Below are 57,671 nucleotides of genomic sequence, written 5' to 3'. Positions count from 1 at the left end.
TAGATGCTTCGCGTACTGTATTCAGGTCCTCCCATTTCTCAAAATTTATGACCTTCGAAAGTTTAATATTTTCAGGGGTTTCATTCAAAAGTAATTCTTCGAGCATGGCACGTCTTCCGGCCATAGGCTTTTCACGAAGGTCGGTTCCTTCAAGTTCCAGCAGATCATAGACAAAGACCTCAATAGGGATATCTGCCAGCATTTTTTTTGTTAAAGTTTTCCTGTTTAATCTTTTTTGTAATTCATTAAAGTTTAAAACATTAGAATCCTTCACCGCAAGTATTTCTCCATCTAAAACAAAGTTCCCTTTCATAGCCTGCACCGTTTCTTTGATTTCCGGAAACTGATCGGTGACGAGCTCTTCACCTCTTGACCAGATAAAGACTTCGTTGTTCCTTCTGATGACCTGCCCGCGGATTCCGTCCCATTTGTACTCTATCTGCCAGTCTTCGGGATTACCAATTTCCTGCAGCTCTTTTTCCAACGGATAGGCAAGGCAGAAAGGATAGGGTTTTGAATTATCCGGATTAATATTTTCAGCCGAAATCAGTTCTTGAAATGATACTTCGCCAGGAACCCATTTTCCCATGAGACTGTGCATCAAGGTACTGGATTCCTGGGATGAGAATTTGGTAAGGGCATTGATGAGCGTTTTATCTGAAACACCGATCCTGAAGCTTCCGCCCAGTAATTTATTAAAGATTAAACGTTCTGTATAATCCAATCCGTTCCATGATTTTAATACAAATTCTTTTTTTTCAGCATCCGATTTATCTTTTAAATGAACAATATCCAGCATCCACTGGGATAAGGTGCGGTCAATCTTTTCGGCTGGTGGGGGAAGGATGAGAGAAAGCGTTTCTCCCAGGTCTCCAACTGAAGAATAGCTTTCCTGAAACAGCCAGAAGGGCAGTTGTGTAATCTCGAGAGCCCATTCTTTCATATAATTGGTATTGACATTTCTTTTGGGTCTTTTTCCTGTAAACAGAGCAATAAACCATACTTTATCTTCATCCGGAGCCCGTTCCAGATAATCGATGATGGCGTCTATTTTTGCATTGGTTTTATTAGTGGTTTCCAACGCATTGATCAAATCTGCAAAATGTTTCATAGCTCTGGATTTTCAATGATTTCTTTTTCAGATTCTTCTTCGTCTTCACCGAACTGGGTTTGTACAACATCCGATTTGATACCGATCTCATTTAAATATTTTGAAAAAATTTCGGTTTGTCCGTGTGTTACATGTACAATCTCGGCTTCCGTAGCTTTTACAGCCTGCAAAAGTCCTTTCCAGTCGGCATGGTCGCTCATGGCAAATCCTGCATCGGCACTTCGCCACCTTCTGGCACCGCGTACCTGCATCCAGCCTGAACAGATTGCTGTGGCGGCATCCGGTATTTTTTTAATGATATTGCTGTCAAGCAATGCTGGGGGAACAATAACAATTTCATGCTGAACTTCTTTAGCATTCTCTCTGAAATCGGCGATCGTGTAATCCGGAAGATCAATTCCTACAGATTCAAAGGCTTCATTTAATTTTCCGATGGAATAGTGTACATATATTTTTCCCAGACCTTCTACCGCTTTCATAATACGCTGGGCTTTTCCTAAAGAGTAGCCAATAAATACTGATGTTTTTGAATTTTCCTGATTTTTAAGAACCCATGTCTGAAGCTTTTTATTGAGGTCAGGAACTTCAAGCCAGTTATAAATAGGAAGTCCGAACGTACTTTCAGTGACAAACTCATTGCATTTTACCAATTCGAAAGGAGTACTCAGTCCGTCTTCCTGTACTTTATAATCACCGGAAATAACTGTGACATAACCTTTGTATTCCAATCTTATCTGTGCCGAACCGATAATATGCCCTGCAGGATGCAGCGAAACTTTTACTCCATTGAGGGTAAGTGTTTCACCATATTCAACACCCTGGCATTCGATATCAATCCCGATTCTCTGATACAGGATAGGTTTTGTATAATGGTGGCAAAGGTATTTCTTCATTCCCCAACGGGCATGATCGGCATGCCCATGGGTAATTACCGCAAGATCCACAGGTCTCCAGGGATCAATATAAAATTTTCCCTGCGGACAGTATATTCCTTTTTTTGTGAATGTTATTAGTTTCAATGGAAAATATTTTGTTGTTTATAATAACTGCAGCAGTTATTAGGTTCGGTTGCACTTTATCCTTCAAAAATCTAACCAAAATATTGAATTTCCAGCAAAAAATATAATTGGAAAATAAATCTAAGGAGTTCAATTTTATTTTGTAATTTTATCTACCTATTAGTAGATAGATAAATGAAAACTAAAGATAAAATAATTGAAACCGGAAATAAATTGCTTAGTGAAAAAGGGTACAACGCCTTTAGCTATGCAGATATAGCGAAAAGTATCAATATAAAAACATCCTCAATACACTATCATTTCCCAACGAAAGCGGATCTCTGCCTGGCTATTATTGAAACCCACCGTCAGCGTATCCTGAAGCTCAAAGATTCCCAGCTGGAACTATCTGCGGAAAAAAAATTAAGAGGGCTGTTCGGCTATTATCTTTTTCTTATTGATAAACGGCAGATCTGTCTAACAGGGGCTCTGGCTTCGGACTATAATTCACTCGATGAAAAGGTTACTGAAAAACTGAAAGAGTTCAACGAAACCATTTTTTCCCATACAGCAGCAATTCTGGAATCAGGAATTGAAAAAAAAGAATTTCATGAGATTAAAAACTGCAGAATGAAGGCAATGGAAATTTTATCCATGCTGGTTGGCCTTGCACAAATCGGCAGGCTGTATCCTAAAGATGAAATTCAGCTTTTACTGAATCAATGCATTAATAATTTAAAACAATAAGAATGGCTTTTTATCAAAAAATAACTCAATATGGAAGCAGGATTATCGGGTTGCCGAAACTGTTTAAGTGGGGATTCAATTTATCTCCTATGTATCGGAGAAGCACTGCCAGGATTAAATACGTTTCTCAGGATCTTCTGAAGATATCTGTTAAACTTCCTATCAGCTATAAGAACAGAAATTATATGGGAACAATCTTCGGGGGTAGTATGTTTTCATCGGTTGATCCTATTCCCATGGTACAGCTTATATCTCTTACGGATCATCAATATGTGATTTGGGATAAATCTGCAGAAATCTATTTTAAGCGTCCTGCCAATGTTGATCTGTATGCAGACTTCATTTATACCAAAGAAGAACTGGCTGAAATAGCAGAGAGGATAAAAAATGAAAATGAGATTGAAATTGTGAAAATAACTCAGCTCACGGACAGAAATAAAGAAACTGTTTACTGTGAAATTAGAAAAACAATTTATATTGCTGATAAAAATTTTTATAAACAGAAACGGGAATTAAAAAAGCAGAAACCTGAATAGCATACCCGCCTTCAAATACCATTCATAAATTACACAAACATTAAGACAAAAGTTTTCTGTATTCCTTACGGTCATTGACAAAAGTTATTGATCATCTTTCCACAAGTTTAAACTCTGTTGTTGCTTATGTATTTTTAAGTGATTTAAATACTGTTCAGTTTGAGATGATCAGTATAAATCTGTTTTTTATATAGAACTTTCCAGCAATAAAACATTGAACTTTTCAGCAATAAATATCTTACTGAAATCTATGAACTTTGTCCTGTAACAATAAAGAAAACAAAATGAGCAAAACAATTTTAATTACAGGCGCAGCAAGCGGTTTCGGAAAAATAGCCGCATTTGATCTGGCTAAAAAAGGCCACAAGGTTATTGCAACAGCACAGGTGTATCCACAGATGAGTGATTTAATCAGGGAAGCAGCCGAACAGGGAATCGAACTTACGGTTGATAAACTGGATGTAACGAACTCACAGGACATCAATTATATCCTCAAAAAATATGATATTGATATTCTGATCAGCAATGCCGGTATTATGGAGGGTGGTCCTATTGCCGAGCAGCCACTGGAGCTTATCCGTTCTATGTTCGATGTGAATGTTTTTGGCGGATTGCAGCTGGCACAAGGCTTTGTTAAAAAATTCATTGAACAAAAGAAGCCAGGCAAGATTGTATTCACAACTTCAATGGGAGGACTATGGACGGTTCCATATGTAGCAGCTTATTGTGCTTCAAAGCATGCTATGGAAGCTATTGCTGAGGGATTAAAAACCGAACTGGCTCCGTTCAATATCAAGATCGCAACCTGTAACCCGGGCGTTTTTGGAACAGGATTTAATGACAGGGGAGTAGACTCTATTTTCCGATGGTATAATCCTGAAGTGAATTTTACTCCAGAATCTGCTTTTGACGGGGCGGCCGATTCTCTTGCCCACCAGCTGGATCCGCAGTCTATGGCAGAGGTGATTGTGAATGTAGCGCTGGATGACAATTCTAATTTCAGGAATGTACACCCTAAAGAAACGGAAGATTTTGTAAAACAATTACAGGCCGATGCATGGACTGCAAAAAGTTAAACAATGAGTATAACGTATAACCAGGCTGCAAAAGCGCTTCAGGCAGCCACAGAAAAAGCAAAATCCATCAATATTCCTGTAAGTATTGCCGTTGTGGATGCAGGAGGACATCTTGTGACCATGGCAAGACTGGACAGTGTTTACGGTGTTATCGATTTTGCAGTTAAGAAAGCGAAAACTGCAGTAATGTTCGGTGTCGACAGTGATGTAATGGGAACAATTATTGCGGGAGCAGACATTCATGGATACGGCATGCTGAATTCCAATGACGGGCTTCTTACCATTGCTGGCGGAGTAGTCATCAAAGATGCTGAGGGAAAAATCATAGGTGCAATAGCGTCTTCCGGGGGAACTCCTGAACAGGATAAAGAGATTGCAGGAGCAGGTGCTGCTGTTATGGCTTAAATTTCAGATATTTGTAGTATGGAGAAAACTTCGGAAATCATATTCGATAAACTGGTATATTCCTGTGCTTTTGAAATGTACAGGGGGCACGAGGAATTTATTCCCGATCATTTTCTGGGCTATCAGCTGTCCGGTGAAACCCATGCTTTTCATGACAAAGGCAAAACTGTTATAAAGGAGAATACAGTAGTGCTCGTCAGAAAAAATCAACTGATCCGAACGGTAAAACATCCTTCAAAGAATAAAAAGTACCAGTTTCTTTCTATAACTCTCGACCAGGAAACGCTCCGGCAGTATGCAGCAGAATATAAAATGATCCCATCCGAAAGATTTCCAGATAATGAAAGGCTTTTTTTTGAGCCTGATGAATTTTTCAGCGGGTATTTTGTTTCACTGCTTCCGTATATTGATAAAACAAAAACAGCAACTTCCAGGCTGACTGTTTTAAAGGTTAAAGAGGCAATTGAGCTGATTCTGCAGGCTAATCCTGATTTTAAAAACCTGCTTTTTGATTTTTCAGAACCGCATAAAATCGATCTTAAGGAGTTTATGAATAAGAATTTCAAATTCAATGTGCCGGTGGAAACATTTGCAAGGCTTACAGGCCGCAGTCTTTCGGGGTTTAAACGTGATTTCAATAAAGCTTTCAACATGACGCCTAAACAATGGCTTAAGGAAAAAAGACTGGAAGAAGCGTATTACCAGATCCGGCATAGGAATAAAAAGCCCTCTGACATTTATCTCGAACTGGGATTTGAAAATCTGTCCCATTTCTATTATTCTTTTAAACAAAAGTTTGGTCTCACGACCAGCAAGGTTTAATAAAAACACATATCTATAAAAAAGGAGCAGCTTACCGTTGCTCCTTTTATTTGTTAACATGCTTAAAATTATAACCTATAATTGCAAGTGTCCGGAAAAGCAAAGTTTTAATATATTTAAGGTGGCTATTTTAAATGATAAATCCGGATTATAACTTATAGAATAAAATTCGTTTAACCCTGAAATTCATTTTATAGGTTGTTTACGAATATTAAATTTAGAAATGAAAAATTCAAACCTGGCAATTTCAGCAACACTTTTAGCGATTATCTGTGTACAGGGAGGTGCTTCCATTGCTAAACAGCTCTTTCCTCTGATAGGCCCTATTGGGACTGTTAGTTTGAGGATCGGGCTTTCTGCTGTGTTGCTCATTTTGATTAACCGTCCGAAATTTTTGCAGTTCTCCGCACAAAAATGGAAGTACTGTGCAATGTATGGGATTTGTCTGGCAGCGATGAATCTCGTTTTCTACATGGCCATTCAGAGGATCCCGTTGGGACTGGCGGTTACGGTAGAATTTGCAGGGCCTTTATTTTTGGCCATTGCTTTATCCCGGAAATTGCTGGACGTAGTATGGGCATTGCTGGCCTGTATTGGGATATTACTCATTGTTCCGTGGCAGAGCGATCATGTTGATCTGGTTGGAATTGGATTGGCTTTTCTTGCAGGAATGTTTTGGGCGGTATACATCGTCATGGGTGGAAAAGTGGCTAAAATTATGGATGGAAAAGATGCGGTTACCACCGGAATGGTATTCGCAAGTCTGGTTATCATCCCTTTTACCATATGGGACGGAGCTGTATTCAATCTTACGCCTTCTATTTTTGTAAAAGGTTTAGGGGTGGCTATTTTGTCTAGTGCGCTGCCATTTTCATTGGAAATAATGGCTTTGAAAAGACTTCCCGCAAAGACCTTCAGTATTCTGATGAGCCTGGAACCTGCATTTGCAGCTCTTTCGGGTTGGGTATTTCTGGTAGAAGAACTGAGTTTTTTACAATGGATTTCAATCAGTTGCGTCATTGTGGCCAGTATAGGAACAACTGTTTTCAGTAAAGCGACGGTTCAGAATGAAATTGTTCAAAGCAAAGAATAAGCTTCTGTATAAAAAAGGTGTATCATTGTATCATTTTTCAGGCTGATTCTTCAAATAATTAATAATTCCGATCACATCATCCTTACCAAAACCATCATCATGGGCAGACTGGTAGGTTTTGCTCAGAACCTCAGATAGAGGAAAATCAGCACCGGCATTCTGAGCTAATAAAATATCTTTCAGCATGAGATCGAGAGCAAAAGCAGGCTCATATTGGTTTTTGATCAGCATAGGTGTTTTTACTTTGGTAGCACCACTTCCGCTGGCACTTTCATTGATGATTTCCAGCATGGCAGTTCGGTCGATTCCTAATTTATCTGCAAACAGAACGGTTTCCGCCAATCCCTGGTAGATAGCAGATAGGAAATAATTGATGGAAAGTTTCCCCGCAATTCCTTTTCCATTTTTCCCTAAATGCTTAACTGCTTTGCCAAGTTTTTCAAGATAAGGCATAGCCCGTAAAAGGTCTTTTTCTTCACCACCCGCCATAATGATCAATGTTCCTTCTGCCGCAGGAACGGTACTTCCGGCTACCGGCGCATCGATGAATGCTGCTTCTTTTATTTTAATGGCTCCGCTGAGCTCTGCAGTGGCCTGTGGAGAGATCGTGCTCATGTCTATAAAAAGTTTTCCGGTAATGTCCGATTTCAGGATATCTTCGTAAACTGCTTTGGCAGCATGGTCATCGGTAAGCATTGTAAATACGATGGTGCTGTTCTTCACCAGATCTGAAACCTGAGTGTAAACAGTTGATTTTTCTTTAAAGTCTTTAGTTTTTTCAAAGGATCTATTGTAAACTGAAAGCGGGAATCCTGCTTTTTCAAGATTTTTTGCCATAGGATGGCCCATATTTCCTAACCCGATGAATCCTATTTTCTCTTTCTCCATGCTTTATTTTTTTACAGTGATTAAATAATGCCATTTAAAACCAAAATATAAAATTATTTACACTAGAAAATATGTATTTCATAATGTAAACCTGCTATATTTGCATCAAAAAACCGACCAAAACACAGCTGTATTTTTACAATATTTTTGTTGATTAACTTTTAAAACCCGAAAAACTTCCTGAAATTTGCAGCAAATAAAAATCAATGAAGATCATAGACGTCGAAAAGTGGAACAGGAAAGAGCATTTTGAATTTTTCTCAAAAATGGACAGCCCGTATTTTGGGTTTACCACTGAAGTAGACTGTACAAAAGCTTATGCTTATGCAAAGGAAAACGGACATTCTTTTTTCGCGATATATCTTCACAGGTCTATGATTGCTGTAAATGCTGTAGACGAATTGAAACTCCGAATTGTAAACGGACAGGTGGTTTTGTATGATGCTATCCATGCGGGAACTACGATCGGAAGGGCAGACGGAACTTTTGGCTTTGCATTTATTCCTTTCTCAGAAGATTTTGATGTTTTTAATGAGGTTATGCAGCAGGAAATAGAAGCGGTACAGCAATCTTCGGGACTGAGGATGAATAATGGCGAGCTTGGCAAAGACCTGATCAGGCATACAACGATTCCCTGGAATTCATTCAGTGCGTTGCTTCATCCTACCAGTTTTAACAATTGGGAATCTGTTCCGAAGATCACATTTGGAAAATTCGGTATCCGTAGCGGAAGAAAGTATCTTCCTGTTTCTGTGGAAGCGCATCACGGCCTGGCTGACGGAATTCATCTTGCAAGATACCTGGAAGAGTTCCAGAAACAGCTTGATGGCGGATATCAAATTCCGTAATTCTCTTTGTTAATTATAAAAGGGGAGACATTTTTATAGATCAATCAGTACATGATTTTTCTATTCTCTATTTTTAAAATTTTATCCTTTTCCATACTTTTTATAGCCCTTATCACCGTTTCTACACGCAGGCCAGTGAGAGACGCAAGCTGCTGCCGGGTCATAGGGACCTGAAAAGAATAGGGACTTTTGTGTTCATAATAACTTTTTAGGTAGTCCAGAAGCTGTTTAAGCTTCAGAACAGGATTCTGGACGGAAAGATTGTAAAGCATCATATATTTGTAATACATCCTTTCCGCCATACATTTATATACGTTCAGAGAAACTTCCTGATTTTTATTTACCAAATCCATAAAACGGGATTTTGAAAGCCTCAGAATAGTGGAATCTTCTATTGCTATTGCGTTCATAGGGTAGGGACGGTCTACAAACAGTAAAGACTCTCCAAAGCTTTGCCCGCTTGAAATTATATTCTGAATAAATTCTTTTCCACTCTCTGTATAATTATTAAGTTTGATCCGTCCTTGTTCAATCTGATAATAAAACATAGAAAACTCTCCTTCGCGGAAAATGATATCACCCGATTTATATGATTTAATTTCTGCTCCGAATGAAATTAATAAATCTTCTACAATCATGGTATAATAAGTTAATTAAAATTTTAAACAAATGTTTAACCATTGATGTCTTTCATTATGCAATAAACAGAACAGCTGAAAATTTCAATAATGTAAAGAACGACAATTTTAATGAGTTTCTTCAATATGTCGTACCACATACATACCACAATGTTTTGGTGACCTCATATCAAAATGTTTTTATATTCACCAGTAATAGGGAATAAAATCATTAAAAACATTGATTAAGATCATAAAAAACAAAACTTACAACTGCTACATTTGTTTAAATATGAAATAGAGATTAGCCTCAAACTTGAGTTGAAAATAGACGAAATACACTGTTTATAGGCATCACGTGGTATGTATGTGGTATTTCAATTTTACAAAATTTTAATCATTTTCTCTTTCTTTGCTCCATTTAAAATAGCTGAAAGAATGAACCTTAAATAAAGAATTTGTAAGAAAAAAATACCGGAACCTCAAAATGTAATTATTACTATTGAATTATAAATCATGGAATTGCAAACTGCATCTTCCATAAAAAACATCATAAAACAGCTGCTGTCATATAGCAGTAAGAAGAGTAGGTACTGCTGCTGCACATATAAAGCATCAGAAATAAGTAGAGATGAGAAAAATATTATGAAAAACGAAAAACCGCAATCTAATTTAGAAGATTTAAACCAAAAGATTTTTATGCAGGATGAAATTATTACTTTGGCTAAAGAAAATTCCCCACGTTTGCTGAATAAATTCAGATTAGTTTATCCTGATTTTTTTGATAAAATAGCTAAAGTACACCCCAATCTCAAAAATTCTGAATTGATTTTTTGTATTTATTTAAAACTTAACTTTACCACTAAGGAAATTGCAACCTACACTTTTGTGACCCCAAAAGCCATTCAGAACAGAAAGAACAGGATCCGGAAAAAGCTAAGTATTCCTTCCGAAATGGATATTTATAAGTGGTTTAATGATCTTTAAACAATTTTTTGCATTACATTATATTTGGATTACTGCTTTATCCAGATCGTGGTAAAGCAGTATTTTCCATTGTTCATCAGCAGCTTCTTTCTGCCATTTCAGTCTTAATTCCATAGCTTTTCTGCCGTCAAAATCACTTTTATAAGCAAGGTGATATTTAAGGTAAGACTTCTGGGGAAGATCATCTGCCCCGTAAAAAACAGTTTCTCCGTTTTCTCTTATCCAGAATACCTGCATAAAAGGGGTATGTCCGCCCACCACTTCAAAAGAAATACTGTTACCGATATTTCCCTGATCTTCATCCATCCATACAATATTGGGAAGACTGACCAGCTTTTCAAGTGTATCAAAATCAAAAGAAGGATTCCCTTTATTTTCCATCGCAAAAGCCAGTTCTCTTTTTTGAATATAAATTTCTGCATTCGGAAATACAGATGCAAAACCATTTTCGTTGCTTTGAATACTGCCGTCAATATGATCCTTATGGAGATGAGACAGGAGAAGTTTCGTAATCTGTCCGGGTTTTATATTTTCTTTTTCCAATAACTCGGAAATAACGGTCTTTCCTTCAGCATTTTTCCATCCTATCCCGGCATCAAGAAGGATATAATCGTTTTCTGTAACGATAAGAAACGGCTGCACAGACATTTTAATTCCTTTCACTGTATCAAAATTTTCATCTGTCAATAGTGTAAAATCTTTCGTTTTGCTGGCTGAGAAATTGCCTTCTTTAAGCGGAATAATTTTCATCCTGCAAATTTCCCTAATATTTCTAAAACATGAAAACCTTTTTTTCAATAGGGCTCATCGTAAAAAACAATCGGACCACCAGCTGCTCAACCGCCTAAAAATCTATGAACTCATCTGGAAAAATGTCTTATTATAAAATTTGCTGAAAAATGAAATTCTATCAAAAACACTTTATATAAAGACATTTAAGAAAATTTGCTAAAATTAAAATAACTATAAAATATTCCCAGATACTTTTCCGTTAGAGATATGACGCAAATACATGGCTGAGTTTCTGTAAAGCTATTACTGACGAAAAAACAACTCCCAATTTTCCTGCTGATACATTTTTTTAAGATTAAATGCCATAGTTGATTGAAAGAGGCCGTTTATTCGAAACGGCCTCTTTTTTTTTAAAAATTGACTATCTTTGCTAATCTTAAGGAAACTTCTTATTTGACTGTTTCTGCAATTAATTGCTAATAGTCCTGAATAATTTTCAATCCATTTATTCTATAACAAATTTGAAATAATTCTAATCATATCATGCAGGCAAACTTATCCTCTGGCATTTCCCGTACTGTAATCTGGCTTATGGCTGTCATTTCAGGCCTTGTGGTAGCCAATAACTATTATAACCAACCTTTATTGGCACTCATTTCCGACGATCTTCATGTTTCTGAAAGTGCAGCCGGAAGAATTTCTGTGCTTACCCAGATAGGATACGCACTGGGGCTTTTACTGCTGGTGCCTTTGGGAGATAAATTTTTCCGTAAGAAATTAATCTTATTTGATTTGGTTCTTGTATTCGGATCCTTGCTTTGGATGACCTTTGCCACTGAATTATGGATGCTGTACGCAGCAAGCCTGCTGATAGGAGCGACCTCCGTCATTCCACAGCTGTTTGTGCCTATTGCAGCAGAATTATCTTCGGATAAAGAAAAATCTTCCAATATTGGGCTTGTAATGTCAGGATTGCTTCTTGGGATTCTTTTGTCACGCTTTATTGGCGGTATTGTGGGCGAAGTCTGGGGCTGGAGAGCGATGTTCGGAATTGCGGCGGGATTAATGATCCTGGTGTGGTTTGCCGTATATAAAATGCTTCCGGAAATGCAGCCAAATTTCAAGGGAACATACAAAGAATTAATGAATTCCGTGGTTCATCTGGCAAAAACACAGCCTATCTTGCAGCTCGCTTCATTCCGTGGGGCCATGGCCTTCGGGTCTATGTGTGCTTTATTTACAACTTTGGTCTTCCATATGGAAAAGCCGCCTTTCAATGCCGGTTCTTCCGTAGTGGGAAGCTTCGGGCTGGCCGGAGCTGTAGGAGCACTGGCAGCGGCAAAAGTGGGCAAGCTTCAGAAATACCTGAATATCAACAGGATCATATTATACTCACTTTTTATTGTAGTCGGAAGCTGGGCATTTACCTATTTTGCGGGTGAAACCTATTGGGGTCTTATTGTTGGTGTTATCCTGGTTGACCTTGGCGTACAATCCAGCCATATTATGAACCAGACCAATTATTTTTTAATCAAATCTAACGCGGTTAACAGATTGAATACGGTTTATATGGTTTCCTATTTCATCGGCGGATCACTCGGAACGTGGCTGGCTTCTATAGCCTGGCAATATGCACAGTGGGAGGGAGTATGCTTTGTAGGAGCATCTTTTGGACTGCTGGCAATCATTGCTCATGTGCTGTTCTGCAACAAAGTAAATGAATCCCAGCTTTAGTTTTCAGCTTTAACTGTAGCAAACATTGAAAGATTAATAGTTTTAGCCATTATTGAAATTATTTTGTACCCCTTATTTTTTCAAACTATTTGTTGATGAAGTGGTTCCAGATTCTATCAGTTAAATTTTATACGCTATATTGATAACTGTTAAAAACCTATTCCTATATCAAAAACATTTTCTTCCATTTGGTAACAGAATTACGGCTTAACTTGAAATGGTTTGCCAGTTGGATATTATTAAGGTTGTACTTCTTCTGGTACTCCAATATTTTCAGAATATCAGACTTGCGGTAAGAACGGTGTTTTTGGTTGAAATTTTCAGTTTGATTATCTGATGTCCCAAAGATGATCGTATTCAATTGAATAATATGCAAAAAAGACAGACTGTCCATATTAAGCAATACTTCACATTCTTTTCGCTTGTGAGGAAATTTCTTGGTCAGTATATCGGAATAAATGTTTTTATAATTAGGATGATTATTTTTCATATGTATAGATTTGATAAAGAGAGGAATAGCTTATTCTACCTTTTCTTTGTGTTTTATTAACCATTTGTAAAGTGTTGTTTTGGGAATCCCGTAATCTTTTATTACCCCCATCTTGGTCATTTCTCCTGTGCTGATCTGTTCCAGTATAAAATCAATGATTTCTCTGGTGTAGATACTTTTGCGGAACTGAGGAAGATTTGTTTTTTCGGTTTTCTGTTTTGCACTTGGCGGAGCATAAATAATAAGGTGTTGCGAATAAATACGAAAAAAATCATATTCTAACAACTTACTCCACTTCAGCAAAGCTTCCGTATCAAGGCTTTCTTGCCGATACATTTGTTTAATCTCTTCTTCGGTGCATTTTAAAAAATTACATATTCGCTGCAATTCTATCTTGCTTTCTGCAACGCCTTGTTCAATGATTTGTCCGATATGAATACTTTTGAAATTCATTTTTGTGTTTTTTTTAATGATAGATTTGACTTTCCTTTCTCATAATAAAGCCGGCCGCAAAAAAATAGTGCAAAAGATTATATAAAAACTTATATTAAAAAGCTGGCCGGCTAAGTTTTATTTTTGGTTTTTTCCTATGATAAAAAAAGCTCCCATTAATTCTTCCCATCATTTGTGTCTTTATGTTCAGAAAACAGGAGCTTCAGTTTAATGAGTCATTTAAGACGACATTCTTTGTGCTGTCATAAAGACACGTCGGATGTTATTAGCAGCATTAGTATCATTCAGGTTATCTACAGAAATATAAACTGTTATTCTGTACCAAATTCCGTCTACGAGTAAATCTACTATTTCTATCTCCTGAGAATTATCAGATCCAGTCCTATTGCCAGAGGTTGCAGTAATCGCTGTTGAAGTACTATCCATATTATCTCCCCAGCCAAGATAAATTCCGTTATCTGTTTCTATGTAACCGCCCGGAGCGACTAAAACATTAGAACGACGGTAATTAGTTTCATTTGATAATGCTGCAAACCACAGTTTAATGTTAGAACTTGAAATATTTACCAGACGAGGATTGTAACTAACTGGGCCTGCTGAATTAGAACTAGTGGTAAAATCAATATCCAATCTTACCTTTTGTCCTAAAATAGCATCATAAGTACCCCCAATATATGTACTCAATAATCCAACATACGTCGCTGGTAATGTAAAAGTAAAGAACTGATATTCTCCCGGAGCAAGTACTTTTCCAAGGCCAACTGTTGCACTACAGCTCTGTCCTCCGATTGAAAGTGGAAACGTTGTTGTATTAGGGGTGGATACCGTTGGTGTCCCGGAAATAGTATAGTTTAAAGTACCGGATCCCTGTGCAAAATTACCCTGCGGAAGTGTTGCCGTAAGTCCGTTTACAGGTCCTATAGTTTGTGCAGCATATATTCCTGCATTTCCTCCTGTATAAGGAATAGACATTGTACCACTATAAGGAGTACCAGCAGTATAGGAGATCGGAAACAGAGAAGCACTTGCACAGTTCAGACCACCTATTGTACCCGGCTGTAATGAACGTCCGTCCAAAGGTCTCCATTGGGTTCCGTCCCAATATACGTATCCCTTAAAGGCAAAGTTAGCTTGTGTGCCTAGGTTGTATACCAATAAGCCTACTGCAGGACTGGGAATTGTAGCCGCGTCGTTATAGGCTGTTAAAGCTACTCTCGGACCTAAAAATCCTTTTTGACTTCCCGATGCAAGCTGGCTTACATTAAGCTCCAGAATAGCAGATGCGTCGGGAGTTGTTCCGATACCTGTAGATCCTGATGCAGTTACAATAAAGTCATCCTTTAATTGTGACGCAGTTGGAGTTCCTGAGGCCGCATTATTTTTGGCACCATCTATATTGAAAATACCTTGTGGGTTTTGTGTGTTGATCCCGACCTGAGACCAGGCTAAGGAAGAGATTGTCAAGGCTGTTGCTAAGTATATATTTTTTTTCATTGTTGTTTAATTTAGAATCGGTTGAATAACAGGATGCCATATTCTGTTATTATTTATTTTTTTATGTTTTTGTAAAAGATTTCAACGGTTAATGACATCTGGTTACAGTTGAGGGATATTCTTACTTGTTTGCTTATGGCTTTAAAAAGGGGGAGGCCGGATACTGAAGATTTTTATATGGGAATGGGATACTGTATTATTACTACGCTCCCATGATACATCTTTTGGGAAAACAAAAGAGTTAAGGCTAAAACAGTTCTCATTAATCAGCTGTTTATGATAATCATTGTATGTGGAAGGGATAAAATATCTGCTATCCGTAGCCAAAATGAAGTATTTTCTTTTGCTATCAGCTGTAAAACAAATGTTTATTGGTTTAGCAGCCTTACTTTTCTTTACTTCAGCTGGTTCTTTATATGTTTTTTTGGCAACCACTTTTGCTGATGGGATATTCTTTTTCTTTTCCCCGTCAATAAAAATATTCTGGCCATTATATAGTATGGTTCCTTTTGAAATAAAAAGAGCCTTGTCTGTTATTATTTCTTTGGCTTTAATTGGAAAACAGGACGCAGCTTTTATAATGCTATGCAATTGATCTTCATTAAAAACATAACCTCCTTCGGATACAAAAATTAAAGTGGATTTATTTTTTTCAGTACTTTTGCCAGATTCGGTTTTTTTTTGATCAAATAAAGGACGCATAGCATAAGCATACAAAGTTCCCGATGTGAGAACATATATTAATAAAAAGCTTTTTGCTATGGTCACAATATTTTTCATCATTTGTATTTCGCAGCAAAATTATATGCATAAGTGGAGATTGAAAAACAAAAGAGGTCAAAGCATCAATGAAAAATCACTTTTTAATTAAAGATTAATAAGTTTCGTTATCAGTAACAGTAAACAAATTAAAATATTGACAAACAGCATGTTATATAAAGTAAAGATCACTTTTCATTGGTTATTTCAGTAAATAATACAAAAAAATGGATAATACAAGACTAAGAGAACAGGAGATCTTAAGACTAAAAGAAGAACTTTCAATAAGATATAATTATCTGATGGGAGCTATTTTATTATTGTATACCTTAATATACCAATTCATCATAAAAGAAAATATAGTAGGATATTATTGCCTGGCTGGAGCTGTTTTTATGTTCAGCCATGTATATGTTTTTAATACTTTATTTCCTTCACTTTCTTTAGAAAAAATAGTTCGGGGCTATCTTATAATTGCGCCCATCTATATTTTTTTTATTATCATTTATTTTTGGAAATACTCTATTTTTCAATTTTGCTGGTTAGTTCCCGTACCACTTGGGGCCTATATTTTCCTTGGTAAAAGAGAAGGTTTTATTTTTTCGATGTATACTTTATTCATTGCAGTGGCCGCATTTCTTGCTGGCAGTATTGGCCCATTCCGTTCAACAATAATGCCTTACGAAAACATATTCCGGTATAGTGATCTGCTAACATTTGGGCTTAATATCCTGATTGTGTATTTGCTCATTTATTACAAAGAGAAAATAACGGAACAGGAGTTTCTTGCCATTATAGAAAAAAGGAAACGAATAACGCTTCCTATTACGCTGGATGAAAAAGAAATATCTGATGCCAAGTCATTATTTGAAAAAATAGAAAATGAGATCATCATCAACAAACATTTTACCAATCCAGACTTTAATATTTCGATGCTATCTACTATTCTGAAAATCAGTAATAACTATATTTCAAAATCAATAAGGATACAAGGATATTCTAATTTCAATACCTATGTCAACTCTCACAGGATCAGTTACGTAAAAGAACTGATTGCAAAAAGTGATCTGGAAAAAGTAACCCTGATGTACATTTATACCGAAGCAGGATTTACTAATCAATCTACCTTTAATAAAACGTTCAAACAATTTGTTGGAATGACTCCAAGCGAGTACATTCAAAAGGAAAGTATGAAAAGTTAAGTACAAATACGATTTAATGTAATGGATTTTGTTACAGTTAAAGAAATGTATTAATTTTGTAGTCTGATAATTGTATCAGAATTAAAATAAATAAAGAATGAAAATAGAAATATGGTCAGATATTATGTGCCCGTTCTGCTATATCGGAAAGCATAATTTTGAACAGGCTCTTGAAAAGCTACCATTTAAAAACGAAATAGAAGTAGAGTGGAAGAGCTTTCAGCTAGATCCAAGCTTAGATGCCGCCCAGCCTCAGAATACAATTGAATATTTTAAAGAGAAAAAAGGTTTTCCGGCAGACCAGGCATCTCAAATGATTGGTCAGGTGGCCCAGATGGGAAAAGGAGCAGGAATTGATTTCAATTTTCAAAAAGCTTTGATCATCAATACTTTTACTGCTCATAAATTACTTCATATTGCGAAAAAGTACGGTAAATCGAATGAGATGGAAGAAGCTCTTTTTAAAGCTCATTTTATCGATGGAAAAAATGTAGGAAATATTGAAGAACTTATTGCTCTTGCTGAAAATCTAAATATTGATAAAGAGGAAGCCAGGCAGGCCTTAACTTCAGATCAGTTTGATTATGAAATCAGTCAGGATATTCAGGAGGCCAAAAATAATGGCATTTCCAGCGTCCCTTTCTTTGTCCTGAATGGAAAATATGCCGTATCCGGAGCACAGCCTGCGGAAGTTTTTGCAGATGCCCTTCAGCAGACCTATAAAGAAACAGTAAGTCCGTTTAAAGATCTTTCCAAAGAAGGAGGCGCATCGTGTGATACTGATGGATGCAGTATTTAAAAAATGAGTAATCATAGATTATTATTTTATTTTTAAAAACATTCCAAAACGGGATGTTTTATTCTTATAGCATGACAATAAAAATAAAAAAAGAAGTTTATTTTATATACTCCAATGCTTATTTTTGTTAAAATATTTACGCTCAATGATAAAAATCAATGCCGAAGCTCAATATCCGATTTCTGAAACCCTGTTTGTCTTTGCTTTGGATTCAGAAGCCGGAAAAGCTTTTGACGGGAAAAATAAATTGGTAACAGGCATAGGAAAAGTAAATGCAGCCATAGAACTTACAAAAGAAATTCATTTCAGAAAACCTAAACTGATCATTAATTTGGGTTCCGCAGGAAGCAAAAGCTTTGGGAAAGGTGAAGTAGTCTGCTGCACAAAATTTATTCAGCGTGATATGGATGTCAGAGGTCTTGGTTTCAGTCTTTATGAAACCCCTTTATCCGGTATTCCTTCTGTTCTGGAATATGGCCTTCAGATGAACGGGCTGAAAAAAGGAATTTGCGGCAGCGGCGACAGTTTTGAGATGAATCATTCCGAAACAGATTATAATATTGTAGATATGGAAGCTTATCCGCTTGCCCTGATTGCAAAGAAAGAAAATATTCCTTTTCTGTGCCTGAAATATATTTCTGATGATGCGGGAAGCGATGCCGCAGACGATTGGGCAGTTCAGGTGCATCTGGCCTCTGAGGCATTTAAAAAATTACTATTTAAATAAAAAAATAAAAATGGCAGCTATTATCCTTAACAAAGCTTCAGCCCAAGACCTTGAAACCATTCAGAATATAGGCAGACAGACTTTTTATGAAACTTTTGCGGAAAGTAATTCAGAAGAGGCTATGAAAACCTACCTTGAAAAAAGTTTCAATACAGAAAAAGTCAGTTCAGAATTAAATAATCCTGATTCTCATTTCTTTATTGCCTGGGAAGAAGACATTCCTGTCGGGTATCTGAAATTAAACTCCGGAGCGGCACAAACTGAGCTTCAGGATGATACCTCATTAGAAATAGAGCGTATTTACGTTAAAAAAAGCCATCACGGCCAGAAAGTGGGTCAACTGCTTTACGACCAGGCTCTGGCAACTGCCCGAAGTTTAAACAAAAGTTATCTATGGCTCGGAGTATGGGAAGAGAATTTGAGAGCGCTTCAATTTTACAGGAAAAATGGTTTTGAGGAATTCGGAAGCCATACATTCAGGCTTGGTGATGAAGACCAGACTGATCTGATGATGAAGAAAATTTTAGATTAAATTATTATCAGCTTTGAAAGAACTTTTAGAACAGATCAATAGTTATTATCAGCTGTCAGAAGAAACGGTGGAAGCCCTGATGAATATCTGTAAGGAGGAAACATATCACAAAAATGACCTTCTTCAGGAATCCGGCTCTGCTGCCAGATACTTTTACTTTATAAAATCAGGACTGGTAGGATATTATACCGTAGACGAGCAGGGAGATTCTGTGTATAAGATTTTCTTTGAAGAAAAGAGTTTTGTAGCTTCTACGGCAGCCGTTATCGAAGATAAACCCAGCGACTTCAATATCATTGCTTTAGAAGACTGTTCGGTGATAAAATATCCGGCAAAAGCTTTCAGAGAGCTTATCAGTCAATATCACGACCTGGCATTATTTCACATCCGTTATCTGGAAAAAAACTGGGTCGTAAAAAAAGAACCGCTGGAGATCTCTTTAAAGCATGAAACAGCCAAACAGCGCTATTTGCAGCTTTTGGAGAACAAACCGCTCCATGACCGGCTGAAACAGCATCATATTGCTTCTTATCTGGGGATTACACCCACTCAGCTGAGCCGCATAAAAAAAGAAATAAACTGACAAAAGCTTCAACATATGTTGAGGCTTTTTTATTTTCTCAGCCGCATCTTTGTCTCATAATAGCAACAACAGTACGTCTGAAATAAGTGAAGAGAAAAAGGAAGAACATTTTATTTTAAAATAAGAAGCTTCAATTTATGAGAGATATACCAGGTTGATCAATTAAAATTCTATCCTATGAAAAATTTAGTAAGCATCGTATGTGTATTGACGGTATCTGCACAGCTTTCCGCACAGAAAGTCATTCACCAAGAAGTTTTCAGTGTCAAAATGAATAAGAATATCAAAACCATTATCATCACACCGGATGTGCAGCAGGACAAAACCTATTCATCGGTTTATGTTCTTCACGGCTACAGTGGAAACCCGGAACGGGCAATTAAGCAGGATATTCCTGATCTGGTTAAAAAAGCACAGGAATATAAGACGATTTACGTACTGCCGGACGGAAATTATAATTCATGGTATGTAGACAGTCCGTTGGTTAAAGATTCACAGTACCAGACTTTTATTGGTCAGGAGCTTGTAGATTTTGTTAATAAAAATTATCCTGTAAAAAATGATAAAAAATTCCGTGGCATCCTGGGCTGGAGTATGGGAGGCTATGGCGCTGTTAATATTGGAATGACATACAATCATACATTTGGCATTGTGGGAAGTTCTTGCGGAGCATTGGATTTCAATTCATTCGGGGAAGGGTATACCAATTATCAGGTAGATAAAGTATTAGGACCTGCAATATCATTGGATTCTAAATTTCTTACAGACAATAAAGTGAAAACTATGGCTGCAGCAGAACAACAGTATATTTTCGATTGCGGCACAGAAGATATACAAATGATCGGAATGAACAGGAAATTTCATAAAAAACTCACAGATCTAAAGATTTCACATCTTTACATAGAATCTCTGGGAGCCCATGATCCGCAGTACTGGAGCAGATCATTATCTGAACAATTGACTTTATTCAATCAATTCTTCAATCATTAAACAGCTTTACATAAATCACATATAATACATTAATACAATGAATTACATTTAAAGACATAAAGTTAAAATCCTTAAGAGCATTGAAGTAGTTAAGGAAAATCAAGCTTAAAATCAGATGAGTTTTGTTAAGCAGAATATTTACATAAAACAGAGTTTGCCTTAATAATCTTAATCACTTCAATACTCTTAATGGTTTAAAAACATCCCTTTAAAATAAAAAATCCTTTTAAGCACAAACTTAAAAGGATCCATCATAATTATTATCAAATTAATATCTAATAAAACATTTAAATATTTTCAAAATTCTTACCCAAATGCTCTTCAATCACAAAGAACGGGTCTTCTGTAAGCGTGTGGGCTCTCATTTCCATCAGGCTCACTTTACTCATCATCCGGAGCATAATTCTTCTTTGGCATTCGTGTTCTACACCATCAACATTTTTTACCCCGGCTCTGAAAGCAGATCTTCCGTGTGCACATAAATGGTTATTCACCAATATCACATCACCGGCCTGCGGTGTAAAGCCCGAATAGATTAAGTCTCTTGCCTCTTCCCAAAATTCATTCAGATGATGATAGGCCTCATCTGTCTGCTTAATGCTGGGATTAAATAGCTGTTCAGCAGCATCAAACCTCATAAAAGGCAGTTCATAATTACCATACAGAACAGCATCCAATGCTTCTTCTTCGTCTGCAGCTGTTTCCAGATTGGCATCTTTCGGAATTTTATACAACCGTTCAAAAAGAGGCCTGAATCTTTCTCCAATAGATTGATGGGAACGGATAGAATATAGGGTAGAAGGCACCTGCTCTTCATTACGGATGTACATAAAGCTTAAAAAGTCGGCCTGATGTTTCAGGAAGGCATCTTCGGTATGTACATAAAGATCCGTTGCAGATCCCGATCCGGTCTGGGTTTCCCTCATTTTTTCATCCGGAATGATGGCGTGCATTAATCCGCCACCTTTACGCTGTGAATAATATTGTACAGGCTTCGACGGAAGTGCTCCGTGGATCAAAGCACAGGCAAAGCCATAAATATTGAATTTGGAATAATCCGCAGACTGCCAGTTGGGTGGAGTATTTCCTATACCTTCCTGATCAATATCCATCAATCCTCTGAACACAAGCGCTCCGTACTGATCTTTTGAAAAGTCGCTGGCAAAATCAGCCGCTATATGCAGAATTCTTTCCGGTAAAAAATAAGACGCCAGCTGATGAACATGGGTAATGAAGTCTCTGTTCTCATAGCTGCCATATTTTCTCTGAAGATGCACCGCTGCATCTTGTATCATTCTTCTTTCCTGAGACGTGATCTCAATGACTCTGGGAAGCAGTTTTACCGCAGTAATACTGTCGTTATCTAAAATTTCTAGCGAATTCATTAAAAAAATATTTGGTGTGTGAATATAATTTCTATATTTGTTTTTAATTATTCTAAATAACAATAACCGGTTCAAATTTATGAATAATTTATCAATCACCAAATAAAAAATAAAGAAAATGTAAAAAATAAAAACTTGACTGTCAAGCATATACATCTATATGCTATACACTTTTACACAACTTATTGATTTTAAAATCACCTTACAAATACGTATATGAACAACAATCAAATGCCCGCCGGAGAGATCCTGGGCGCCTACTTACCTCACATTTCGGGGAATTTTGGAAATATTTTTCATTCTCACAATTATGATCATTATCGTTCCGCTGTTGAAGAAACTTTAGACCTTGTGGGAACCTTTCTTCACAGAAACGACAAACCCTTTAGCGGAATAGAAGCCAAAGAAATGAAAGGCATGGTACAGCAGATAGACCTTAACCAAAAGCTATCTTCGTATCAGGAGCTGCTTGAAGAAGTAGATACTATATATGTGAAGCATGCCACTGCTTTTCACCTTCCACAATACGTGGCACACCTTAATTGTCCCGTTGTAATTCCGGCTTTAGCAGGAGAAATCCTTGTCAGTGCCATTAATTCTTCCCAGGATACCTACGACCAGAGTGCCGGAGGAACCTTCATGGAAAGAAAACTGATCGACTGGACCGCAGAACAGTTAGGATATAATGCAGAAACCAGCGACGGCGTTTTCACAGCAGGCGGATCACAGAGCAACCTGATGGGACTTGTAATGATGCGTGACTGCTTTTCCCAGAAGAGATACAACCATAATATTAAGCTGGATGGTCTTCCACAGGAGGCCGGACATTTCAGGATCTTTGTTTCCGATAAATCTCACTTCAGCAACCTAAAGAACGCCTCTATCATGGGATTAGGCGAAAAATGTATCGTTAAAGTGCCTACAGATGAAAGATTCTGCATGGACATCGCTTTGCTTAAAAAATATATTAAGAGAGAAGAGCAGATGGGAAATATTCCTGTCGGAATTGTAGCTACGGCCGGAACTACAGACTTCGGAAACGTAGATCCACTGGAAGATATTGCAAACGTTGCCGAGCAATACAATATCTGGATGCACGTAGATGCGGCTTACGGATGTGCTTTATTATTAAGCGAAAAGTATCGTCACATTCTGAACGGTATCGAAAGAGCGGATTCGGTGACAATAGATTATCATAAATCTTTCTTCCAGCCTATCAGCAGCAGTGCATTCATCGTTAAAAACAAAAGGGAATTAAGAATTCTGAAACACCATGCAGACTACCTAAATCCTGCGGAAATGGATGAAGAGGAAATTCCTGCACAGATCAACAAATCCATTATCCAGAGTACGCGTAGGTTCGATGCCCTGAAACTGTGGTTTACTTTAAGAATGATGGGCAAAGAACAGCTCGCAGAATATACAGATACAGTAATAAACCTTACCAAAGATGTAGCGTCTATGATCACTGAAAATCCTCACTTCGAACTGCTTTCCGATACGGATTTGAGCGTTCTGGTTTTCCGTTATATCAGACCTGATATTGAAGACCTGAATGCTTTGAACCAGCATATCAAAATGAAGCTTTTCTACAGCGGGGAAATCCTGGTGGCAAGTACCAAAGTAGACGGAAATTTCTACCTGAAGTTTACTTTCCTGAACCCGATTACGACAACAGAAGATGTTCACCAAATTTTAAATACAATACAATCGCATGGAGAAGACTTTGGTACAGCCAACTAAGCTTACGGAAAAAGCACAGGAAATCACGATTAGAATCCTGCTGAACGGAATGCTTCGTGAGCTTGGAAACGGAAAGTTCTATCAGGGAGTTCCGAAATACGATATCCTTACGGCTAAGACACTGGAAAACAGCACATATCCGCTTCATATAAGATTTGAATTAAAGAAAAGCGACATCTTTTTATTTGCTCCGGTTTCTTACCGTTCTGAAAGTGCTTTCCACAATTATGGATTGCCTTTATGGGTGGTTGATCATAAAAATCAGAAGGTTTTTGAACCGGGTGTTGATCAGCTTATCGAACTGGTATACCGCGAACTTTCTGAGCAATTCAGTGAAAAAGGTCTTGAATTATTTACGAAAAGAATTCACAGCAGCTTAAGAAATCTGGAAATGATCATGGAGAAAGGTTTACAGGATAAAGGTGCTCTAACGTATTCTTTCCTGGAATCTGAACAGCAGCTTCCTGTAGGACACAATCTTCACCCTTTCACAAAAGCGAGAATGGGATTCTCCAGAGAAGAGCAGCTTCTGTATGGTCCGGAATTCAATAAAGGCATTCAGCTGGAGTATTTCCTGGTGCACAAAAGCTGTGTTCAGGAGCAGTCGGTTTTGGAGCAGCCTTACAACGAATTTCTGAAAAGCATCGTTTCATTACCGGAAGATCTTGAAGCGAAATACCTTAACGAGGGTGAAAAACTTTCTGATTTTTATACGATTCCTTGCCATCCGTGGGAAGCTACTTATCTTTTGTCTATCGAAGAAGGAGCGGAAATGATCAAAGACCGTACTTTAATCCACATCGGAACTTTCGGGGAAGAGTTTTATTCAACCTCTTCCATCAGAAGTATGTACAGTCCTCAAATTCCGTGGATGCCTAAGTTTTCTTTACATGTTCTTCTAACAGGATCGATAAGGATCAACACGGAGAAAGATTTAAAAAGAGGTTATGCATCAGCTTTATGGAGAAAACACGCAGGAGCATCATTTGAAAAAGATTTCAATCAGTTCAAACTGCTTTTGGAGCCTGTAACATTAGGCGTTTATCATCAGCATAAAAATATTGAAAGCCTTAATCTGCTGATCCGCGAAAATCCGTTCCAGCCGGAAGATAAAATTCTTCTTCTAGCAAGACTGTGTCAGGACGAGCCTGCAGACGGACAGAATTTTATCCAAAAGTTCTTTACAGATGTTTCTGAAAAATTAGGAACCAGTCCGGAAGAATCGGTGACCACTTGGTTTTCAAAATATATTCACCTGCTGATTGCTCCTTTAAATCATTTATACAGCCAATACGGCATGGCTCCTGAAGCGCACCAACAGAATCTTTTAATTCAACTGGATGATCAGTTGCTTCCGACGACTCTTTTTGTAAGAGATGCGCAGGGATATTTGTTAAGAGAAAGTGCAAGGGAACAGTATGCGGAACTTTCCAAAGCGTATCCTGAGATTGAAGAACTTTTCATCAGGGATGAACGTCTTTTAGATATTATTTCTTACCATGTTTTAGTGAGCAATCTTTCAGCACTTGTAGCATCATTAGGAAAGACGGGATGGGTGAAAGAGAGAACACTGATCAATATGCTGCACACCGAATTTGAACAGATTCATCAGGAAATGCCTTCAGATTTTACGCGTTATGCACTTGAAAACCGTCATTGGGGAACAAAAACCAACTTTAAGGCGGTTGCCAATGAAATCGATGGTATTACAAGCGCGGCAGCCATTTCTTACGCCAAAGTTCCAAACCTTCTTCATTATCACTATTTCTCTGATCAGCTGATTCATCCGAAAGGGAAAGAAGCTTTCTTCAAACGTTATTTCCAGAAAGATGATGTCACGGTTACGATGAGACCTGTTGATCTTGATGAAGACCTTGAAATGCTTCATGAATGGTTTAACCGTGAACACGCGATCAAAATCTGGCAGATGAACTGGCCGATTGACGAGCTGGAAACCTATTACCGTTTAATGCTGCCGGGTGATGAAGCACACAGCTACATTGTCATGAGCAATGGCGAACCTACATGCAATATTGAGGTTTACTGGCCATGCAGAGACATTGTCGGGGATTACTATGATGTACTGCCTACCGATTACGGAACCCACCAATTTATCGCACCCACAGCTCCAAAGAAGAAATACGTTTCTCCTTCCACACAGTCTATGGTAGATTATGTATTTGCCCAGCCTGAGGTTGGAAAAATGGTAGGGGAAGGCTCGGTAGATTCTCTTGCTTCTATGATGAACAAGGCTCATGTCGGGTTCAAAGTAGATAAAGTCATTGAAATGCCTCATAAAAAAGCCAACCTTAATTTCTGCTACAGAGAATGGTACTGGGAAAAATTTCCGCAAAACAAAGACGTAGAATTCACCGTAAAAATTACTGAACATGAATAACGAAACGATATATAACGTGATAGGAATAGGTATTGGCCCTTTTAATTTAGGATTGGCCGCTTTATCCAATCCGATTTCTGAATTAAAAACACTTTTCCTTGACCAGAGAGACGGTTTCGACTGGCATCCGGGATTAATGATCGACCATGTAACACTGCAGACGCCTTTTCTTTGCGACTGCGTATCCATGGCAGATCCTACGAATCCTTTAAGCCTTCTGAACTATCTGAAAGAAACGAACAGGCTGTACAAATTCTTTATCAGAGAAGATTTTTTCATTCCGCGTAAAGAATACAACCGTTACTGCCAATGGGTGGTGAGCCAGCTTCCACAGTGTCGTTTTTCAACACAGGTTGTTGATATTGTGTATGAAGACGGATTGTATTTAATCACAACCATTCATACCAAAACCAAGGAGACAGAGGTTTTCAGAACAGAAAGACTGATCCTGGGAACAGGCACACAGCCTCACATTCCTTCGTTTATTCCGAAAGAAGATTCCCGTATTCTTCATACAAGCTCTTATCTGTACCGCAAAGAGGAACTTTTAGCTCAGGGTAAAAAAATTGCCGTGATCGGTTCAGGACAGAGCGCTGCTGAGGTTTTTTATGATTTATTGCAAAGCCGTGATGAAAGCACCCAATTGGGCTGGTATTCCCGTCCGGACCGTTTCTTCCCGATGGAATATTCAAAGCTGACGCTGGAGTTGACTTCTCCTGATTATGTGGATTATTTCTACAGCAGGGATGAAGCGGCAAGAAAATCAATATTAAGTAAGCAGCAGGCTCAGTTCAAAGGAATCAATTACGACCTCATCAACCAGATCTATGATTTCATCTACGACCTGAATATTGATAATGCTGATCCAAAACTGACCATCATTCCAAACAGTCAGCTGAATAGAGTAGATAACAGCAATCCGGATCATTTGACCCTTGAGTTCACCCAATTGGAGCAGGATGTCCCTTACGAACAGGAAGCTGACTATCTGGTGGTAGGAACAGGATACCGTTATCACGAACCTGCTTTCCTGAAAAATATTCAGTCCAGGATTAAAAGAGATTCCGCAGGATTATTTGCGGTCAACAGGAATTATTCCATAGACCATAACGGTGGAGAAATCTATGTGCTTCATGCAGAAGTACACACCCACAGCTACATTTCTACCGATCTTGGAATGGCGGCGTACCGTAATTCCTATATCATCAATGACATTTTGGGAAGAGAATATTATAAAATCGAAAAGAAAATTGCTTTCCAGGATTTTGATGTAGAGAAACACGCTGCGATGCCAACTGTCAAAATATAACAGAACAATGAACACCAACTTAAAAAATAATATAATCAGTCAGGAAATCTGGCTACAGGCCAACAGAGACCTGATGGCCAAGACGATTGCAGAATTAATGCATGAAGAACGGTTAAAACCTGTTGCCGTTTCACAGGACGAAGCTGGATTCACAGTCTTCAAACTGGAGACCGGGATCGAAAATATAGAGTACCAATTCCGCGGACAGGAAAGAATCATGGATTACTGGCATATTGATACAGACAGTATCGAAAAAATCGAGAACGGTGTAAAAACCTCAGCACTGAATATTCCCCAGTTCTTCCTTGAAATGCAGACCGTTTTCGATCTGGATGCCAATACGCTGGCGAGATATACCGAAGAATTGCTGCATACTTTATACTGTGATGCACTCATCTTATCCAGAGGCGTGATGTCTTCAAAAGAACTGGCGTCAAGTAATTACCAGACGGTAGAGCATCAGATGACGGGCCATCCGTGGGTGATCGTTAACAAAAGCAGGTTAGGCTTTTCACCTACCGATCTTGAAGCGTTTGCTCCGGAAGCAGGAGAGAATTTAAAAGTTTTATGGCTGGCTGCTCATAAGGACAGATCAGCGTTCCAGTCGCTGGAGCCTATTGATCAGGAAGAATTTTACCGTTCTGAAATTGGAGACGAATTGTATCAGGCTTTTCAACAAACGCTGATTGATTCCGGAAAGTCTCCTGAGGATTATAATTTAATTCCCGTACATCCATGGCAGTGGGAACATAAGCTGAAAATTCACTTTGCAGGCGATATCGCATCCGGTATTTTAATTCTATTAGGAGAAGGAAATGATATCTACAGTCCGCAACAGAGCATCAGAACTTTGTTTAATACAGATCATCCTGAAAAAAGATATCTGAAAACCGCTGTTTCTATTTTAAGTACAGGAAACATCAGAGGACTGTCGCCTAAGCAGATGAAAATTGCGCCTTCCATTACAGACTGGGTAAAAGGATTGATCAAGGGTGATACTTATCTTGAAAAAAAAGGAACCATATTTTTAGGAGAAGAAGCTTCTATTGCTTATCTGCATCCTCAATACAGCGCGATTGCCGGTGTTCCTTACCAGTATAATGAATTTCTAGGGGCTTTATGGCGTGAAAGTGCTTCCAATTATTTACAGGAAGACGAAGAAATGTTTACCATGGCTTCCCTGCTTTTTGTAGATCAGAATGGAGTTCCGTTGGTACAGGCTTTTGCAGAACAGGCAGGAATCAGTATTCAGCAGTGGATTACAGATTATCTGGATGCCTATCTTACACCGTTGCTTCACATTTATTATACTCATTCTCTTTGTGTAACACCTCACGGAGAAAACATCATGGTGGTATTGAAAAACGGAGTGCCACAGAGAATTGTGATTAAAGATTTTGTAGATGATATTGTCCTGACTGCAGAAGCAAGGGAGAAACTTCCTGATCATCTGGCAGACGGACTGATCCAGTCTTCCAACAAGGAAAACGTTCCGCTGTCTATTCTTTTGGGTGTTTTTGATGCGTTCTTCAGGTATTTATCCAATGTTCTGCATACCCATTCCAATTTTCAGGAAGAGACCTTCTGGACGCTTGTTCATGAGTGTATAGAGAACTACAAGAATCATAATCCTCATCTGAATGAGCGTTATGAAAAATATGATCTGTATGTTCCTACATTCAAAAGGTTCTACATCAACAGTCTTCGTTTGAAAAACAACGGCTACAGCGAAAATAAAGCATTTGCTATTCCAAAGAAAGACGGTGCACTGCCGAATCCTTTGTATCAGATTGCGAATAAAAACTCTGTAGCGACCGTATGAGAAAGTTTCTGCATCTTGTAAAAGAAGGCTCTGTATTTGCGTACGGAGCTTTAGCGGGAAAAAAAGTAGAACTTACCTCAGGGAGTATCAACCGTTCTATCTTCAGCCTAGCCATTCCTATGGTGATGGAGCTGGTAATGGAATCTGTTTTTGTCAGCATCAATCTTTTAATTATTGCAAGACTAGGGGATAAGGTCCTTGGCCTCGTGGGAATTGCAGATAACTATATCAATTTTGCCAATGCCATTGCCATTGGTTTGGGGATCGCTGCTGCAACACTGACGGCAAGGAGAGCAGGAGAAAAAGACCAGGAAGGTATGAGCCGGACTGCACACTACATCATATTGCTGGCTGCTGCTTTTGCATTACTGATTGGCGGTCTGTCATTCCTTTTTGCTGGCGAAATCATAAGTTTCCTTGGATTCAATACTGGGATGGTAGATAACGGACTTCCTTTTTCCAAGCTGGTCTTTCTGAGTATCGGTCTGGTGATTGTGCGTCTGTCTATCAATGGTCTTTTCAGAGGAGCTGGCGATGCGGATCTGGCGATGAAGTCGCTTTGGCTTTGCCATATCTCCAGTATGATCTTTGCCGTGATTCTTGTTTTCGGACTTGGTTTTATTCCCGCTTACGGAATAATGGGATTGGCGTATGCTACCATATTATCCCGGTTACTGGCGGTTTTATATCAGTTCTTTATTCTTCTTACACGCAAAACCAGTGTGAATATCCTGGTGAAATTTCATCTTGATCTGCCTTTAATTAAGAAAATCCTGAAAATTACTTTTGGCGGGCTGGTTCAGTATATTATTCCTGCTTCAAGCTGGCTGATCATGGTTAAAATCATCGCCACCTTCGGCACTACTGCTCTTGCAGGATACATTATTGCGCAGAGAATTGCTTCTGTGGCGACGATGCCGGCCTGGGGAATAGGAAATGCCGCAGGGGTTCTTACAGGACAGAATCTAGGAGCTGGCAACCCGGACCGCGCAGAGAAAACGGTATGGAGAGCCGGAGGAATCAATATGACCTATCTGATAGCCGTCGCTATATTCTGGCAGTTCGCTGCGGAATATGTGGTGACGTTCTTCACCAAGGAAGCTGAGGTAGCCAGATATGCCGTACAGTACATCCATGTGGTGTCTATGGCTTATCTCTTACTAGGCTTTACAATGGTGATCAGCCGTGCACTTAATGCGGCAGGCAATATTATGCAGGTGACCCTGCTGTACATGATCATGTTTTATGTGATTCAGCTTCCTTTGGCTTACCTGCTTGGGGTAAGACTTCAATGGGAACTGAAAGGAATATTTACGGCTATTGTTTCCTCGGAAATCGTGCTGGCTATACTCTTCCTCATGATCTTCAAAAATGGTAAATGGAAAACTATAAAAATTTAAAATGCACACAACAGACGAATTTTATGAAATTATCGCATCAGCAATCGCTGTGAAAAAAGAATTGGTAGACGAAAACCTGACGTATCAGGAAATTCCTGAGTGGGACTCCATGTCGCATCTGCTTATTGTAGAAGCTTTGGAGCAGTTCTACCGTGTCAAGTTTGACTTTAACGACATCCTTGAAATGGGAACCGTCGGAAAGATCCGCGAAAAAATGAAAAAATACGATGTACTCGTAGAAAACTAAGTATATGAAAATTTTAGAAAATGTAATTGCCAACAAGCACTTGTTGTTTACAGATGCTTCCACCGGTGCTTCCACGCCGGTTGGAACACTGTACCGTTCTTTAGGCCTCAATCCTGTAGAAAAAGGATTGATCTTTTTGTACAATGACAATCAGGTGCCGAGCATTGAAGTGCTCCTCAATTTTTATGGAACGGCACATGCCATTGCTGTTTTGGGACAGAAACTTCATCCGGAGTTTAAAGAACGTCTGGAAGCGGAATACCGTCCCAAATATATCTTTGATCCCTCAAGAGATGAGGTTCAGGGATATTCGTTAAAGGAGTTTTCAGAAACGGTGAAAATCTTTGTTAAGGAAGATTATAAACCTGAAGTAGTTATTCATTCCGAAATCAAGATCCTTTTAAGTACTTCCGGAACCACCGGAGTTCCGAAGCTGGTGAAGCTTTCAGATGAAAACCTTTATCAGAATGCTGTGAGCATCCTTCAATACATGCCCATCCTGGAAACGGATGTAGTTCCGCTCAACGTACCGATTAATTTCGTGTACGGTTTTTCTATTTTTACCACCAACTGTATGCGGGCGGGAAGAATAGTCTGTACGGACAAAGACATTATGCAGAAAGCATTCTGGGACGAAATGGAAGAGTACGGGTACAGCACGCTGGGAGGCGTTCCATATTTGTATGAAAACCTGAACAGAATAGGGTTTTTCAGAAAAGACAGCATCAGCCTGAGATACATGACCCATACGGGAGGTGTCATTAATGCTGAATTGAGAAAAACCATCTTCAATTACTGCCTTGAGTTCGAGAAACAGTTTTTCGCCCAGTACGGACAGACTGAAGCAGGCGGAAGAATGGCTTATCTTACCACAGACGGACTTCTTGAGGAGGAAACATCTATTGGTACTCCTGTACACGGAGGAAGCTTCCAGATCGATCCTGAAACGGATGAACTGCTCTTTTTACATTCAAGCATCAGCGGCGGGTATGCCAACAAGCTTGAAGATCTTTCGACCTATGAACAACCTAAGGTTCTTCATACAGGAGATACAGGCAGAAGAGGGCAGAACGGACTGTATTATATCACAGGAAGAATCAAGCGGATCATGAAGCTTTTCGGAATCCGTCTCAACCTGGATGAGGTAGAGTTTATCCTTAAGAATGAACTGGAAGGGAATACAGTGGTTTGTCTTAACGGCAATGATAAAAAGATCATTGTTCTGTATGACAATATCAATATTGATCCCCAAACCATTACAGAAACCATTAAAAATAAACTGCGCATCAATCCGCAGTACGTACGCACCGAACACATAGAATCATTTCCATTATCACAAAACGGCAAAATAAACTATCCACTGTTACAAAATTTACAGCATGAAAACATTTAGAACCCTTATATTACTTTTACTTCTTGTCAGCTTTCCGCTTGTCATTTCTGCCCAGCAAAGTGAGCGCGTTAACGGCAAGGTCATGCTGTCTGAAAAAGTGCCTGTAAAGAATGCGCTTTTAAGGTTAGTCAATACGCCGTATCAGGCAAAAACCAATAATTTAGGAGAATATTATTTTGATAATGTGCCGCCTGGAGAATATACGCTTCAGGTGGTTTTAAATGACATTGAACTGATGCGTGAGCAGATCCGCATCCAGAAAGATGTCTTTGAAATCCCGGTGATTTACACTTCAGTAGAGAACAACGTCATCGAAGGCATCACGGTATATGCCGTAAGCAGAAATAAATTTCTGGATAAGGACAGTACCTCGATTTCTAAAATGCCGTTGAAAAACATAGAAAATCCCCAAATGTATACAAGCATCAATCAGCAGATCCTGAAAGAACAGCTGGTTTATGATGTTTCGGACGCTTTGAAAAACGTTCCGGGTATTGTAAAAATGCAGGGAAGTGCAGGTAGAGCAGGAGATGGAAGCTTTTATTATAACTTAAGAGGGTTTCCTACCAGAGTGTCTATGGTAGATGGTGTACCAGCGACAACCAATTCAGAAATCGATCCTGCGGATATTGAGCGTATTGACGTGATCAAAGGGCCTTCCGGAACACTTTACGGTGGTGCGGTGAATTCCTTTGGAGGACTGATCAATGTAGTGACCAAAAAGCCTAAAGATTATTTCGGAGGCGAGGTTTCTTACCTTTTGGGAAGCTACAACCTGAACCGTGTGACAGCTGATGTATATGGCCCTATCACAGATTCAAGAAAAACTTTATTCCGTCTGAATGCTGCCTATCAGTATCAGAACGGTTTCAGAGATTCTGAATTCAGAAAGTCAATGTTTGTGGCTCCAACGCTAAGTTACCAGGTAAATGACCGGTTAAAGTTTAATTTGGGAGCTCAGATTTATACATACGAAGGAACAAATACGCCGATTATTTTCCTTTCCAGAACGAGAAAGTTTTTCGCGACAACTCCTGACGAACTTGGATTTGACTGGAAAAGGTCTTATTCCAATAATGATATGAGCTTAAAAGCACCTTCCATCAACGTAAAAGCTGAGGTGAACTACAAAATTTCCGATAACTGGAGCTCGCAGACTCTGATCTCGAGAAACTACAGAAAAACGGAAGGTCTGTATCAGTATCAGTTCATCAGGGGAAATACCAGCGACGCCCTTCTGGAGCGTAATGTACAGTGGCAGAATTCTGAAGGAGCCTCTACGAGTATTCAGCAGAATTTTAACGGAGAATTTAAAATAGGAAAAATTAAAAATAAGGTTCTTATTGGGCTAGACTATTTAAACCAGTCATTAAACAACAATAATTCTCCAATAGTTAAATACGACACCATTAACGGGCAGAATCTGACAGCCAAATACGGTATGATTTCTAAAGATCTGGTCCTTCAAAAAATACAGACTTTCACCCAGGCTGCCATCGAAGCTGGTATCAAAACAGGTAAATCACCTTTGGAAAGAAATACATTCTCAAGTAATATGTATGGCGCTTATATTTCCGATGCTGTTTATATTACGGATCGTTTAGTTACTCTATTAAGTTTACGTTTAGACCACTATGAAAGTAACGGACAGCTTGATCTGAACACGAACGCCCTTAATCCTTCTTCACCAAAATTCAAGCAGACTGCATTGTCTCCAAAACTGGGCGTATCCTACCAGATTTTTAAAGACCGCTTATCAGCATATGCCAACTATATGAACGGCTTCAGCTACACACCTCCGGCTTCGCAGCCTCTTTCGGATTACAGTGGAGATTTCAAACCACAGAAGTCTAATCAGTGGGAAGTGGGATTCAAAGGAAACCTTTGGAGAAACAGGGTGAATTTCACCGTAGGATATTATGATATTCTGGTTGATAATATGCTAAGATTAACGGAAGTAATCCGTGACGGAAAAAGCCATAGTATTACCATCCAGGACGGCGAGCAGAGAAGTAAAGGAATTGAAATTGAAACCATCCTGAACCCTGTTCAAGGTTTGAATATTATGGCAGGATATTCTTACAACGACAGTAAGTTTGTAAAAGCTGCCGCTAATGTAGATGGGCGTCGTCCGTCATCTGCAGGCCCGGCCAATGTATTCAATTCATGGGTCAGCTATATATTGCCGATCAAAGGACTTCAGGGACTGGGATTAGGTTTTGGAGTGAACCGTGTCGGTGAGCAGATTACTGTAGACAATTCAACTACCGGACAGTTTATATTCCCGGCTTATACTTTAGTGAATGCGTCCATATCTCTTGAAAAAGAACGATACAGATTAGGATTTAAAATGAATAATTTAGGAAATGCTCAGTATTTTGCAGGACAGGGAGTTGTAGTAGCCCAAATGCCCCGTAACTTTGTAGCAGAGGTTAGTCTTAAGTTTTAATATGAATTCTATACTAAGAAAGACAGCATATCAATTACATCTATGGCTCGGACTAACGTCCGGGCTTATAGTTGTTATAATGGCAGTGACAGGATGTATTCTCGCTTTTGAAAAAGAACTGAAACATGCCCTACACCCTGAGAAATATTTTGTCAAAAACATTAAAAAGGAAAAACTGCAGTTTTCCGATCTTAAATTGAAAGCTGAGCAAGCACTTCCTGACAGTTTAAAAGTTAGCAGGGTAGAAATATCCTCAGATCCATCCCGAAGCTATGCATTCCGTTCGCTGAAAATGAACAATGAAGCTTTGACCTATTGGGGAACTTATATTTATTATTACAGAATTTATGTGGATCCTTACACAGGAAAGGTTCTTGAGGTAGAAAATGCCAAAAATGATTTTTTTGAGATCGTGATGGATCTTCATCGCAGACTTTTATTAGGTGAAAAAATTGGCAAAACCATTACCGGATATTCTACACTGATATTAGCGATCATGCTTTTTTCAGGATTGGTGATCTGGTTTCCCCGCAAAATGAATAAGAAGTCACTCAAAGGGATGTTTTCCATTAAAACATCAGCCAAATGGAAAAGGATCAATTATGATATGCACAATGTCTTGGGATTTTATACAATCATTCCTTTATGTCTTATTTCCTATGCTGCTTTGATATGGAATTTTGAAGATTTCGACAAATGGGTCAAAAAAACACTGAACGGAAAGGCGAAAACTGAACAGAAAGCTAAAAGTACAGTCCCTTCCGAAGAATCTTCAGACAAGAAAAACATCTTCAATATCGTTGGAAACAGAGTAGAAAGGAGTCTGGCTGATAAAAAATCTGCACTTATCAGTTTCCCGAAAACAGAAGAAGGAACTTATTATGCTGAGGTAACGTACGGGAATAAGCAATACCAGAATGAGCAGTTTATTTTTGATCAGTATACAGGAAAAATACTAAGGCATCAATCCTACAAAGACAAAAACATCGGATATGGAACCGCGCTAAGAGAGAGAAATTATGACCTTCATACCGGAAGTATCTTTGGAATGACAGGACGAATTGTATACCTTTTTGCAGGCATGATTGCTACTTCACTTCCCATCACAGGATTCATTATTTATCTGAACAGAAAAAAGAAAAAGAAAAAGAAAAAGAAAGTGAAGATATTAACTCTATCAAATTAAAAAACAAAAATTTAGATAAGTGTAACGTAACTGTTACAATTTTTTATTTTAAAGATCCTACTAATATAAGTAACATAGGCATCTGCTAAATCTGTAAGATCTGCGAGAAATCTTATATTAGTTTAAATCTGATGTGCAATTTTTAGATGTTTTTTTACCTCTCGCAGATTCAGCGGATTGAGCAGATTAATAAAACGCAAACATCTGCTATATCTGCTTAATCTGTGAGAGATTTTTTATAACAATCTTTTAGCGTTATCGGAAAGAATCTCAATACAAAAATTTAGATAAGTGTAACGTAACTGTTACAATTTTTTATTTTAAAGATCCTACTGATATAAGTAACATAGGCATCTGCTCAATCTGTAAAATCTGCGAGAAATCTTATATTAGTTTAAATCTGATGTGCAATTTTTAGATGTTTTTTTACCTCTCGCAAATTCAGCGGATTGAACAGATTAATAAAACGCAAACATCTGCTGAATCTGCGAGAGATTTTTTATAACAATTTCTTAGCATTATCAGAAAGAATTTCAATACTCTTCTCAATTTCCTCGAAGTTGAGATTTCCAAAACCGAGCCTCATCGCTGTAAGATCTTTGGTCTGGTAGAGGAGTGTTTTGGGAATAAACAGGTTATTCTGTGCGCAATTCCGGCTCAGTTGCATCAGATTCACCTGAACATTCCATTCCAGCCAGAAAGCAAGACCTCCCGAAGGCTTCTGGAACTTGACTAATCCTTCTAAACTTTCTTCAAGTAATTCTGCAAAATAATCCCGTCTTTCCTGGTAAACCTTTAAAGATTTTTTCAGGTAACGGTGTATTTCTCCCTCCTCAATCATTTCGCCCAAAGCCCTTTCCATTAAAATATCACCCTGACGGTCTATGATTCCAAGATATTTCCTCATCTCAACCATTAGATTTTCCGGAGCTACAATAAAACCGGTCCTGAATCCCGGAGCCAATGATTTTCCAAAAGATCCGATGTAAATAACCATACCTTTTGTATCTGCACTAGCTAATGGAAGGATAGGACTTTTGTCATAATGAAATTCATAATCGTAATCATCTTCAAGGATGATAAAGCCATATTCATGGGCTAGATCCAGCAGCTCAAGCCTTCGCTGTGCACTTAATGCAACGGTAGTAGGATAGTGGTGATGCGGCGTAAGGTAAAGCATCCTGATCTTCTGCTTCTTACAGGCCTCCCGAACATTTTGTACGATAATTCCTTCTTCATCAATAGGCATTGAAACAATATTAACTCCAGATTTCTGGAAGATCATATTCACAGAAAAATAGCTTAAAGCACCCACCAATACAGTGTCTCCTACAGAAAGGAGAATTTCGGAAACAATATAGATACTCATTTCCGTACTTCGGGTAATGAGAAGATTATTCTTTGAAATAGGCAGTCCACGGGAAAGATTAAGGTAATGTGACAAATGTTCCTTAAAAAATTCACTTCCGTCGTGATTGTAATGACCCAGCATTTTCTGATTGGATTTCCTCTTAAGAATAGAGCTGTAAAACTTTGAATGCTGCCCGATCTGAGTCAGCCTTATATCCGGAACACCATCATTAAAAACATACTCACAGTCCGAATGTTCAAAAGGATTGTCCAAAATATTAGACGTTTTAAAAGAAAAACCTGTGGCTTCAGGGTAATTTTGAAGCCTGTTTTTTTCAAAATCTTTAACTCTTACGGGCTTTTCCTGATTTTCCCCGATAATGAATGTTCCTTTGTTCGGAAGACTTTCAACCCAGCCCTGTGCGGATAATTCATCATAAACCGCAACGGCAGTATTCCTGTGGATTTCCAGGACTTCACTGAATGTCCTGGTTCCCGGAAGTTTGGTACCATAAGGCAAAAAGCCTCTTTGAATAGCATTAATCAACTGATTCGCGATCTGCATATAGATCGAAGTCTCTGAATTTCTGTCAATTTCTATAAAACTTTGATAAGGAATCTTAACCGGACTATCCATAATATTAAAACTGGCACCTTTTAATGGTCCGGCAATATACTAATTTTGGTTCAAAATAACGATCTATGAAATTTCAACAATTGCTTGAAAGAATTGTACAGGATGGCGTAGCCCATGCCAAATGGCTGAACACACTTTCGTTCATGGAAAATGCCGGTGCCAGAAAGATCTCCAAATGTGAGCATCCGGTTTCAGTGACTCTGATTCAACTAAAACATGCTGCTGAGGAACACCGCCATGCATATTATTTAAAAAAACAGATCCGGAAAATAGATCCGGAATTGTGCACAACCTATGAAGCAAACGAGCTTCTGGCTCCGGTTGCCACCCGCCAGTATCTTCATTCATTGGATGTAAAGGCGTGCAGGTATCTTCAAACTGCATTTAATCTGAATAAAGAAGAACTGAAATATGCCGCTTATCTTTTTGTGACTTATGCCATCGAAGTCCGTGCAGATGAATTATACCCAGTTTATCAGGATATTCTGACTAAAGAATCTTCAAAAATTATGGTTAAATCCATTATTCTGGAAGAAGAAGGACATCTTGAAGAAATGATTAATCAGTTAGATGAATTTTCGACAGACTGGAAGCAGCACGCAGATAATATCCTGACGATAGAAAAAGAGTTGCATGATGATTGGATCAATGCGATAACTGAAGAAGTTGCCCAATTAGACTATGCTTAAAAAATTTCAGGAAGCTCTTGATAAAAGAGAGGCGGCAGGAATATTAAGAACATTAAAGCCAAAACTGGATGGTATTGATTTTTATTCCAACGATTATCTTGGCTTGGCAGGAAATGAGGAATTTCAACACATTCTTTTACAACAGATACAGGAAAACCCAAGACTTATTTCAGGAAGCTCCGGTTCAAGGCTGATAAGCGGAAACAGCAATATAACTGATGAAACAGAAAATTATATTGCCGAACAGCATCAATATCCTGCAGCCCTGCTTTTTTCGTCCGGCTACAATGCAAACCTGGCTTTACTTTCCACACTGCCGGATCGTCATGACACGATTATTGTGGATGAGCAGATCCACCGTTCTGTTCATGATGCTTGCAGAATGTCACATGCTAAAAAAATTAAATTCAGGCATAATGATCTTGAGGATCTCGAAAATATTCTGAAAAAGCAAACCGGACCCAGTTATATTGCTATAGAAAGCCTGTATTCAATGGATGGGGATTTTGCACCCATTCAGGAAGTTGCAGCTTTAGCGAAAAGATACGGTGCAGCACTCATCGTAGATGAAGCCCATGCTTTCGGTGTTTTCGGATATGGTTTGATTGAGAAATACCAGCTGCAACATGATGTATTTGCGGCGGTGATGACGTATGGAAAAGCTTTAGGAGCGCATGGGGCAGCTATTCTTTGTGATAAAACAGTGAAATCCTATTTAGTAAATTTTGCTTCTCCTTTTATTTATACGACAGCTGCACAGGATTTTTCATGGATCGCCATTAAAAACGGTTATGAATTTTTAAAGCTAGAACCTGAACTGTCAAAAAAGCTTCATCAGAATATTGAAATTTTCAGAAATCAAAATATAGAAACACCATCTTCAAAACTGAGCCCGATACAGGCTGTATTAGTTCCGGACAATCAGCAATTAAAAAACTTACAGAAAACATTATCTGACAATGAATTCTTAACGTATGCTGTCTACAGTCCGACTGTAAAAACAGGAACCGAAAGACTCAGAATATGCCTCCACAGCTTCAATACAGAAGAAGACATTATAGAACTAACGAGAATTATTAAAGAATTTATTTAAGACAAGTAAATGAATCAACTATTTATCACAGGGATTGGCACTGAAGTAGGAAAAACAGTATGCTCAGCCGTTTTAACGCAATATTTTAAAGCAGATTACTGGAAACCCGTGCAATCCGGAGACCTTGATAATACGGACACTCATAAAATACAATCCTGGACAGAGAATACAGTCTGTCATCCGGAAACCTACCGTTTTCAATTGGCTGCATCTCCGCATCAGTCTGCCAGGGAAGAAAATATAGAAATCAATTTAGATCAGTTTCAGCTTCCCAAAACAGATAACAGCCTTATTGTAGAAGGAGCAGGAGGATTGATGGTCCCGTTTTCGGATGAGATTTTCATTATAGACCTTATAGAAAGACTTAATCTTCCTGTAGCGTTAGTAGTCAGAAATTATTTAGGATGTATTAACCATACTTTACTTTCCATCATGGCATTAGAACAAAAAAAACTGAAGCTGGAATACTTAATTTTCAATGGACCTTTTCCTCCGGATACAGAAAAAGTGATCTGTAACTTTATTAAAAGAGAAACCAGAATCATTCATATTCCCGAGATGGTCCAGCCAACAAAAGACAGCATTAAAGCTGCCGCAGAACAATTAACAATAACAAAATTATGATAATGGACAAAAAAACAGCCGTAAGAAACAACTGGACAAAAGAAGAAATAGAAGAAATTTACCACCAGCCTTTGCTGGAGCTTATTTATAAAGCATCAACCGTTCATCGTGAATGGCATGATCCGTCAGAAGTACAGATCTCCACCTTATTATCCATCAAAACGGGAGGATGTCCTGAAGATTGTTCCTATTGCGGTCAGGCTGCCCGCTATCATACCAATATCAAAGTACAGGCATTGCTTCCGACAGAGACCGTTATTGCCCACGCCCAAAAGGCAAAGGACAGTGGCTCGTCCCGTTTCTGTATGGCTGCTGCATGGCGTGAAGTCCGTAACAACCGTGATTTCGACCGGGTAATCGATATGGTAAAAGGCGTGAATGAACTTGGGCTGGAAGTATGCTGTACTTTGGGAATGCTTACCGAAGAGCAGGCTATCCGTCTTCAGGAAGCAGGTTTATACGCCTACAACCATAATCTTGATACTTCCGAACAGTATTACGAAGAAATCATCTCAACCAGAACATTTGATAATAGAATCAATACCATCAATAATGTAAGAAAAGCCGGAATAACCGTGTGTTCAGGAGGAATTATAGGTCTTGGCGAAACGCACAGAGACAGAATTTCAATGCTTCTGACCTTAGCCACAATGCCAAAACACCCGGAATCTGTTCCCATTAATGCCTTGGCAAGAGTAGCAGGAACACCGCTTGAAGACAACGAAAAAGTGGATACCTGGGAAATGGTCAGAATGATCGCTACAGCAAGGATTGTTATGCCTTCTTCAATGGTCAGATTAAGTGCAGGACGAATAGAAATGAATGAAACAGAGCAGGCATGGTGCTTTATGGCCGGAGCTAATTCCATCTTCACGGGGGAAAGAGAAACGCTATTGGTAACCCCTAATCCAGGAGTTTCAGAAGACATGCAGATGCTGGAAAAACTGGGTCTGAAGCCGATGAAGATGAAAGAGAAGAGTAGTTGTTGTTAATGTGGTCTGGGATGCGGGTTCGGGTTTATAAGGCGTTGTTTTGTAAGTTACAGGTTGACCTGTTGAACCACCATCTCCTAGCTTTTAACCTCTAATTTCTAACTTCTAATTAAAAAAAATGAATACATCCATACAATCACTACAGTCAAGAGACAAAGCCGTTAACTGGCATCCTTACACCCAGATGAAAACAGCCGGAGATGCAATTCCCATTGTTAAAGGAAAAGGCGTTTATTTATATGATGATGAAGGAAAGAAATATCTTGATGCAGTCTCTTCCTGGTGGGTGACTTTACATGGCCATGCTCATCCTTACATTGCAGAACGTGTTTCTCAGCAATTGCATACTCTGGAGCAGGTTATTTTTGCGGGATTTACTCATGAACCGGCTGTTCAGCTTTCAGAAAATCTCCTGAAACTGCTCCCGGAAAATCAGAAAAAGGTTTTTTATTCGGATAATGGTTCTACCGCTGTGGAAGCAGCGCTGAAGATGTGTATTCAGTATGCTTATAACTTGGGAAAAGAAAAGACGAAAATTCTGGCTTTCAGGAATGCCTATCACGGTGACACATTCGGAGCGATGTCTGTGAGCGGAAGAAGTGTCTGGACAAAACCTTTCGGGAACATGCTTTTTGAAGTGGTTTTTATTGATACACCCAACGCGGAAAATCTGGAAAATTTAAAAATTCAGATTAAAAATATAGCAGAAGAAACAGCCTGTTTTATCTATGAACCATTAGTACAAGGCGCAGCAGGTATGCTTATGTATGAAGCTGAACACCTTGATGAATTGATGAAAATCTGCAGAAGCGAAAAAATTCTGATGATTCAGGATGAAGTATTCACAGGTTTTGGAAGAACCGGAAAACTGTTTGCGGCCAATCACCTGGCGGAAATACCTGATATTATGTGCTTTTCCAAAGGCCTGACCGGCGGAACATTGCCTATGGGAATTACAACTTCTTCTCAGGAAATCTTCAACGCTTTTTTATCTGATGACAAGTATAAAACGTTGTTTCACGGGCATTCTTTTACCGCTAATCCTTTAGCGTGTACTGCAGCTTTGGCCAGCATGGAGCTTTTACTGCAGGAAGAAACTTTAACGGCCATTGACCGTATCAGCAGGCAGCATTCAGATTTTGCCAAAATTCTTTCAAAGCATCCGCATGTTGAAAATGTACGGCAGACCGGAACTATTCTGGCTTTTGAATATAAAACTGATCAGCATACTTCTTATTTTAATCAGATCGGAAAGGTTCTGTATGATGAATTCCTTAAACGTGGGATTATTATGCGTCCACTGGGGAATGTCATGTATCTGGTTCCACCTTATTGCATTAGTGCCGAAGATCTGAATTTTATTTACCAGAATATTTTGGAGGTTTTAAGTGCTTTTAAGAATCAAGATCATTTCCCCACTGATGCAGCTGATTAAGAATAGGACCTAATTTTTTGCCCTGATCAGTAAGCTTATAATAGACTTCAGGAGGAAAATTATAGACTTCAATCCGTTGAATGATATGATTTTCCTCCATCTGTTTCAATTGTTCCGACAGTACTTTTTTCGAAACCCTCGGCATTTTACGCCACAATTCTACAAACCTTACCTGGTCTTCCTCAAAAAGATTATGAAGGATCAATGGTTTCCATTTCCCGGAAAGAAAATCCAGGCTTCGTCTGAGCCCGCAGTTTTTAAATTCTTCAAAATTCATAGATAACTTTACTATATATGGTTAACCTTTTGGTAACCGCCTATTATTTAACCCTGTTTGAGCAATAGCTTTGTAAAGACAAAATTAAGCAAAATGAAACTAGAATTATGGCGCAATGCCACATTGCTGCTCCAAATCGGAGAAAAAAATATTTTAATTGATCCCATGCTTGGGGCAAAAGGTTCTTTGGGAAAACTTCCGATGACGGATAATGAACTGGAGAATCCTCTGGTTGATCTTCCGTTCAGTAAAGAGGAATTAAAAGATAAACTGTTAACAATTGATGCGGTGGCTGTAACTCACCTTCATCCCGATCATTGGGACGAAAAAGCTATTGAACTTTTAGATAAAAATATTCCCTTGATCTGCCCTGAGATCATAGCAGGACAGATAGCCCAATCAGGCTTTAAGAATATAATTTCTATCAAAGACAGCATCATCTGGGAAAATATTAATATTTCTATTACAGAAGGACAGCACGGAACCGGAGAAATAGGAGAGAAAATGGGTAAAGTAAATGGATTTGTCTTCAAAGCTGAGGATAAAACCCTCTATATTGTTGGCGACAGCATCTGGTATGAAGGAATTGCGGCAGAAATTGATCAACACAAGCCGCAGCATATTGTTGTAGCCGGAGGTGCAGCCACTTTTGCAGTGGGAGATCCTATCATCATGACCAGTGAAGACATCATCAAACTTTGTGAATATGCACCCAATGCCTCCATCTTGGTCACGCATCTTGAAGCAGTCAGCCACTGTAAAGAAAACCGTGAATATATTCAGAAGAAGATCAATGAAAACGATCTGGAGAACAGATGCTTAGTTCTGCAGGACGGGATGGAATATTCTTTATAATTAATTTAAAAGAGTTTAAATCTATTAATCTTTAAGAAAAGTGGGTTGGGGGATGGCTCATTTTTTGGATGCCTTCTCTAAATTAATTTCTATGCTATCCCTATTTCTCTTAGAGCTCAACTGGAAAGAATTATTTCTGGGACATGAAGAATGGTCTTTTCTTTTAGAAATTATCCTCCGTACAGCGATTATGTTTCTCGCTATTATCGTCGGGTTGAGAATTTTAGGTAAGAGGGGAGTCAAACAACTTTCTATTTTTGAGCTGGTCGTTATTATCGGTTTAGGCTCTGCGGCAGGTGATCCTATGTTTAATAAAGACGTTGGCATTATTTCTTCTATCCTGGTTTTTATTGTTATTATTCTTTTATACAGTATTGTCACCTTTTTTATCGGCAGAAGCAAAAAGTTTGAAAAGATGGTGGAAGGCAGTTCTATCTGCCTGATCCGGGACGGTGAATTTGCCATCAATAATTTTAAAAAAGAAAATCTGGGCAGCGATGAATTTTTTGCAGAGCTCAGGTTGAAGGGTGTTTCACAGCTTGGGCAGATTGAAACAGCTATTGAAGAAATTTCCGGTGAGATCAGTGTATTTTACTATGAAGATAAAGATGTAAAATACGGCCTTCCCATTATGCCGGATTCATTAAAAAATCCATTAAAAAAAATTCATAGAGAAAGCCAATATTCTTGTATCTTTTGTGGACATACAGAATTTAAAACAAAAGGAAATACAACACATTGTCCCAAATGTAAAAAAGATGAGTGGGTGGAAGCAAGCAACAAAAGGAGAATAACTTAGCCAGGCAAAACATTTAAAAGGACTGTATCTTTCCGGTACAGTCCTTTGTTTTAATCTTCAACACATTTATTCCTGGCCGCCTTCATTCCGAAGTAAAACATCAGAATAACAGCAAAGCTTAAAAAGTAAAAAGAGCTTTTCCAAGAAAAGTCCCAATCATGAAGTTTTCCGAAGACAGGAGGCCCGAACGCAGCAATCAGGTATCCTACAGACTGTGCCATTCCCGATATTTTAACAGCATTGGCGCTATTTTTCGTTCTCATTGAAAAAAACAAAATGGAAAGACTGAAAGACAAGCCATTAGAAATACCTATAATGACAGCATTAGCATAAATCCATTGAGACTGCAGCCATATAAACATCATCGTACTTCCGAACATTAAACTGCAGATAAGCACGATCAGAATACGCTGATCCTTCATTTTACCGGCAATAATCGGGGCACAGAAAGTAATAGGAATCATAGTAATCTGAATAAGAAACAGTATCCATCCCGTACTGTCACCTTCCATTTTACAATCAGTAAGAAATGAAGGCAGCCATGCCATCATGCAATAATAAAATAAAGACTGAAGCCCCATAAATACACTGATATTCCATGCCTGTGCAGATTTAAACATATTAAAATCAGAAACACTTAATGCTGCTTTTGCCTGCCCCCGGTTCTTTTTATTGAATATCAGTTCCAGAATAAGTACAAAAAGTCCCAGCCCGGCAATGATCAGCCAGATTCCCAGCGAGCCCCGCCATCCGAATCCTGTCCATTCTCCGATTCTTACACTGAAGCCTGACGCTAATGCAGCTGTAAGATTCATAGAAACTGCAAAAATCCCGGTCATCAGGCCGATCTGTTTTGGAAAATTATTCTTGATATATCCCGGTGTCACCACATTTCCGATACAAATTCCAAGTCCTATGAATACGGATCCTGCAAAAAGCATCCAAAGAGATCCCGTAATCCGTAAGAACAGCCCGAAACTTAAAATAATCAGGGAATACATCAGAAACCGGCTGATACTGAACTTATGTGAAAACCGGCTCACCAAAACGGAACAGGTTGCAAACATAAACAATGGGATAGAAGTAAGCAGGCTGACCTGCAGGCTATCCAGATTCAGGGAGTTCCGTATATCACCCAATACGGGAGAAACGGAAATAATAGGAGACCTCAGATTGCTGGATACAAGGATTACAACCAGTACATTGACTACCATCAGAACATAAGAAGCATTCTTTCTTGATTCACTCTTCATCATATAATTAATATTTGATGCAAAATTAATCCAGCATTTTTATTTAATTTTGCCAAAGTTTTAACATAAAACGACATGAATGTTCACGACACTATAGATATTGATCAGCTGAAGAAACCATATTTTGTATGGTTTGAAGAGGATTGGAGGCATGACGACATTCTTCATTCCCATCAAAAAGGGCAGCTTGTTTATGTAGAAAGTGGATTCCAGTATATTACGGTCGATGGGAAGATCTACCTTCTTCCACAAAACCATGCAGCCTGGATTCCTCCGGGTGCCATCCATAAGACCAATTCCCATTCAGAAAAAATTAAACTGATGATCATGTTCGCTGATGCAGAAGCAAGCAGTGTTTTTCATCATAAGATTAATGTTTTTTCCGTTCCTCCTGTCCTGAAGGAAATGATAAAATATGCAGAAAAATGGTCAAAAAATATTTCAAAAGATCCGAATGAGATTCTTTTCCTACAGGCACTTTTTAATGAGCTGCCTCATTTTGTGGAACATTCCTTACAACTTTATATCAGACTTCCTGAAGATAAAAGGTTATCTAAATCTATTGAATATCTTCACAATCATTACCGGGAAGACGTGAGAATGGAGGATCTGAGTGAAATTTCAATGCTTTCCTTACGAACACTGGAACGCATCTTTAAAAAAGAAACCGGAATGACACTGGCCAAATACCAGCAGATACTGAGAATCATTAAAAGCCTTGAGCTGCTGAGCTCCGGTGACCTTACCATTTCAGAAACAGCGTATAAAGTAGGGTATAAGAGTGTGCAGGCTTTTACAAGAAGCTTTCAGGCTGTAATGTTGTCCAGACCTACAGATTTTGTAAAAATTACCCGATAAGCTATTATAAAACAAAAAATCTCCGGGTTGTCCCGGAGATTCATACATTATTTAATTTTTTTTTAGAACTTGAATACGCAGCCGCAAACGCTCATTTTGCCTTCAACGACGGTAGTCCACTGGCCGTTCCATGTACCTCCGTAAGAAGCACAGATTGAAGGACATATTTCTTTTGCATCTTCGTTGCTCCAGATGGGTCCTGCTAAAACGTCCATGGTATATTCTGTACTTCCGGATGGTTGCGTATCATATTCAACTTCGATAACGCTCATCTGACCTTCGACAATAGTGCTCCATTGTCCAGTGAATTTTCCTAAATGCGCCGCAGCAATACGGCCTCCGATTTTTTGTGCTTCATCATTGCTCCATAGCGGACCTGCAATAATGTTGATTTTGAATGTTGACATGGTGTAATGTTTTAAGTTGTTTAACATTACAAAGTTGTCACTTTAAAGAGATATATGCTAGCGTAGAAAGTACCAAATTTGGTATTACGTATTTTCACCTAAATATTAAAATAATAGCCCTAGAAATGAAAAAGGTCCCCTAAAGGAGGAGACCTTAAAAAAACACAAATGATGAAAAAAAATTATTTCGATCCACAAATATAAGTAAAAATTATATTATGCAAAACATCATATAAACATAAAAATTTAAAAAAAGTATTAATTTTAGTTAAAATATAGATTTGTTAAATAACATTTCTGAAATATAACGGTAAGATATTTCAGAAAACAAAAAACTCAAAAAAATTAATACAATTGAGATATTTTAATTATCATAATTAAAAAACAGGTCAATATAATATCTTATCATTCTGTATTCTTACTGTTTTTCTTTCTCCATTTTCTTTACGGCTCTTATAACAGTTTCTACACATATAGACATACAATTATTTGGGACTAGCAAAATATAATTATAAAATTGATTTTGGCTTTGCCGCTTTTAATTTTTATTCAAAAATTACTTCAAAAAAAAACAATAAAGCTTTACAGTTTTAACAAATTCACAATCACATGACTAAGGTCATAAAATATCCAATTCATTCCTTCTATTTTTAGAGTCACAATTAAAACTCCATATATCCCAATACATTTAAGTTTTAACATCAGCCTCTCCATTGAGAGGCTTTTATTTGTGAAGTTATGATCATGCTCATAAAGAAAAACCCCTTGTTTTTATAAATTAGTACAAAATCAGTAAAATGAAGCCTAAGCAGATCAACAGAGTTCCACAGCAGCAATACGGAGGATTTCACGACACAGAAAGCCAGAAGAGGTTTGAACCGGAACTTCTTCCGCTCAAGTTTGACATTTTGAAACAGAGATTTTTTTCAGTTAATCGGTGGAAAAGCTATTGTGGTGAAGGCTTTGCAGCCTTTAAGCTTTATGATTCCGAAGGAAATGCCATTGACAGACCGCCTCAGAAAGGAGATTTCATGAGAATTGATATTCCTGGTCCGGGAGAACCTGAAGCAAAAGGATATGACTGGGTAGAAGTTATCGATATCTGTTTTCAGGAAGATAATCATTCGGAAAGCATTTTGATAACATGCAGTCCGTCCGAAAATCCACAAGACAGAAATAACAGACATATTGCTCATTTTTACGGTTCCAAAGCAACTTCTACTTTTATGATTGCAAGAACGCCGACTCATCTCAAAGCCGCAGTCTATGGGCGGAATGAAACACCCAATTTTAACGCCGGGTTTATTGATATCATCAGAAATCTTATGGTTGCCGCAGGAGGAATGATAGGAATATCCAAGATCCAGTGGAAAAAACTGGCAGATGGTTTTCTTGATTTTGAATAAAATGCAATTATTTTCAGACATTTTTCTTACACGAATAAATTAAATACATGATAAAAAATGATATTTAGCATATTTCCAACATTACAAGTGTTATTTAATGCATAGCTAATATTAAAATGATAAATTTAGGTCAATTAAAGTTTGGACTGAAGGACTCATTTCAATATGGATACAGCATTCCGGGATTTTAATTCATTCTCAGTGAAAGAATTTTTATCGAAATAAAATGACACATAAACCATTACACAACTTCCATATTCCGGTAATGGGTCTGGCTTACACTATAGACAGTCCTATCCGTGTTGCCCAATATGGAATTTCTTCCGTCATCTCTATTATTGATGATGACATCCTGGAAAAAATGAAGAACTTTTACAACAAAAAGTTCAATCTCGATTATTTAGGAATTTCAACAAAAACAGAAGATTACAGAGCAAAAAGAATTACGGCTTACCTGGATATGGTAGATGATATCGTGAATGAAAAATTTGAATCTTTCAAACAGGAAATCACTAAAAACAAGGAAGCATTAAAGAATTTTATAGCCATTCTGCCCAATACTTCAGATCTGAAAAACGGGCTCCAGAATTTGGTTCATCAAAAAGACAGTTTAGGCTCAAATATCAAAAACTTTATTGAAACTAACCTGAAGCCGGGAAGTATTGACGTCAATATTATGACAAAAGTTGACAAAGACAACTATAAAAAAGATGAGCAGCTTCCTGTGATATTTAATGATGCCCATGCTTCACTACGTGGCTTCGCGCAAAGTAAACTATCTTCTTCAATGGTACTTTCTGCAGGAATGAACCCGCGCCTATACAGCTATATTGAAGAATTCGACGATTTCTTTCCCGACCAGAACGGTATGTTAAAAAAGAAAATCATTCTGAAAGTAAGTGATTTCCGTTCAGCTATGATCCAGGGAAATTTTCTAGCTAAAAAAGGACTGTGGATCTCAGAATACAGAATAGAATCCGGACTGAACTGCGGAGGGCATGCATTTGCTACAGAAGGTATGCTGCTAGGCCCTATCATGGAAGAATTTAAACAGAAAAAGAACGACCTCATCCAGTCTGCCCATGCCTTAATGATCACCGCCTTGGAGCAAAAAGGAAAACACACCGTTGCTAAGCCTCTCGAAATGAAAATTACAGTTCAGGGTGGAGTGGGAACCTCGGAAGAACATGAGTTTCTGCTTGAAAACTATAATGTAGACAGTGTCGGATGGGGATCACCATTTTTATTGGTTCCTGAAGCTACTTCTGTAGATACGGAAACCAGGAACCTGCTTTTAAAATCTGGAGAAAAAGATTTCTATCTGAGTAATATTTCACCTTTGGGAGTGCCTTTCAATACGGTTAGGGGAACATCCAATGAGTTATTAAAAGAACAGAAAGAAGCCGCCGGAAAATACGGCAGCTCGTGCCCCAAAAAATTGCTGGCTCTCAGCAAAGAATTTTCACCGCAGGGAATCTGTACTGCCTCTAAAAAATACCAGGATATTAAGCTGAGAGAACTTCAGACTGATCCTGAATTTTCCGCTGAAGAATTTAATAAAAGGAAGACTGAGATTACAGATAAAGCCTGCCTGTGTGTAGGATTGGTAAATGCCGCTTATATGGAGCAGAACCTTGAAATCAAAGGTGAAAAACAAGGCGTTGTGATATGTCCTGGACCTAATCTGGCCTTTTTTGATAAGGAAGTTTCACTTTCCGAAATGGTAAAGCACATCTACGGGAATGCTAACATACTTCCAGATAACCAGCGTCCGAATATGTTCATCAATGAACTGAAAATGTATGTTGATTATCTTAAAAAAGAAATCAGTAATTCTTCAGTACAAATCACGAATTCCCAGACCAAAAAGTGGAATGCATTCAAAAAGAATATACTGGAGGGTATTGAATATTATCACAATCTGTTTCAGACATCCAATTTCTTTAAAAACGGATTGAAAACCATAGAACTGCAATTGCAGGAACATAAATTGATACTTACAGCCATTGAGATTCCTCAGGCTGAAAAGTAACAGTATTTTTTTAAATTGATAGATAAGCAGCTTTCATCGTGGAGGCTGTTTTTTTATGTTTATTCTGATAAAATAATCATTTATCTTCTTCTCTTAAATGTAAAAAAATTGAGGAGGGATAAGCTTTTCTATTTATAATAACTATAAGCCGTATGCTTATTTTGAATCTGAAATCCGGTATGAGATTTCTTATCTTAGTACTTATTAAAATTTTAATTTAATCTGTTTTTATGGAAAAAAGAAAGATAAAAAATACCAATCTGTCAGTAGCACCTGTTAATTTCGGAGGAAATGTCTTTGGTTGGACGCTTGATGAGAAGCACTCCTTTGACATACTGAATCAGTTTACGGATGCCGGATTCAATTTTATTGATACAGCAGATACCTATTCATGGTGGGTTAACGGTAAAGGAGGCCAGTCTGAGGAGATCATCGGAAAATGGATGAAAAGCCGTTCCAACCGTCAGGATATAGTGCTTGCCACCAAGGTAGGTTCTGAAACCAAAGAACATGGTTTTGATATCAGCAGAAAACATATTTTAAAATCAGTAGATGAATCCCTTCAAAGGCTTCAAACCGACCATATTGATCTTTATTATACTCATTTTGATGATCATACCACTCCGGTAGAAGAAACGCTTTCTGCATACGATGAGATCATCAAAGCCGGAAAAGTACGTTATATTGCCGCTTCCAACCTTTCTCCGGAGCGTCTGAGAGCATCATTTGAAGCTTCAGAAAAAAATAACCTCCCAAAATATGTTGCCCTGCAGCCTCATTATAATTTATTGGAAAGAGAAGGTTTTGAAAAAAATTACGCACCGCTAGTGGAAGAATTTGGATTGAGTGTCTTTCCGTACTGGTCATTAGCTGCAGGTTTTCTTACCGGGAAATACCGTACTGAGGAAGATTTAGGCAAAAGCCAGAGAGGAGAAGGTGTAAGAAAATACCTGAACTCAAAAGGCCTTGAAGTGTTAAAAGCTCTGGACCAGGTAAGTGAAAAGCATAAAACCACACAGGGAACGACTGCCCTGGCATGGCTTCTGGCTAATCCTTTAATCACCGCGCCCATTGTAAGTGCGACCAGTGCCTCCCAACTTGATACTTTATTCAATGCTCCAAAACTTATTTTAGATCAGGAAGATATTGAACTGCTTGATCAGGCAAGTCATTAATTTCAGATGAAATTAAAAATATCCGTTCAGTTTGCTGAACGGATATTTTTTATGTATCAGATGATGAGTCTTGAGGGTTAAAAAAATTAATCAGAATATTCTTTCAAAAGCTGCCTGTAGCTCATCAGGATAGATGATTTTGATATAAACCCTATAAAATCATTACTCTCACTGGTTACCGGAAGATTCCATACGCCGGTATCATCAAAAATCTGAAGAATTTCCAACGGCTTATTGTCCCGGTAAATAACTGCAGGCGGAGCTTTCATAATTTGCGTAACCGTCATGGAGCTGTCTGTTTCTTTATTAAAAAGATAAGGGCGGATATCATCCAATGTAAGGATACCTTTCAGTTTTCCGGCCTCATCTGTTGCTGCAAAAATATTTTTATTCCCATTTTTTACCTGTTCAAACAATGTGGTGACAGGAGCATTTTCATTAATCGTTTCTGAATATTTATCTATAAAATCTTCGGTTTTTAAAGCAAAAAGCAGGTTTTTATCATGCTTGCTGGTGAAAATTTTCCCCTGATCAGCCAATGATTCCAGTTCGGGGGAGATCGGGGAGAACCATTTTGCAATAAGATAAGAGATAATGGATACAATCATCAGCGGAATGAAAAGATCATATCCAAAACTGGATTCCGCAATCAGAAATATAGCAGTAAGAGGAGCGTAGAGTACACCGCTCATGGCTCCGGCCATTCCTACCAGAACAAGATTTGTTACCGGAACATCCGTAAACCCGATATGCTGGCAGACTAATGCAAACAAATAACCTACTGTACCTCCGGCAAAAAGAGACGGAGCAAAATTACCGCCGTTACCTCCGCTAAATATCGTAAAAGACGTAGCAAAAGCTTTTAAAAGACAGACCAGAACCAAAAATATAATAATGGTCCAGTCTCCAATCTCAAAATACCGGAAAAAGCTGTTTCTGATAATAGAATGAGTACTTCCGTTGGTAAAAGCTTTCACCGTTTCATATCCCTCTCCGAACAATGGCGGGAACAGAACACACAATAATGACAGAACCAGGCCTCCAAACATAGCTTTACGCATCCTTGAAAGCTTTAATCCTTTAATAAAATGCTCTACTTTTTGAGAAACCAATACAAAATAACGCGCATAGAGTCCGGTCACAATTCCCAATATAAGATAGTAAGGAACATTTTTATAGTTAAAAGGTTCCCTGGTATAAAACCTGAAAAGCACATCTTCCTGAAGCAGAATCCTTGATAAAAGGCTTCCGCAGACAGCAGCCACTACCAAAGGAATGAAATCTGTAAAAACCACACCTGTTAAAAGAATTTCAAAAGCAAACATGATCCCCGCAATCGGGGCATTGAAAGCTGAAGCAATACCTGCAGTGGCACCTGCAGCCAACAGCAGAGTCCTTTCTTTATAGCTGAGCCTGTAGGTCTGTGCATAATTGGAACCAATGGCAGCACCGGTAACCGCGATAGGACTTTCCAGTCCCGCAGAACCTCCAAGGCCAACCGTCACTGCGCTCTGAATGATTTGTGAATACATTTTTACAGAAGCCACAATACTTGAATTCTGTGCAATCTCATACAAAATTGCACTGATTCCTTTCCTGTCCTGGCCTTTAAATAGGGTAATAACGATAGCTGTAGTAAGCACAATTCCTAAAAAAGGAAAAACAATATAGAATAAGATCTGATATTCAAAATGAACCTTATGCGTAATAAAATTGTGAATCGTATGCACGAGGGTTTTCAGGATTACTCCGGCGAGACCGGCAGTACACCCGACAAGTATTCCGGAAAGCACCAGAAACTGGTTCCTGCTGAGCCTGTTATTCAGCCAATGGAGGATAAGTTCATAGCTTCTGGCTTTTTCCAGTCCGTACTCCTGGAAATCTCTTTTAAATTTTAGAAAGCTTAAATACTTTTTTTTATTGTGAATTTTCACCTGGAAACCAATTTTAAAACCGTAATGGTTTCGTAAATTTATGAAATATCTTTATAAGTGTCTGGCTGCAGATTGATGTAAATGTGTTAAAACCCACCACAGAACACTATAATTCAATACATTACTGAATTATAAATATTTCTTATAAAATTTAATTCAATCTTGTGAATGAAGATTCAGATGGAAATCTTCTGTATTTTAAATAAATATCAGCTTTAAAATCTGTTATATAGAAGACAGGATTTCAGGTGACACTATTTTTTATATGAATCAATCTGTCGTGGAAATCCTGACAAACGTCTATTCTTAATTTGCTGGCTATAATATTTTAACGATTGTTACTTTTCTCTGCACGATGTTTGCATCTTATATATCACCAACACTTAAATACAATCATATGAAAACAGATGTTTTAACAGAAAAGCACAGGCTAGGAATAGGCGGTGTAGCAATAGGAACTGCCTTCGAAAATATAAGTGATGAAGAGTCTTATAAAATACTTCAGACTGCCTGGGACCTTGGAATCCGTTATTATGATACATCTCCCTGGTATGGCCTTACAAAAAGTGAGAGAAGATTCGGGCACTTTCTGAAAGACAAAGACAGAAGTGATTTTATATTTTCAACAAAAGTAGGAAGACTGTTTCATGAAGTTCCTGAATCAGAAGTCCCGCCTACAATGTGGAAGAAGCCACTTAATTACGATTTTAAACACGATTATACAGCAGACGGAGTCAAAAAGTCTATCGAAAGCAGCCTGCAGAGAACAGGACTGGATTATATAGATATCGTTTACATTCATGATCTCTCTGAAGACCAGGTAGGGGACCGCTATCCTTATTTTTTGGAACAAGCAAAGAAAGGAGCGTTTAAAGTTCTTTCTGAGCTTCGGGACCAGGGAGTGATCAAGGCATGGGGAATGGGTGTCAACAAAATTGAACCTATTTTAGATTGTATTGATTCTGCTGATCCTGACATTTGTCTTTCTGCCACACAATATTCGATCCTGGAACATGAAGATGCTGTTGACAGACTGTTGCCTGCTGTTAAAAAAGCCGGTGTAAAACTGGTTTCCGGTGCTGGATACAATTCCGGATACATTGCGGGAAGAGACAGGTACAATTATAAGGATGTTATTCCCAAAGGAATGGCCGAAAAACGTGCTGCAATAACTGCTGTTGCCCAAAAATACAATACAGATCTGGTACATGCTGCACTGCATTTTGTTTTGGCTTCCGATGAATTTGCTTCTATTATTCCCGGAGCAAGCAAACCGGAACAGGTTAAAGATAATTTGGAAGGCCTTAATACCAATATTCCGGCTGATTTTTGGAACGAACTGAAATCTGAAGGACTGATCTATGAAAAGGCGCAGGTTCCTGGATTTTGAAAATAATAAAATCTGATATAAAAATAAACCTCTCATTGCGAGAGGTTTTTTGGATATTTCTACACCACTTTTGCCTTACGGACGATCTTAGCCAGAAGGGAAGGGAAGAACCTTTTAAGATAGGTTCCCATTACTTCCTGACCGCCAATAGATGCCTGGTTTTTCTTTTTTTCTATAGCTATAAGCATTTTTCTTGCAAAAACATCTGCGGGCATTCCTTTGTTCGTAGCATCATCCATTGTTCCTTGCAGAGAGCCGTTACCCGTCAGGGCATTAATAGAAATATTGGTTTGTACAAAGCCGGGACAGATGATGGTCACTATAATTTTTCTAGTATATAATTCAGCACGCAGCGAATCAAAAAAGCCGTGAAGCGCATGTTTTGCCGCGGCATAGCTGCTTCGCATCGGAGCCCCGAAAACGCCCATCAGACTGGAAACTACAGCAATATGCCCGCCACCATCCCTGATCATATAGGGAAGCACAGATTTTGTAAGTGCCACGGTTCCTATAAAATCAATATCCATTAAACGTTTATCAACTTCTATATCAGTCTCCATGGCCAGAGAACGCTGAGACAGTCCTGCATTATTGATCAGAATATCAATCTTTCCGAATTTTTCTATTACTTCTTCCACTACATCCGGCATTTTTTTATACTCTTCCAGGTCTAAAGGCAGTACAAAAAAACGATTTGCTTCAAGGCCTGTCTTTTGGGCCACGGCATTCAACTGATCTTTATTTCTTGATGAAAGTATAATTTTCGCACTGCTTTTTACTGCAAGTTCTTTCACCAAGGCTTCCCCGATTCCTGACGAAGCTCCTGTTATCCAAATCACTTTATTATCAAAATAATCACTCACTTTTGTTTTTTTATTTAATATTTTACTTCCTTATTCTTAGAATTCATTTTTCATCTTCAAAAAAGAATTTACTTTTAATATTTTAAAGTTCTGCTATATATTTTCCGGCTTTCATTCCCGAAAAAATACAGCCTCCAAGAAATGTTCCTTCCAGTGCACGGTAGCCATGCATTCCGCCACCGCCAAAGCCCGCAACTTCTCCTGCTGCATAAAGCCCGTCGATCACCGTATCATCATCTCTTAAAACCTGTCCGTTAAGATTCGTTTTAATGCCGCCCAGTGTTTTCCTGGTAAGAATATTGAGCCGTACAGCAATCAGAGGACCATTCTTAGGATCTAATATTTTATGAGGGGCTGCAACCCTGCCGAGTTTATCTCCTAAATAATTTCTTGTATTCCTGATATAATTAACCTGCGTATCTTTTGAATATTTATTATCCAGTTCCCTGTCTCTGGCTTCGATCTGTTCTTTAATTTTTTCATAATTCAGAAGGTGAGTACCAGACAGTTCATTCATCTTTTCCACCAAGGTTTTCAGATCATTTGAAACAATAAAGTCTTTTCCATATTCTTTAAAAGCTTCCACAGGTCCCGGTGCTTTTTTTCCAAAAATCCTTCTCAGAAAAAGAGCATAATCTTTATTGGTAATATCCGGGTTCTGCTCTGACCCGGAAAGGGCAAATTCTTTTTTAATGATTTTCTGGGTCAGGATAAACCAGGAGTAAGAAAATCCTGTATCCTGTATATGCTTCAGAGTCCCCAAGGTGTCAAATCCCGGCAGGTAAGGAGCGGGAAAGCGGTTTCCTTTAGCATCAAACCATAGAGAAGACGGTCCCGAGAGTATTCTGATGCCATGTTTCGGCCATATCGGATTCCAGTTTTCTATTCCTTCTGTATAATGCCACATTCTGTCGGGATTGATAATGTGTGCGCCGGAATTTTCTGCAATACCGATCATTTTTCCATCCACATAGGCAGGCACTCCGCAAACCATATTTTCCGGAGCTTTTCCCAGTCTTTCCGGCCAGTTTTTTCGTACCAGTTCATGATTGGCTCCTATGCCTCCTGATGCAATGATGATATGAGATGCGTTATATTCAAACTGTGAAATCACGTTTCTGTTGGTAACAGCACCTCTTTCTTTATCATCATTTTCAAGAATATCACCTTTGAGCCCTTTGGTTTTACCATTTTCTATGATCAGTTCAGTCACTCTATGTCTGAATTTCATCTGTAAAAGACCTTTTTCTTTTGCTTCATACGCTTTATCTACAAAAGGCTTCACAACTCCTGTCCCGGTTCCCCAGCTGACATGGAAGCGCGGCACGGAATTTCCGTGGCCGGTTGCTGATCCGTCTCCGCGTTCAGCCCAGCCTACCATAAACATAAACCTGATCCCCAGCTTAGAAACATATGCGTATTTTTCATAGGCAGCAAATTTCAGATAGGCTTCGGCCCATTTTCTGGGCCAGTAATCTTCCGGACGGTCAAATCCGGCTGTCCCTTTCCAGTCCTGGAGGGCCAGCTCATAAGAATCTTTAATTCCCATTTTCCGCTGCTGTGGTGAATTGATCAGAAACAAACCTCCGAACGACCAGAACGCCTGTCCGCCAATATTCTGTTCAGTTTCCTGATCCAGAAGAAGTA

At 38.5% G+C, this 57,671-nt stretch carries 53 protein-coding genes (2 of these 53 running past the window's edge); 36 read left to right on the top strand and 17 right to left on the bottom strand.

The window, feature by feature from the left end:
* Both ACMGDK_RS02475 and ACMGDK_RS02470 read right to left on the bottom strand, forming a co-directional pair.
* Positions 1–1,111 carry the 5' portion of an ATP-dependent DNA ligase gene (locus ACMGDK_RS02475; protein WP_436806474.1) on the bottom strand. Its footprint begins 470 nt before the window's first position, so only the first 1,111 of its 1,581 coding nucleotides appear in the window; it begins with the start codon at positions 1,109–1,111; its stop codon lies beyond the left edge, outside the window.
* Positions 1,108–2,130, bottom strand: coding sequence for a ligase-associated DNA damage response exonuclease (locus ACMGDK_RS02470; RefSeq protein ID WP_436806473.1), 1,023 nt, complete (start codon positions 2,128–2,130; stop codon positions 1,108–1,110). The genes ACMGDK_RS02475 and ACMGDK_RS02470 overlap by 4 nt, the downstream gene beginning before the upstream one ends.
* Before the next feature lie 174 nt (positions 2,131–2,304).
* Here ACMGDK_RS02470 and ACMGDK_RS02465 point away from each other — a divergent pair, with 174 nt between their 5' ends.
* From ACMGDK_RS02465 to ACMGDK_RS02440, 6 genes are all read left to right on the top strand, one after another.
* Positions 2,305–2,856 (top strand): TetR/AcrR family transcriptional regulator, encoded by a 552-nt coding sequence (locus ACMGDK_RS02465; RefSeq protein WP_436806472.1) that lies wholly within the window; start codon positions 2,305–2,307, stop codon positions 2,854–2,856.
* A 2-nt stretch (positions 2,857–2,858) separates the two neighbouring features.
* Positions 2,859–3,392, top strand: a complete 534-nt coding sequence (locus ACMGDK_RS02460; RefSeq protein WP_436806471.1) for a DUF4442 domain-containing protein — start codon at positions 2,859–2,861, stop codon at positions 3,390–3,392.
* A gap of 284 nt (positions 3,393–3,676) precedes the next feature.
* Complete coding sequence (locus ACMGDK_RS02455) at positions 3,677–4,468, top strand: SDR family oxidoreductase (RefSeq protein ID WP_436806470.1); 792 nt, start codon at positions 3,677–3,679, stop codon at positions 4,466–4,468.
* A 3-nt stretch (positions 4,469–4,471) separates the two neighbouring features.
* Positions 4,472–4,873: a GlcG/HbpS family heme-binding protein gene (locus ACMGDK_RS02450; protein ID WP_436806469.1), complete on the top strand. Its 402-nt coding sequence runs from the start codon at positions 4,472–4,474 to the stop codon at positions 4,871–4,873.
* 18 nt (positions 4,874–4,891) lie between these two features.
* Positions 4,892–5,695, top strand: a complete 804-nt coding sequence (locus ACMGDK_RS02445) for a helix-turn-helix domain-containing protein (RefSeq protein ID WP_436806468.1) — start codon at positions 4,892–4,894, stop codon at positions 5,693–5,695.
* 223 nt (positions 5,696–5,918) lie between these two features.
* On the top strand, positions 5,919–6,788 hold the full coding sequence (locus ACMGDK_RS02440) for an EamA family transporter (RefSeq protein WP_436806467.1): 870 nt from the start codon (positions 5,919–5,921) through the stop codon (positions 6,786–6,788).
* Between the two features lie 30 nt (positions 6,789–6,818).
* On the opposite strand, the gene ACMGDK_RS02435 is transcribed toward ACMGDK_RS02440, so the two are convergent.
* Positions 6,819–7,676, bottom strand: coding sequence for an NAD(P)-dependent oxidoreductase (locus ACMGDK_RS02435; RefSeq protein ID WP_436806466.1), 858 nt, complete (start codon positions 7,674–7,676; stop codon positions 6,819–6,821).
* Between the two features lie 206 nt (positions 7,677–7,882).
* On the opposite strand from ACMGDK_RS02435, the gene ACMGDK_RS02430 reads away from it, so the two are divergent.
* Entirely contained in the window at positions 7,883–8,524 is a 642-nt protein-coding gene (locus tag ACMGDK_RS02430) for a CatA-like O-acetyltransferase (protein WP_436806465.1), read from the top strand.
* Positions 8,525–8,568: 44 nt separating this feature from the next.
* Here ACMGDK_RS02430 and ACMGDK_RS02425 read toward each other — a convergent pair whose 3' ends face one another.
* Positions 8,569–9,162 (bottom strand): Crp/Fnr family transcriptional regulator, encoded by a 594-nt coding sequence (locus ACMGDK_RS02425; RefSeq protein WP_436806464.1) that lies wholly within the window; start codon positions 9,160–9,162, stop codon positions 8,569–8,571.
* Between the two features lie 624 nt (positions 9,163–9,786).
* Here ACMGDK_RS02425 and ACMGDK_RS02420 point away from each other — a divergent pair.
* Entirely contained in the window at positions 9,787–10,128 is a 342-nt protein-coding gene (locus tag ACMGDK_RS02420; RefSeq protein WP_436806463.1) for a helix-turn-helix transcriptional regulator, read from the top strand.
* Between the two features lie 18 nt (positions 10,129–10,146).
* Here ACMGDK_RS02420 and ACMGDK_RS02415 read toward each other — a convergent pair whose 3' ends face one another.
* Positions 10,147–10,878 carry an MBL fold metallo-hydrolase gene (locus tag ACMGDK_RS02415; protein ID WP_436806462.1) on the bottom strand — a complete coding sequence of 244 codons (732 nt, stop codon included), beginning with the start codon at positions 10,876–10,878 and terminating at the stop codon, positions 10,147–10,149.
* 525 nt (positions 10,879–11,403) lie between these two features.
* Here ACMGDK_RS02415 and ACMGDK_RS02410 point away from each other — a divergent pair.
* The gene (locus tag ACMGDK_RS02410) at positions 11,404–12,594 is read left to right on the top strand and encodes an MFS transporter (RefSeq protein WP_436806461.1); all 1,191 of its coding nucleotides are present in this window, start codon (positions 11,404–11,406) and stop codon (positions 12,592–12,594) included.
* Between the two features lie 163 nt (positions 12,595–12,757).
* Here ACMGDK_RS02410 and ACMGDK_RS02405 read toward each other — a convergent pair whose 3' ends face one another.
* The 4 genes from ACMGDK_RS02405 to ACMGDK_RS02390 form a co-directional block, all read right to left on the bottom strand.
* On the bottom strand, positions 12,758–13,084 hold the full coding sequence (locus tag ACMGDK_RS02405; protein ID WP_436806460.1) for a helix-turn-helix domain-containing protein: 327 nt from the start codon (positions 13,082–13,084) through the stop codon (positions 12,758–12,760).
* A gap of 30 nt (positions 13,085–13,114) precedes the next feature.
* Complete coding sequence (locus ACMGDK_RS02400; protein ID WP_436806459.1) at positions 13,115–13,537, bottom strand: transposase; 423 nt, start codon at positions 13,535–13,537, stop codon at positions 13,115–13,117.
* 219 nt (positions 13,538–13,756) lie between these two features.
* Positions 13,757–15,031, bottom strand: coding sequence for a phage tail-like protein (locus tag ACMGDK_RS02395; protein ID WP_436806458.1), 1,275 nt, complete (start codon positions 15,029–15,031; stop codon positions 13,757–13,759).
* A 141-nt stretch (positions 15,032–15,172) separates the two neighbouring features.
* Positions 15,173–15,814 (bottom strand): hypothetical protein, encoded by a 642-nt coding sequence (locus tag ACMGDK_RS02390; RefSeq protein ID WP_436806457.1) that lies wholly within the window; start codon positions 15,812–15,814, stop codon positions 15,173–15,175.
* A 203-nt stretch (positions 15,815–16,017) separates the two neighbouring features.
* Here ACMGDK_RS02390 and ACMGDK_RS02385 point away from each other — a divergent pair, with 203 nt between their 5' ends.
* From ACMGDK_RS02385 to ACMGDK_RS02360, 6 genes are all read left to right on the top strand, one after another.
* On the top strand, positions 16,018–16,992 hold the full coding sequence (locus ACMGDK_RS02385; RefSeq protein WP_436806456.1) for a helix-turn-helix domain-containing protein: 975 nt from the start codon (positions 16,018–16,020) through the stop codon (positions 16,990–16,992).
* Positions 16,993–17,089: 97 nt separating this feature from the next.
* Positions 17,090–17,791, top strand: coding sequence for a DsbA family oxidoreductase (locus tag ACMGDK_RS02380; protein WP_436806455.1), 702 nt, complete (start codon positions 17,090–17,092; stop codon positions 17,789–17,791).
* Positions 17,792–17,936: 145 nt separating this feature from the next.
* The gene (locus ACMGDK_RS02375) at positions 17,937–18,518 is read left to right on the top strand and encodes a 5'-methylthioadenosine/S-adenosylhomocysteine nucleosidase family protein (protein ID WP_436806454.1); all 582 of its coding nucleotides are present in this window, start codon (positions 17,937–17,939) and stop codon (positions 18,516–18,518) included.
* A gap of 10 nt (positions 18,519–18,528) precedes the next feature.
* Positions 18,529–19,050: a GNAT family N-acetyltransferase gene (locus ACMGDK_RS02370; protein ID WP_436806453.1), complete on the top strand. Its 522-nt coding sequence runs from the start codon at positions 18,529–18,531 to the stop codon at positions 19,048–19,050.
* Positions 19,051–19,063: 13 nt separating this feature from the next.
* Positions 19,064–19,633 carry a Crp/Fnr family transcriptional regulator gene (locus tag ACMGDK_RS02365; RefSeq protein WP_436806452.1) on the top strand — a complete coding sequence of 190 codons (570 nt, stop codon included), beginning with the start codon at positions 19,064–19,066 and terminating at the stop codon, positions 19,631–19,633.
* Positions 19,634–19,810: 177 nt separating this feature from the next.
* Positions 19,811–20,623, top strand: coding sequence for an alpha/beta hydrolase (locus tag ACMGDK_RS02360; RefSeq protein WP_436806451.1), 813 nt, complete (start codon positions 19,811–19,813; stop codon positions 20,621–20,623).
* 287 nt (positions 20,624–20,910) lie between these two features.
* Here ACMGDK_RS02360 and ACMGDK_RS02355 read toward each other — a convergent pair whose 3' ends face one another.
* Positions 20,911–22,008 (bottom strand): TauD/TfdA family dioxygenase, encoded by a 1,098-nt coding sequence (locus ACMGDK_RS02355; RefSeq protein WP_436806450.1) that lies wholly within the window; start codon positions 22,006–22,008, stop codon positions 20,911–20,913.
* 216 nt (positions 22,009–22,224) lie between these two features.
* On the opposite strand from ACMGDK_RS02355, the gene ACMGDK_RS02350 reads away from it, so the two are divergent.
* Genes ACMGDK_RS02350 through ACMGDK_RS02310 form a run of 9 tightly spaced genes read left to right on the top strand, consistent with a single transcriptional unit; the run spans position 22,225 to position 35,955 of the window.
* Entirely contained in the window at positions 22,225–23,751 is a 1,527-nt protein-coding gene (locus tag ACMGDK_RS02350; RefSeq protein WP_436806449.1) for a pyridoxal phosphate-dependent decarboxylase family protein, read from the top strand.
* A complete protein-coding gene (locus ACMGDK_RS02345) occupies positions 23,723–26,149 on the top strand; it encodes a GNAT family N-acetyltransferase (protein ID WP_436806448.1) in 2,427 nt (808 codons plus the stop codon). Before ACMGDK_RS02350 ends, ACMGDK_RS02345 begins: the two co-directional genes overlap by 29 nt.
* Positions 26,142–27,458, top strand: coding sequence for a lysine N(6)-hydroxylase/L-ornithine N(5)-oxygenase family protein (locus tag ACMGDK_RS02340; RefSeq protein WP_436806447.1), 1,317 nt, complete (start codon positions 26,142–26,144; stop codon positions 27,456–27,458). Before ACMGDK_RS02345 ends, ACMGDK_RS02340 begins: the two co-directional genes overlap by 8 nt.
* 7 nt (positions 27,459–27,465) lie before the next feature.
* Positions 27,466–29,280 carry an IucA/IucC family protein gene (locus ACMGDK_RS02335; RefSeq protein WP_436806446.1) on the top strand — a complete coding sequence of 605 codons (1,815 nt, stop codon included), beginning with the start codon at positions 27,466–27,468 and terminating at the stop codon, positions 29,278–29,280.
* Positions 29,277–30,680 carry an MATE family efflux transporter gene (locus ACMGDK_RS02330; RefSeq protein WP_436806445.1) on the top strand — a complete coding sequence of 468 codons (1,404 nt, stop codon included), beginning with the start codon at positions 29,277–29,279 and terminating at the stop codon, positions 30,678–30,680. Before ACMGDK_RS02335 ends, ACMGDK_RS02330 begins: the two co-directional genes overlap by 4 nt.
* Before the next feature lies 1 nt (position 30,681).
* Positions 30,682–30,927 carry an acyl carrier protein gene (locus ACMGDK_RS02325; RefSeq protein ID WP_062646915.1) on the top strand — a complete coding sequence of 82 codons (246 nt, stop codon included), beginning with the start codon at positions 30,682–30,684 and terminating at the stop codon, positions 30,925–30,927.
* A 4-nt stretch (positions 30,928–30,931) separates the two neighbouring features.
* Positions 30,932–32,320 (top strand): AMP-binding protein, encoded by a 1,389-nt coding sequence (locus ACMGDK_RS02320; RefSeq protein ID WP_436806444.1) that lies wholly within the window; start codon positions 30,932–30,934, stop codon positions 32,318–32,320.
* On the top strand, positions 32,307–34,769 hold the full coding sequence (locus tag ACMGDK_RS02315) for a TonB-dependent siderophore receptor (protein ID WP_436806443.1): 2,463 nt from the start codon (positions 32,307–32,309) through the stop codon (positions 34,767–34,769). The genes ACMGDK_RS02320 and ACMGDK_RS02315 overlap by 14 nt, the downstream gene beginning before the upstream one ends.
* Before the next feature lies 1 nt (position 34,770).
* Positions 34,771–35,955 (top strand): PepSY-associated TM helix domain-containing protein, encoded by a 1,185-nt coding sequence (locus tag ACMGDK_RS02310; protein WP_436806442.1) that lies wholly within the window; start codon positions 34,771–34,773, stop codon positions 35,953–35,955.
* Between the two features lie 499 nt (positions 35,956–36,454).
* Here the strand turns inward: ACMGDK_RS02310 and ACMGDK_RS02305 are convergent, their stop codons facing one another.
* Positions 36,455–37,942, bottom strand: coding sequence for an aminotransferase-like domain-containing protein (locus ACMGDK_RS02305; RefSeq protein ID WP_436806441.1), 1,488 nt, complete (start codon positions 37,940–37,942; stop codon positions 36,455–36,457).
* Positions 37,943–38,007: 65 nt separating this feature from the next.
* On the opposite strand from ACMGDK_RS02305, the gene ACMGDK_RS02300 reads away from it, so the two are divergent.
* From ACMGDK_RS02300 to bioA, 5 genes are all read left to right on the top strand, one after another.
* A complete protein-coding gene (locus tag ACMGDK_RS02300; protein ID WP_436806440.1) occupies positions 38,008–38,631 on the top strand; it encodes a hypothetical protein in 624 nt (207 codons plus the stop codon).
* Positions 38,624–39,724 carry an aminotransferase class I/II-fold pyridoxal phosphate-dependent enzyme gene (locus ACMGDK_RS02295; protein WP_436806439.1) on the top strand — a complete coding sequence of 367 codons (1,101 nt, stop codon included), beginning with the start codon at positions 38,624–38,626 and terminating at the stop codon, positions 39,722–39,724. Before ACMGDK_RS02300 ends, ACMGDK_RS02295 begins: the two co-directional genes overlap by 8 nt.
* A 9-nt stretch (positions 39,725–39,733) precedes the next feature.
* A complete protein-coding gene (bioD, locus tag ACMGDK_RS02290) occupies positions 39,734–40,348 on the top strand; it encodes a dethiobiotin synthase (protein WP_436806438.1) in 615 nt (204 codons plus the stop codon).
* Between the two features lie 2 nt (positions 40,349–40,350).
* Entirely contained in the window at positions 40,351–41,340 is a 990-nt protein-coding gene (gene bioB / locus ACMGDK_RS02285; protein WP_436806437.1) for a biotin synthase BioB, read from the top strand.
* Between the two features lie 118 nt (positions 41,341–41,458).
* A complete protein-coding gene (bioA, locus tag ACMGDK_RS02280; RefSeq protein WP_436806436.1) occupies positions 41,459–42,775 on the top strand; it encodes an adenosylmethionine--8-amino-7-oxononanoate transaminase in 1,317 nt (438 codons plus the stop codon).
* Here bioA and ACMGDK_RS02275 read toward each other — a convergent pair.
* The gene (locus ACMGDK_RS02275) at positions 42,735–43,052 is read right to left on the bottom strand and encodes a winged helix-turn-helix transcriptional regulator (protein WP_436806435.1); all 318 of its coding nucleotides are present in this window, start codon (positions 43,050–43,052) and stop codon (positions 42,735–42,737) included. The two genes, bioA and ACMGDK_RS02275, sit on opposite strands and share 41 nt — an antisense overlap.
* Before the next feature lie 93 nt (positions 43,053–43,145).
* On the opposite strand from ACMGDK_RS02275, the gene ACMGDK_RS02270 reads away from it, so the two are divergent.
* Positions 43,146–43,907, top strand: coding sequence for an MBL fold metallo-hydrolase (locus ACMGDK_RS02270; RefSeq protein ID WP_436806434.1), 762 nt, complete (start codon positions 43,146–43,148; stop codon positions 43,905–43,907).
* Positions 43,908–43,998: 91 nt separating this feature from the next.
* Positions 43,999–44,706 carry a DUF421 domain-containing protein gene (locus ACMGDK_RS02265; protein ID WP_436806433.1) on the top strand — a complete coding sequence of 236 codons (708 nt, stop codon included), beginning with the start codon at positions 43,999–44,001 and terminating at the stop codon, positions 44,704–44,706.
* A gap of 50 nt (positions 44,707–44,756) precedes the next feature.
* Here ACMGDK_RS02265 and ACMGDK_RS02260 read toward each other — a convergent pair whose 3' ends face one another.
* Positions 44,757–45,962 carry a CynX/NimT family MFS transporter gene (locus ACMGDK_RS02260; protein WP_436806432.1) on the bottom strand — a complete coding sequence of 402 codons (1,206 nt, stop codon included), beginning with the start codon at positions 45,960–45,962 and terminating at the stop codon, positions 44,757–44,759.
* A gap of 72 nt (positions 45,963–46,034) precedes the next feature.
* On the opposite strand from ACMGDK_RS02260, the gene ACMGDK_RS02255 reads away from it, so the two are divergent.
* A complete protein-coding gene (locus tag ACMGDK_RS02255; protein ID WP_436806431.1) occupies positions 46,035–46,817 on the top strand; it encodes a helix-turn-helix domain-containing protein in 783 nt (260 codons plus the stop codon).
* A gap of 62 nt (positions 46,818–46,879) precedes the next feature.
* Here the strand turns inward: ACMGDK_RS02255 and ACMGDK_RS02250 are convergent, their stop codons facing one another.
* The gene (locus tag ACMGDK_RS02250) at positions 46,880–47,224 is read right to left on the bottom strand and encodes a mannan-binding lectin (RefSeq protein WP_306842645.1); all 345 of its coding nucleotides are present in this window, start codon (positions 47,222–47,224) and stop codon (positions 46,880–46,882) included.
* Positions 47,225–48,021: 797 nt separating this feature from the next.
* Here ACMGDK_RS02250 and ACMGDK_RS02245 point away from each other — a divergent pair.
* From ACMGDK_RS02245 to ACMGDK_RS02235, 3 genes are all read left to right on the top strand, one after another.
* Positions 48,022–48,630, top strand: a complete 609-nt coding sequence (locus ACMGDK_RS02245) for a hypothetical protein (RefSeq protein WP_436806430.1) — start codon at positions 48,022–48,024, stop codon at positions 48,628–48,630.
* Between the two features lie 226 nt (positions 48,631–48,856).
* A complete protein-coding gene (locus ACMGDK_RS02240; RefSeq protein ID WP_436806429.1) occupies positions 48,857–50,662 on the top strand; it encodes a hypothetical protein in 1,806 nt (601 codons plus the stop codon).
* A gap of 230 nt (positions 50,663–50,892) precedes the next feature.
* A complete protein-coding gene (locus ACMGDK_RS02235; protein ID WP_436806428.1) occupies positions 50,893–51,837 on the top strand; it encodes an aldo/keto reductase in 945 nt (314 codons plus the stop codon).
* An 86-nt stretch (positions 51,838–51,923) separates the two neighbouring features.
* On the opposite strand, the gene ACMGDK_RS02230 is transcribed toward ACMGDK_RS02235, so the two are convergent.
* On the bottom strand, positions 51,924–53,771 hold the full coding sequence (locus tag ACMGDK_RS02230) for a chloride channel protein (protein ID WP_436806427.1): 1,848 nt from the start codon (positions 53,769–53,771) through the stop codon (positions 51,924–51,926).
* Positions 53,772–54,168: 397 nt separating this feature from the next.
* Between ACMGDK_RS02230 and ACMGDK_RS02225 the strand changes: the two genes are divergently transcribed.
* Positions 54,169–55,161, top strand: coding sequence for an aldo/keto reductase (locus ACMGDK_RS02225; protein WP_436806426.1), 993 nt, complete (start codon positions 54,169–54,171; stop codon positions 55,159–55,161).
* 59 nt (positions 55,162–55,220) lie between these two features.
* Here ACMGDK_RS02225 and ACMGDK_RS02220 read toward each other — a convergent pair whose 3' ends face one another.
* Both ACMGDK_RS02220 and ACMGDK_RS02215 read right to left on the bottom strand, forming a co-directional pair.
* Complete coding sequence (locus tag ACMGDK_RS02220; protein WP_436806425.1) at positions 55,221–56,024, bottom strand: SDR family oxidoreductase; 804 nt, start codon at positions 56,022–56,024, stop codon at positions 55,221–55,223.
* An 82-nt stretch (positions 56,025–56,106) separates the two neighbouring features.
* On the bottom strand, positions 56,107–57,671 hold the 3' portion of the coding sequence (locus tag ACMGDK_RS02215; RefSeq protein WP_436806424.1) for an FAD-binding dehydrogenase. Its footprint extends 94 nt past the window's final position; 1,565 of the gene's 1,659 nt are visible here — the last part of the coding sequence; its start codon lies off the right edge, out of view; the stop codon is at positions 56,107–56,109.

The organism is Chryseobacterium hilariae (genome assembly GCF_051400735.1).
GTDB lineage: Bacteria > Bacteroidota > Bacteroidia > Flavobacteriales > Weeksellaceae > Chryseobacterium.
The sequence above is the reverse complement of the archived record's forward strand: the minus strand, read 5'-3'. Positions and strand labels throughout refer to the sequence as shown.

Coding starts and splice junctions, on each gene's coding strand:
- ACMGDK_RS02335 (WP_436806446.1), top strand. CDS start 27,466: ATGAACACCAACTTAAAAAATAATATAATCAGTCAGGAAATCTGGCTA.
- ACMGDK_RS02315 (WP_436806443.1), top strand. CDS start 32,307: ATGAAAACATTTAGAACCCTTATATTACTTTTACTTCTTGTCAGCTTT.
- ACMGDK_RS02265 (WP_436806433.1), top strand. CDS start 43,999: ATGCTATCCCTATTTCTCTTAGAGCTCAACTGGAAAGAATTATTTCTG.
- ACMGDK_RS02450 (WP_436806469.1), top strand. CDS start 4,472: ATGAGTATAACGTATAACCAGGCTGCAAAAGCGCTTCAGGCAGCCACA.
- ACMGDK_RS02465 (WP_436806472.1), top strand. CDS start 2,305: ATGAAAACTAAAGATAAAATAATTGAAACCGGAAATAAATTGCTTAGT.
- ACMGDK_RS02260 (WP_436806432.1), bottom strand. CDS start 45,962: ATGATGAAGAGTGAATCAAGAAAGAATGCTTCTTATGTTCTGATGGTA.
- ACMGDK_RS02355 (WP_436806450.1), bottom strand. CDS start 22,008: ATGAATTCGCTAGAAATTTTAGATAACGACAGTATTACTGCGGTAAAA.
- ACMGDK_RS02295 (WP_436806439.1), top strand. CDS start 38,624: ATGCTTAAAAAATTTCAGGAAGCTCTTGATAAAAGAGAGGCGGCAGGA.
- ACMGDK_RS02305 (WP_436806441.1), bottom strand. CDS start 37,942: ATGGATAGTCCGGTTAAGATTCCTTATCAAAGTTTTATAGAAATTGAC.
- ACMGDK_RS02415 (WP_436806462.1), bottom strand. CDS start 10,878: ATGAAAATTATTCCGCTTAAAGAAGGCAATTTCTCAGCCAGCAAAACG.
- ACMGDK_RS02370 (WP_436806453.1), top strand. CDS start 18,529: ATGGCAGCTATTATCCTTAACAAAGCTTCAGCCCAAGACCTTGAAACC.
- ACMGDK_RS02300 (WP_436806440.1), top strand. CDS start 38,008: ATGAAATTTCAACAATTGCTTGAAAGAATTGTACAGGATGGCGTAGCC.
- ACMGDK_RS02400 (WP_436806459.1), bottom strand. CDS start 13,537: ATGAATTTCAAAAGTATTCATATCGGACAAATCATTGAACAAGGCGTT.
- ACMGDK_RS02235 (WP_436806428.1), top strand. CDS start 50,893: ATGGAAAAAAGAAAGATAAAAAATACCAATCTGTCAGTAGCACCTGTT.
- ACMGDK_RS02375 (WP_436806454.1), top strand. CDS start 17,937: ATGATAAAAATCAATGCCGAAGCTCAATATCCGATTTCTGAAACCCTG.
- ACMGDK_RS02445 (WP_436806468.1), top strand. CDS start 4,892: ATGGAGAAAACTTCGGAAATCATATTCGATAAACTGGTATATTCCTGT.
- ACMGDK_RS02345 (WP_436806448.1), top strand. CDS start 23,723: ATGGAGAAGACTTTGGTACAGCCAACTAAGCTTACGGAAAAAGCACAG.
- ACMGDK_RS02255 (WP_436806431.1), top strand. CDS start 46,035: ATGAATGTTCACGACACTATAGATATTGATCAGCTGAAGAAACCATAT.
- ACMGDK_RS02325 (WP_062646915.1), top strand. CDS start 30,682: ATGCACACAACAGACGAATTTTATGAAATTATCGCATCAGCAATCGCT.
- ACMGDK_RS02225 (WP_436806426.1), top strand. CDS start 54,169: ATGAAAACAGATGTTTTAACAGAAAAGCACAGGCTAGGAATAGGCGGT.
- ACMGDK_RS02460 (WP_436806471.1), top strand. CDS start 2,859: ATGGCTTTTTATCAAAAAATAACTCAATATGGAAGCAGGATTATCGGG.
- ACMGDK_RS02385 (WP_436806456.1), top strand. CDS start 16,018: ATGGATAATACAAGACTAAGAGAACAGGAGATCTTAAGACTAAAAGAA.
- ACMGDK_RS02240 (WP_436806429.1), top strand. CDS start 48,857: ATGACACATAAACCATTACACAACTTCCATATTCCGGTAATGGGTCTG.
- ACMGDK_RS02320 (WP_436806444.1), top strand. CDS start 30,932: ATGAAAATTTTAGAAAATGTAATTGCCAACAAGCACTTGTTGTTTACA.
- ACMGDK_RS02410 (WP_436806461.1), top strand. CDS start 11,404: ATGCAGGCAAACTTATCCTCTGGCATTTCCCGTACTGTAATCTGGCTT.
- ACMGDK_RS02425 (WP_436806464.1), bottom strand. CDS start 9,162: ATGATTGTAGAAGATTTATTAATTTCATTCGGAGCAGAAATTAAATCA.
- ACMGDK_RS02350 (WP_436806449.1), top strand. CDS start 22,225: ATGAACAACAATCAAATGCCCGCCGGAGAGATCCTGGGCGCCTACTTA.
- ACMGDK_RS02435 (WP_436806466.1), bottom strand. CDS start 7,676: ATGGAGAAAGAGAAAATAGGATTCATCGGGTTAGGAAATATGGGCCAT.
- ACMGDK_RS02405 (WP_436806460.1), bottom strand. CDS start 13,084: ATGAAAAATAATCATCCTAATTATAAAAACATTTATTCCGATATACTG.
- ACMGDK_RS02360 (WP_436806451.1), top strand. CDS start 19,811: ATGAAAAATTTAGTAAGCATCGTATGTGTATTGACGGTATCTGCACAG.
- ACMGDK_RS02395 (WP_436806458.1), bottom strand. CDS start 15,031: ATGAAAAAAAATATATACTTAGCAACAGCCTTGACAATCTCTTCCTTA.
- ACMGDK_RS02330 (WP_436806445.1), top strand. CDS start 29,277: ATGAGAAAGTTTCTGCATCTTGTAAAAGAAGGCTCTGTATTTGCGTAC.
- ACMGDK_RS02430 (WP_436806465.1), top strand. CDS start 7,883: ATGAAGATCATAGACGTCGAAAAGTGGAACAGGAAAGAGCATTTTGAA.
- bioD (WP_436806438.1), top strand. CDS start 39,734: ATGAATCAACTATTTATCACAGGGATTGGCACTGAAGTAGGAAAAACA.
- ACMGDK_RS02245 (WP_436806430.1), top strand. CDS start 48,022: ATGAAGCCTAAGCAGATCAACAGAGTTCCACAGCAGCAATACGGAGGA.
- ACMGDK_RS02390 (WP_436806457.1), bottom strand. CDS start 15,814: ATGATGAAAAATATTGTGACCATAGCAAAAAGCTTTTTATTAATATAT.
- ACMGDK_RS02250 (WP_306842645.1), bottom strand. CDS start 47,224: ATGTCAACATTCAAAATCAACATTATTGCAGGTCCGCTATGGAGCAAT.
- bioB (WP_436806437.1), top strand. CDS start 40,351: ATGGACAAAAAAACAGCCGTAAGAAACAACTGGACAAAAGAAGAAATA.
- ACMGDK_RS02310 (WP_436806442.1), top strand. CDS start 34,771: ATGAATTCTATACTAAGAAAGACAGCATATCAATTACATCTATGGCTC.
- ACMGDK_RS02270 (WP_436806434.1), top strand. CDS start 43,146: ATGAAACTAGAATTATGGCGCAATGCCACATTGCTGCTCCAAATCGGA.
- ACMGDK_RS02420 (WP_436806463.1), top strand. CDS start 9,787: ATGAAAAACGAAAAACCGCAATCTAATTTAGAAGATTTAAACCAAAAG.
- ACMGDK_RS02340 (WP_436806447.1), top strand. CDS start 26,142: ATGAATAACGAAACGATATATAACGTGATAGGAATAGGTATTGGCCCT.
- ACMGDK_RS02440 (WP_436806467.1), top strand. CDS start 5,919: ATGAAAAATTCAAACCTGGCAATTTCAGCAACACTTTTAGCGATTATC.
- ACMGDK_RS02455 (WP_436806470.1), top strand. CDS start 3,677: ATGAGCAAAACAATTTTAATTACAGGCGCAGCAAGCGGTTTCGGAAAA.
- ACMGDK_RS02275 (WP_436806435.1), bottom strand. CDS start 43,052: ATGAATTTTGAAGAATTTAAAAACTGCGGGCTCAGACGAAGCCTGGAT.
- ACMGDK_RS02380 (WP_436806455.1), top strand. CDS start 17,090: ATGAAAATAGAAATATGGTCAGATATTATGTGCCCGTTCTGCTATATC.
- bioA (WP_436806436.1), top strand. CDS start 41,459: ATGAATACATCCATACAATCACTACAGTCAAGAGACAAAGCCGTTAAC.